Consider the following 42,063-nt stretch of genomic DNA (forward strand, 5'->3'; position numbering starts at 1 on the left):
CTCGCGACCTCAACCTTGGCAAGGTTGCGCTCTACCAACTGAGCTATTCCCGCATCAACTGCACACCAACCCGGGCTTGGTGACCCAGGCGGTCAAACTTCTGGAGGCGCGGGCCGGAGTCGAACCGACCTACACGGATTTGCAATCCGGTGCATAACCGCTTTGCTACCGCGCCGTGTCTGACAAAAAAGGAAGCTGTGGGCTTCCTTTTTCAGAAAATCTGGAGCGGGAAACGAGGCTCGAACTCGCGACCTCAACCTTGGCAAGGTTGCGCTCTACCAACTGAGCTATTCCCGCATTGTCTCCGCCTTACGCAGATGCTCTGGCCTTGCGACCTGCTTTGCTGCGTTGACCACTGTTTGGTGCAGTGCTCAGCGAAGACTTGAACTATACACCACTTTTCGAGCCTCTCGGCGGGCGTCGCGTTTTTTCAACTCCCTCCGTGCCTTCAAGCTCAGTGCTTCATCACATCGCTCGACGAGGCAGGCGCTGCCGCCGGAGTCTCGGGCTTGGCTTCCACCTTCGCCTCTTCTTCCGGCAAGGCCTCCGGCTGACGCTCCAGCGCCACTTCCAGCACCTTGTCGATCCACTTGACCGGCACGATCTCGATCTGGCTCTTCACGTTCTCCGGGATCTCAGCCAGGTCCTTGACGTTCTCTTCCGGGATCAGCACCGTCTTGATGCCGCCACGGTGAGCCGCCAGGAGCTTCTCCTTCAAGCCGCCGATGGCCGTGACCTCGCCGCGCAGCGTGATCTCGCCCGTCATCGCGACATCGGCGCGTACCGGGATGCCCGTGAGTGCCGACACGAACGCGGTCGTCATGGCTGCACCGGCGGACGGACCATCCTTCGGTGTGGCGCCATCCGGCACGTGGATGTGGATGTCGCGCTTCTCGAACAACTCGTCGGCAATGCCCAGACGGCGAGCGCGCGAACGCACCACCGAGCGAGCGGCCTCGACCGATTCCTTCATCACGTCGCCCAGCTGGCCGGTGCGGATGATGTTGCCCTTGCCCGGCATGATCGCGGCTTCGATGGTCAGCAGATCGCCGCCCACTTCCGTCCACGCCAGGCCGACGACCTGACCGACCTGGTTCTCCTTCGTGGCTTCGCCGTAGCTGTACTTGCGCACGCCCAGGAAGTCGTTCAGGTTCTCGTCGGTGACGACGACCTTGTCGGTGTACTGCTTCAGCGCAAAGCCCTTGACGGTCTTGCGGCAGATCTTGGAGACCTCGCGTTCCAGCGAACGCACACCGGCCTCACGGGTGTAGTAGCGGATGATGCCGCGGATGGCACTTTCCGCCACCTCCAGCTCGCCGTCCTTCACGCCGTTGTTCTTGATCTGCTTGGGCAGCAGGTAGGTCTGGACGATGTGCACCTTTTCGTCTTCGGTGTAGCCGGCCAGGCGAATCACTTCCATCCGGTCCAGCAGTGCCGGGGGGATGTTCAGCGAGTTCGACGTGGCGACGAACATCACATCCGACAGGTCGAAGTCGACCTCGATGTAATGGTCACCGAAGGTGTGGTTCTGCTCGGGGTCAAGCACCTCCAGCAGCGCCGAAGACGGGTCGCCGCGGAAGTCCATGCCCAGCTTGTCGATCTCGTCGAGCAGGAACAGCGGGTTGCGCACGCCGACCTTGCTCAGGCTCTGCAGCACCTTGCCCGGCATTGAGCCGATGTAGGTGCGGCGGTGACCGCGGATCTCGGCCTCGTCACGCACGCCACCCAGCGCCATGCGCACGAACTTGCGTCCGGTCGCGCGGGCGATGGACTGCCCCAGCGAGGTCTTGCCGACGCCCGGAGGGCCGACCAGGCAGAGGATCGGGGCCTTGACCTTGTCGACGCGCTGTTGCACCGCGAGGTACTCCAGGATGCGTTCCTTGACCTTGTCGAGGCCATAGTGCTCTTCATTGAGCACGTGCTCGGCGTGGGTCAGGTCGTGCTTGACCTTGGACTTCTTGCTCCACGGCAGGTTGACCAGGGTGTCGATGTAGTTGCGCACCACGGTGGCCTCGGCCGACATGGGCGACATCAGGCGCAGCTTCTTGAGCTCGGCCTCGGCCTTCTTGCGCGCTTCCTTGGGCATGCGCGCGCCTTCGACCTTCTTGGCCAGCTCTTCGAGGTCGGCGCCCTCCTCGCCCTCGCCCAACTCCTTCTGGATGGCCTTGACCTGCTCGTTCAGGTAGTACTCGCGCTGCGACTTCTCCATCTGGCGCTTGACGCGGCCACGGATGCGCTTCTCGACCTGCAGGATGTCGACTTCGTGCTCAAGCTGTTCGAGCAGCTTTTCAAGGCGCGCAGAGATCGAGAACAAATCGAGCACAGCCTGCTTCGACTCGAGTTTGAGCGGCAGGTGCGCAGCGATCGTGTCGGCCAGACGGCCGGCGTCGTCGATGCCGGAGATGGACGTGAGGATCTCGGGCGGGATCTTCTTGTTGAGCTTGACGTACTGGTCGAACTGCTGCGTGACCGCACGGCGCAGCGCTTCCACCTCGGGCGTCACCGTGGTCTCGGGCTGAACCGGCACGACCTCGCCGGTAAAGAACTCGCCTTCGTCAGAGATCGACTTGGTGTTCGCACGCTGCACGCCCTCAACCAGCACCTTCACGGTGCCGTCGGGCAGCTTCAGCATCTGCAGGATGCTGGAGACGCAGCCGATGTCGAACATGTCTTCCGCCTTCGGCTCGTCCTTGCCCGCGGCCTTCTGGGCCACCAGCATGATCTGCCGTCCTGCTTCCATGGCAGCCTCGAGGGCTTTGATGGATTTTGGGCGCCCCACGAACAGCGGGATCACCATGTGCGGAAAGACCACGACATCGCGCAGCGGCAACAGCGGCAGCGTGATCGGATCGGAGGGAAGAATGGGGTGTCCAGACATAGGGGCTCACTTTCTGATGGGGTCCACGTGGGGCCTCATCTACAAATCACAAGGGCACCGAGACAACCGCCTGGCACTGGGGGGTGCTGCCGGCTGCCTGCGGTGCCCGTCAGAGCGATCCTCGGGTGCGTCGCTCAGGCACTGGCCTTGGCCTGTTCCCGGTACACAAGCAGGGGCTTGGCGTTCTCTTCGATCGTCGACTCGTCCAGGACGACTTTCTCCACACCCTCCATGTTGGGCAGCTCGAACATCGTGTCGAGCAGCGACTGTTCAAGAATGGATCGCAAACCACGTGCCCCGGTCTTGCGGGCCAGTGCCTTGCGGGCGATCGCGGCCAGCGCAGCCGGGCGGATTTCCAGCTCGACGCCGTCCATGTTCAGGAGATGCTGGTACTGCTTGATCAGCGCGTTCTTCGGCTCGGTCAGGATCTGAACCAGCGCGTCTTCGGTCAACTCGCCCAGGGTGGCCACCACCGGCAGGCGACCCACCAGTTCGGGGATCAGGCCGAACTTGATGATGTCTTCGGGCTCGACCTCGCGGAACACCTCGCCGACCTTGCGCTCTTCCTTGCTTTGCACGGAAGCGCCGAAACCGATCCCGGACTTGACCGAGCGGTTCTGGATGACCTTTTCGAGGCCGTCGAACGCACCACCGCAGATGAACAGGATGTTCGTCGTGTCGATCTGTAGGAAATCCTGGTTCGGGTGCTTGCGGCCGCCCTGCGGGGGCACCGACGCCATCGTGCCTTCGATCAGCTTCAGCAGCGCCTGCTGCACGCCCTCACCCGATACGTCACGCGTGATGGACGGGTTGTCGGACTTGCGCGAGATCTTGTCGATCTCGTCGATGTAGACAATGCCGCGCTGGGCCTTCTCCACCTCGTAGTTGCAGTTCTGCAGCAGCTTCTGGATGATGTTTTCGACGTCTTCGCCCACGTAACCGGCTTCGGTCAGCGTGGTGGCGTCGGCGATCACGAAGGGCACGTTCAGCAGGCGGGCCAGCGTCTGGGCCAGCAGCGTCTTGCCGGAGCCGGTCGGGCCGATCAGCAGGATGTTGCTCTTGGCCAGTTCGACGTCGGGCTTCTTGCCATCGCCCGAGCCCATGTGCTTGAGCCGCTTGTAGTGGTTGTAGACCGCCACCGACAGCGTGCGCTTGGCCGTGTCCTGCCCGATCACGTACTGGTCGAGGCTCGATTTGATCTCGTGCGGCGTGGGCAGGTCGCTGCGCGCCGGACGCGACTGCTCCGCCTCCGCCGCCACTTCGTCCCGGATGATGTCGTTACAGAGCTCGATGCACTCGTCGCAGATGAAGACCGACGGGCCCGCAATGAGCTTCTTGACCTCGTGCTGGCTCTTTCCGCAGAAAGAGCAGTAGAGGATTTTTTCGCTGGATGAGCCTTTTTTGTCTGCCATGGTGCAGGCCTGTCAGGGAGTCGGCAAGGGGTATGTCAAGGATGATAAGTCAAATGATTCCGGGCCCATGGGGTGGAACTGCCCTGCCATGATGCGGTTTTTCATCCCGCAAAACGAGGCAGCCCGGCGTTGCAGCCGGGCCCGAGGCATCACTGACGCTTTTCCAGGACCTTGTCGATGAGACCGTAGGTGGCGGCCTCGCTGGCGGACATGTAGTAGTCGCGCTCGGTGTCGTTCTGGATCTTCTCCAGAGGTTGACCGGAGCGGTCCGCCAGGATCTTGTTGAGTTGTTCGCGGGTCTTGAGGATCTCGCGGGCGTGGATTTCGATGTCGGTGGCCTGGCCCTGCGCGCCGCCCAGCGGCTGGTGGATCATGATCTTGCTATTGGGCAGCGCGAAGCGCTTGCCCTTGGCGCCAGCGGCCAGCAGGAAGGCGCCCATGGAGGCCGCCATGCCCATGCACAGCGTCGACACATCGGGCTTGATGAACTGCATGGTGTCGAAGATCGACATGCCAGCACTGACGCTGCCGCCCGGCGAGTTGATGTACAGCGAGATGTCCTTGTCCGGGTTCTCGCTCTCCAGGAAGAGCAGCTGCGCCACCACCAGGTTGGCGCTCTGGTCGTTGACCGGGCCCACCAGGAAGATCACGCGCTCACGCAGGAGGCGGCTGTAGATGTCATAGGCGCGCTCGCCACGGCCCGATTGCTCGATCACCATGGGCACCATGCCCAGGTTTTGGATGTCCAGTGCGCTCATGTGCGTCCTCTTGTGACGGCCACCCCTTGACGGGCAACCGGAAATGAGTTGTGAATTCATTATGACGTGCCGGCAGGCTGCATCGGCTCACGGAAAAAACGAGCCGCCCCACAGGGGCCCTTTCCGTTGTTTGCATGCACAGCCTCGCTGCGGACGGGCCACGTTGCATCAACCGACGTGTCACGTTTGCACAAAATAAAAGGCACCTGCCTCCGCTCGGGATTGCAGGTGCCTTCGGGGCACACCGTGCAGGCGGCACCACACGGGTGCCGCCGGTCTGGGCGATCAGGCGCCGGCCTGCTGGCCCATCAGCTCTTCGAAGCCGACAGCCTTGTCAGTCACCTTGGCCTTCGAGAAGATGAACTCGGAGACGTTGGATTCGATCACCACGGCTTCGACTTCGGCCATGCGCTGACGGTCGCTCATGTACCAGGCGATGACCTGGGCGGGCTGCTCGTAGCTCTGTGCCAGCTCTTCGATGTGAGCCTGGATCTGCTCGGGCTTGGCTTGCAGGTTGTTGGCCTTGACCAGCTCGGCCACCGTCAGGCCCAGGCGCACGCGGCGCTCGGCCTGGGGCTTGAACATTTCGGCAGGGATCGGGGCCTTCTCGGCGTCCTTGATGCCGCGGGCCTTCAGGTCGGCGCGGGCGCCTTCCACCAGGCGATCGCTTTCAGCGGCCACCAGCGAATTCGGCAGGTCGAACTCCACGGCCTTCAGCAGGGCTTCCATGGCGGCAGCCTTGTTGCGGGCCAGCACGCGGAACTTGACCTCACGCTCGAGGTTCTTCTTGATGTCGGCGCGCAGCGACTCGACGGTGCCGTCGGCGATGCCCAGGCTCTTGATGAACTCTTCGGTCATCTCGGGCAGGTTCTGGGCTTCGACCTTCTTGACGGTCACCAGGAAGTCGGCTTCCTTGCCGGCCACGTCCTTGCCGTGGTAGTCCTCGGGGAAGGCCAGCGGGAAGGTCTTGGACTCGCCGGTCTTCATGCCGCGCACGGCCTTCTCGAATGCCTCAAGCATCTGGCCTTCGCCGACCAGGAACTGGAAGCCCTCGGCCTTGCCGCCTTCGAACGGCACGCCGTCGATCTTGCCTTCGAAGTCGATGGTCACGCGGTCGCCGTCGGCGGCGCCTTCGGTGGCCGGACGCTGGGCGAAGGTGCGACGCTGCTTGCGCAGGATCTCGACGGTGCGGTCGATGGCGGCTTCGTTCACTTCAGCCGACACGCGCTCGAGTTCGACGGCCGAGAGGTCGCCGATGGCGACTTCAGGATAGACCTCGAAGGTGGCGTCGAATTGCAGCTGGCCGTCGACCGGGCCGCCTTCCTTTTCGGAGATACGGGGCTGGCCGGCCACGCGCAGTTGCGCTTCCTGGGCGGCCTTGGCGAAGGCTTCGCCGAGCTGGTCGTTGACGACTTCGTATTGAACGGAGTAGCCGTAGCGCTGGGCCACGACGTTCATCGGCACCTTGCCGGGGCGGAAGCCGTCGGCCTTGACGGTGCGAGCCAGCTTCTTCAGGCGGGCATCGACTTCGTTCTGAAGGGCATCGGCTGCCAGCGACAGCGTGATGCGGCGCTCCAGCTTGTCGAGGGTCTCCACGGTGATCGCCATGTTTGATCTCTCAGTATGAGTAAGAAGGAATGAGGGCTGGTGCGCGGGGGGGGACTCGAACCCCCACACCATTGCTGGCGTCAGGACCTAAACCTGGTGCGTCTACCAATTTCGCCACCCGCGCATCGACCTGAAACATCCAGCCGTCACGCCGCGCCCCGATCTCGGGAACGCAGGCGCAGACCGCCGGACAGGCTGATTTGGTCCGAACCAGCGATTCTAGCGCGGGAGCGGACCGGTTTTTGCCACGGCGCCGGGGTCTCGTACCCTGAACCAGGCGGCATACATCGCCGGCAGCGCGAGCAGCGTCAGTGCGGTGGCCACGATGAGACCGCCCATGATGGCCACGGCCATCGGCCCCCAGAACGCGCTGCGGCTCAGCGGGATCATGGCGAGCACGGCCGCGGCCGCCGTCAGCACGATGGGACGGAACCGCCGCACGGCGGCACCGACGATGGCGTCCCAGGCGGGCACGCCGCAGGCCCGGTCCTGCTCGATCTGGTCGATCAGGATCACCGAGTTGCGCATGATCATCCCCATCAGGGCGATGACACCGAGCAGGGCCACAAAGCCGAACGGACGGTTCAGAACGAGGAGGGCCCCGGCCACGCCGGCAATGCCCATTGGTCCGGTCAGGAAGACCAGCAGCGCACGGGAGAAGCTCTGCAGCTGCAGCATCAGCAGCGTGAAGATGATGAACAGCATCACCGGCACGTGGGCCAGGATGGAGCCCTGCCCCTTGCTGCTTTCCTCGGCCGTGCCGGCCAGCTGGACGGTGTAGCCCGGCGGCATGCGGGTCTGCAGATCCGTCATCTTCGGCCACAGGGCCTGGCTGACGGTCGGCCCCTGGATGCCTTCGCGCACGTCGCCCTGCACGGTGATGGCAAAGCGTCGCCCCTCACGCCACAGCACGCCCGGCTCCCACACCAGGTGGGGCTTTGCAACCTGCAGCAGCGGCACCATGCGGCCCGTGGCGGTGGCAACGTAGGCGTTGTCGAGCGCCTCAAGCGTCAGGCGCTCAGACTGTGGCGAGCGCACGTCGATGTCGATCAGACGGTCGCCTTCGCGGTACTGCCCGACGGTGACACCCAGGGTCTGCAGTCGGCTGGCCTGCGCAATGGCCTGGGTGGAGACGCCCAGGGCACGGGCCTTGTCCTGATCGACTTCCAGGCGCATGGCCTTGATCGATTCGTTCCAGTTGTCGTTGACGCCCAGCATGTCAGGGTGGGCCCGCATCACGGCCTTCGCTTCCTCTGCCAGGCGGCGGAGTGTCACGACGTCATCCCCGACGATGCGAAACTGCACCGGATACGGCACCGGCGGGCCGTTGGGCAGGAGCTTGACGCGTCCACGCACTTCGGGGAACTCCTCTGCCAACAGGCGGGGCAGATCGCGGCGCAGACGTTCGCGCGCCTCCATGTCGACCGGCAGCACGACGGCCTGGCTGACGTTGCTCTGCGGAAAGATCTGGTCCATCGGCAGGTAGAAGCGCGGCAGGCCAGAGCCGATCCAGGTGCTCACGGACTGCACACCCGGCTCCTTCATCATCCGCGCCTCGAAGCGGCGGGCGATGGCTTCGGTGGACTCGATGCTGCTGCCTTCCGGCTGCCAGATATCGACCAGGATTTCTGGCCGACTGGAGTCCGGGAAGAACTGCTGCTGCACCTTGCCCATGCCGACGAAGCCAAGCGCCAGAGCGAGCAGCGTCAGTGCAATGGTGATCCAGCGGTGCCGCACGCAGGCGTTCACCAGGGCGCGAAAGCGCACGTAGAACGGCCCGGCGTACAGGTCCGCACTGCCCTCCTCTGCCCGCGACACCTTGGGGCGGGTGCGCAGCAGCCACTGCCCGAGGTAGGGCACGAAGTAGACGGACACGATCCAGGAAATGAGCAGCGCTGCCGCCGTGACGGCGAAGATGGCGAAGGTGTACTCGCCCACCGACGAGTTCGCCATGCCGATGGGCAGGAAGCCGGCTGCGGTGATCAGCGTGCCGGTCAACATGGGCATGGCGGTGATGTCGTAGGCCGCCGTGGCCGCTGTCAGCTTGTCATAGCCCTCTTCGAGCTTGTGCACCATCATTTCGACGGCAATGATGGCGTCGTCGACCAGCAAGCCGAGCGCGATGATGAGCGCGCCCAGCGAGATCTTGTGCAGGCCCACTCCCCAGTAGAACATCACGAGGAAGGTGACCGCGAGCACCAGCGGGATGGTGATGGCCACCACGAGGCCCGGCCACACGTCGAGCCGAAGCGGCTTCGTGTGCAGGCCCAGGCTGACAAAGCTCACGCCCAGCACCACGATCACGGCCTCGATCAGCACCTTGACGAACTCGCCCACCGAGGTCGACACGGCCTGAGGCTGGTTCTGGATCTGCGTCATCTCGATGCCGACGGGCAGTTCGGTCTGAATGCGCGCCGTGGCGGCCGTCAGGTTCTTGCCCAGGGCGATGATGTCACCGCCCTTGGCCATGGACACACCGAGCGCGATGACGCTTTTGCCCTGGTGGCGCACGCGGGTCGACGGCGGGTTTTCGTAGCCACGGCGCACGGTGGCGATGTCGCCCAGCTTGAGCGAGCGCGCGCGGCCCGTAGCCGGGTCGACCACGCGGATGGGCATGGCCCGCAGGTCGTCGACCGAGCGGAACGCCCCGTTCACCCGCATCTGGATGTTGGCGGCCTCACCGGCGTAGAAGCCCGCGCCCTCCACGCCGTTCTGCGCGTTCAGCTGGGCCAGCAGCTCCTGCATGTTGATGCGCATTTCGGCCAGACGCCGCTGCGGCACCTCGATGAAGATCTTTTCGGCTTGCACGCCGAACAGCTCGACCTTGGCCACACCGGGCACGCGCAGCAGTTGCGAGCGCGTCTGGTCGGCGAACTGGCGCAGTTCCTCTTCGGTGAAACCGTCAGCCGACAGGGCGTAGATCGAGCCGTAAACGTCCCCGAACTCGTCGTTGAAGAAGGGGCCCAGCACGCCGGGCGGCAACGTGTGCCGCATGTCGCCGATCTTCTTGCGCACCTGGTACCAGAGGTTGGGGATTTCCTTCGGCGGCGAGGAGTCCTTCACCTGCATCAGCGTGAAGGACTCGCCGGGCTTGGTGTAGGACTGGATCTTGTCGGCATAGGGCACCTCCTGCAGGGTGCGCTCGATCTTGTCGGTGACCTGCTCGGCGACTTCCTGCGCGGTGGCGCCCGGCCAGTAGGCGCGCACCACCATCACGCGAAAGGCAAAGGGCGGGTCTTCGTCCTGGCCCAGCTGGAAGTACGACACGAGGCCCAGCACCATCAGCACGACCATGAGGTAGCGCGTGAGCGCGGGGTGCTCGAGCGCCCAGCGGGAGATGTTGAAACGCTGGCGCGACGCGCCGGGATCGCGGGGGGGAGTGCTCACCACAGACCTCCGGCGATCACGAGCGGGAGGCGGCCGGGGCCGCGGACGATGCAGCCGGCTGCGACACGCCGATGCGGCCCTCGTAGCGGCGCACTTTCTGGCCGGGGCTCAGCACATGGGCGCCCGCGGTCACCAGTTCCTGCCCCGGCGCGACGCCACGGGAGATCAACACCATGTTGCCGACGACATCGGCGGTCACCACGGGCACCGGCTTGACCGTCATGCTGTTGCCGTCCAGCACCCAGACGACCGACTTACCTTCGCGCTCCGTCAGGGCCTGCAACGGCACACGCACGCCATCCTGGGCGCGCACCGAGGCCATCAGGCGCACGGTGGCCGTCTGCCCCAGCTCGAAGCCCCGGGCACCCGCCACATCGGCCTTGACCAGGTAGGTGCGGGTCAGGGTGTCCGCCGCGGCGGCCACTTCGCGCACGGTGGCAGGCACCCACTCGCTGGTCCCCCAGCGCCGCACCTGCACGCCGCCCGTGCGCCCATTGAGGCCGCGCAGTGTCGGGCCCATGTCCTCGGGCACATGGAAGAGCACGTCGCGGGGGCCGTCGTGCGCCAGCGTCAGCACGGGCAGGCCGGGGCTCACCACCTGGCCGGGCTCGAGTTCCACACCGGTGATCACGCCCGGGGCATCGGCCACCAGGGTGGCATAAGCCGCCTGATTGCCTTGCACGCCGGCCTGGGCACGCGCCTGGCGCAGGCTGGCTTCCGCGGCGGTGGCCATCGCCTGGTAGCGGTCGAGCTGTGCCTGGCTGATGAAGCCCTGCGCCTTCAGGTCGGTGAAGCGACGCAGATCGGCCGCGGCTTGAGTGGCCTGCGCTTCGGCAGCCGCCACACCCGCCCGGGCGGCATCCTGGCTCAAGCGCAGGTCCTGCGCGTCGAGCTGCGCCAAGGGCTGCCCCTTGCGCACCGTCTGGCCAGAATCCACCATGCGACGCACCACCTTGCCCCCGACCTGGAAGCCCAGGCGCGACTCGGTGCGCGCGCGCACCTCGCCGGCAAACTCGCGCTCGAGCTGTCCACCCGTTTCTGCCACCACCAGCGTACGGACCGATCGCACTGGGGCGGGGCTCTCAGCCGGCTTGCCACAGGCAGCCAGCAACGCCGACACGGCAAGGACAAAGGGCAGGCGCAATGAACGGCGTGGCCCGGGGCGGCGAGAGAGGGTCATGTGCTTGGCGTTGTGGTTATGGCGAGCGCGGTGGCGTGACCGCGACGCTGCATCGGAAAACAGTGGGGCCAGTTCGAGGCGCAACCGCCCTCCCTGTCAATAACTGACCCGCGAGTCAGTAATGTTGGCAAGGAAACAGGGCACTGTCAATCAAGCCTTTGGCGACAATACGCGACCCTCTGCCCCTGATCCATGTCTTCCATCGCGCCCTCCTCCCCCTTTCCCCGCCCAGGCAGCAGCCTGGCGGCCGCCCTCGCGCTCGTTCCGGTCCGCCGCCGCGCCGCCTCGGCCATCTGGCTGAACTGGTGGCACGAGGTCAGCGCCATCCCGTATGCGGTCAGCGATCCGGGTGTCGCCGAAACCAAGCTGCGCTGGTGGCAACAGCAGGTCCACGGGGCCGCGCAACACGCCCGGGCCGAACACCCGCTGCTGAAAGCGTGGCTGGCCCTGCCTCTTGAAGAGCGGGGGCTGCAGGACTGGTCCCTCTGGCTGGGGCAGATCGATGCGCTGCTCGGGTTGCTGCAGCAGACGCGGTGGCTTGATCAGGCGACGATGTTGCGACACATCGACGGCAGCACCGGCCGGGCGTGCGAAGGCGCGGCGCTGGTGCTCGGCGCCTCAGACACCGACGCCACCCGGGCGGCGGGCCGGCAGATCGGGCGCGGCCTGCGGCTGGCCCACCAACTGGCTCGCCTCGGGCAGGACGCCCGTGCCGGCTGGGTGCACGTGCCCATCGACACCTTGCAGGCCCACGCCGTGCGCGCGCACGAGCTGACCAAGCCCGGCGCGCAACTCCCCGCGGGCTGGCCCGGGTTGCTGGCCGCCCTGCATGCCCAGGCGGCCGACTCGCTGCAGCAGGGGCTCGCCCTGGTGCGGGCGCTGCCGGCCGCCGACCGCCGGGCACTGCGTCCGCTGGTGGCGCTGGCCCACATGCACTTGGCGCTGATCGACGAAGTCCGCACACATGGCGATCGGGTGTTGCACGAACGCATCATGCTGACGCCGCTGCGCAAGAGCTGGATCGCCCTTCGCGCCAGCTGGGGCTGGCTGAGCTGAATCAGGCGGTCAACCGCTCACGGCTCATCGCGCGAGAACGGCGCCGCCAGCGGCTCGCCCACAAACAGCCCCTGCTGAGGCCACGCCACACTCTTCCAGTAAGCCTCGATGGCGGTGGCCCCCTGCGCATAGAACAGCACCAGGGCCTGGGGGTTCGGGAACTTCTGCAGGTGCGCACAGGGCTCGCTGGTGGTGCCGTAGCTCGCCGTCGCGCCGGCGTCGATCCACGACAGCACCGTCATCTGCCCGTGCGGACGGTCCAGCACCCCGCCGAATGAGGTGAGGTGATCACCCAGCGCGCCGGGCAGGAAGTCGACGGTGTCGAGCCAGTCGACGTGCGTGCGGCCCGTGAGGTACACGAGCACACGCTCGGCATGGCGCAAGGCCTCCGTCTTGTCCAGGAAGACCTCGATGCCCGCCTGCGGCAGCTTGCCTGGCGGCGGAAACAGCAGTTGCCGCTGGCTGCGGATGGCATCGGCGGTCGTCACGAAGTGGACGTGGGCCGTCGGGCCTCCTTTGAGGCCGAGCGTGTTGTCGGCCTTCACGCCGCGGTCGATCAGGGCCTTTGCGCCTTTGACGTCGCGTGACGCCAGCAGCATGCTGAGGCGCACCCGGTAGTCGGTGTAGGGCCGGGTGGTGTCGGAGCCGAAGTAGAGGCTCGGGCGGGTGGGTGCGCAGGTCTGGCTGCATAGCTTGGCGTCGTACCCCAACGCCAGGGCGCCGGGCAGCGAGTTGCAGCCCACCGCATACGGCAGGCGCCAGGCGAGCGCCAGCGCCTGGATCTGCTCGCCAAAGAAGGCATCGATCTGTTGGCGGAAGGCGTCGAACTCGGCCACTGTCAACTCACCGCGCACGGGAAGCCGCACACGCAGGATCTGATCGTCCGGGATTTTGCGCGCCTTCGCGTAGTACTCCCCAACCTGAACCGAGTAAGGGTCGTCGAGGTTGATCACCAGGCCGACTTCACGGACGGTAAGTCGACCGTAGACGCGCGGCGCCTTGAACCACTGCCTGGCGGGCGGGGCGGCACGAGAAGCCGCGGCGGCTGCGACGGTGGGTGTGACACGCGAGGCGGCGGTGGGCGCCGAATCCTGGGCCCGCGCCGCCAACGGCGAGGTGGTCAGCACGCAGAAGGCGGCCAGGGCGGCACACGGCAAGGTGCGCCAGAACGAGGAAAAGTGCATGACCAAGATGAAATACCGGTTCGTCACGGGGCAGAGGCCGGAAATGCCCTCAAGTGCAGGATTATTTCGCCGATTGAGCAGCCATCCCGTTCACCGAAACGGCCTCCCGCACAGGAAAACCCCATGAGCGAATCGAGTGCTGCGTCCACGTCCATCCAGGTGCTCAGCAGGATGTTCTCCCTGCTCGACACCCTTGCCCACGAGGGCGACTCCGTCTCCTTGAAGTCCATCAGCGAGCAGACGGGCCTGCATCCCTCCACCGCGCACCGCATTCTCAATGACCTGGCCGTGGGGGGGATGGTCGAGCGCTCGGGCCCTGGGGCCTACCGCCTGGGGCTGCGCCTGCTGGCTCTGGGCAACCACGTGCGGGCGCGCCTCGACGTGCGCGAACTCGCCGTGCGCCCGATGCAGGAGTTGCACCGCCTGACCGGGCACACGGTGTCGCTGTTCGTTCGCCAGGAAGACGATGCCCTGTGCGTCGAGCGCACGGTGTCGGAGCGCTCTGGCGTGCAGGTGACCCGCGTGATGGGCCTGCGCGTGCCGTTGGCCAGCCACGCGGCCGGCAAACTATTGATGCTGCAGGATTCGACCACGGTGCTGCAGGTGCTGGCCGCGGCCCAGGGCCTGCGGCTGGAGTCGCTGCAGGCGGAGCTTGCCGCCATCCGTCAGCAAGGTCTGGCGCTTGACAGCGACAGCCCCGACCCCTTGCTGCAACTCGCCGCCGCACCGGTGTACGACGACCAGGGCCGGGTGTGCGCCGCGCTGGTGCTCAACGCGCCGGTTGCCCGCTTCGGGCAAGATTGGCAGGACGCCCTCAAGCACACCGCGGCCCGCATTTCGGCCAGCCTGGGCTGGACCCACCGCTGACGGGACAAGCCGCACCGCCCAGCAAAAAGCCTCCCGTCGGGAGGCTTTCTTGTCTGTGCGCCGCGAGGAAAAAACCTCAGGACGTCAGCTTGCCGGGCGCCCGGGCCGTGACTTCCGGCGAAGGCCCGACGGACGACGAGGTCGTGGCGCGTTCCAGCCAGCGGCGCACGCGCTCGGCATCCGCCAGACGCGAGTAACGGCCGGCCGAGTCCAGGAACACCAGGATCAGCTTGCGGCCCGCCATGCTGGCCTGCATCACCAGACAACGGCCCGCTTCGACGATGTAGCCGGTCTTCTGCAGGCCAATGTCCCAGCTGGGGTTGCGGATCAGCCCGTTGGTGTTGTGGAACTGCACCGTGCGCGCGCCCACGCGGGCAGCGTACTCGCGAGAGGTGGACAGATCACGGATCAACGGGTGCTGGTAAGCGGCCTTGGCCAACGAGGCCAGATCCTTGGCGCTCGACTGGTTCTGGCTGCTGAGCCCGGTCGGCTCGACGTAGCGGGTGTCGCCCATGCCCAGCAGGCGGGCCTTGGTGTTCATGGCACTGACGAAGGCGCGCAGCCCGCCTGGATAGCTGCGACCGAGCGCGTGCGCCGCACGGTTCTCGGAGGCCATCAGCGCCAGGTGCAGCAGCTCGCCGCGCGTCAGCGTGGCGCCCACGGCAAGGCGCGAGCTGCTGTTCTTCTCGGTGTCGATGTCGTCGACCGTGATGGTGACCTGCTCGTCCATCGACAAGCGCGCCTCGACCGTCACGAGGGCCGTCATCAGCTTGGTGAGCGAGGCGATAGGAAGCACGGCTTCGGAATTCTTGGCCAACAGCACCTCGTTGGTGTCCTGGTCCATGACGAGCGCGACGCTGGACTTCAGCTCCAGCGGATCGGGCGTCTGGTGCAGGCCGTACAGTTGCCCGAAGGAAGCGCCCGACGCGCCGGACGCAGCCGCCATGCTGGCCCCGGGAAACGCACGGGGCACGAGGGACGAAGCGCGGACGGACACCGGCACGACGCGCGCCGGAGCCACGGCATCCGAACGGGCGACCGCGGTGCGCTGCGGGGCAGAAGCCTTGGCCAGCTTGCTGCCACGGCGTGTGTCTTCACGGCTGACGCGGGCGCCCTTGCGGCGCGGCTCAGCGGCAGCCACCTGGCGGGACGTCGCCTTGCCGGCGCGGACCGTTTTGGTGGATTTGCCAGCTGCCGGCCGGGCCGCTGCCTTGGCGACCTTGCTGGAACGGGACGGGGCATCGGCCTTGGCGCGCGCGGAGGACTTCGCGCTCACCTTCGTCTTGCTGCTGCGAGACTTTTCAGCCGCCAGCGCAGACGTCGAGAGACCGATGGCGAAGATCGACACCAGCACTGCTGTCAGCCAGTTTTTGTTCCATTTGAAGCAGATCACGGTTACCGCCCTTTCGTCTCCACGAAGTGTAAATAAAAAACGCGCAAGATCAAAGACTTACGCGCCTTTTATCAAGTGGCCTGGCGAAACAGGCCCTCGTGGAGACCTGTCAGCCCTGCGCGGCCACGCGTTCAGCCTTGCTGTGCAGCTTGTTGAGGGCCGCCATATAGGCCTTGGCCGAAGCCACAACGATGTCGGGGTCGGCGCCCACGCCGTTGACAACGCGACCGCCGTGCTGCAAGCGCACCGTCACCTCGCCTTGCGATTCTGTGCTTCCGGAGGTGATCGCATTCACCGAGTACAGGAGCATTTCAGCGCCACTTTTCACGACAGCCTCGATTGCCTTGAGGCTCGCGTCGACCGGGCCGTTGCCCTCGGCCTCGCTGCGGTGCTCGGCCGTACCCGCGGCAAACACGACGCTGGCATGCGGGCGTTCACCCATTTCGGAACGCTGCGCCAGGGCGATCAGGCGATAGTGTTCCTGCTCGCTGGTCACGCTCTCGTCGCCCACCAGCGCGATGATGTCCTCGTCGAAGATTTCGCTCTTGCGGTCGGCCAATTCCTTGAACTTGGCGAACGCCGCGTTGATCTCGGCTTCGGAGTCGAGGTCGATGCCGAGCTCCTGCAGGCGCTGCTTGAAGGCGTTGCGGCCCGAAAGCTTGCCGAGCACGATCTTGTTGGCGGCCCACCCCACGTCTTCGGCGCGCATGATCTCGTAGGTGTCTCGGGCCTTGAGCACGCCGTCCTGGTGGATGCCGGACGCGTGCGCGAACGCATTGGCGCCCACCACAGCCTTGTTCGGCTGCACGACGAAACCGGTCGTCTGCGAGACCAAGCGCGAAGCCGGCATGATCTGCTGCGTCTCGATGCCGACCTCGAGGCCGAAGTAATCACGCCGCGTCTTGACGGCCATGACCACTTCTTCGAGGGCGCAGTTGCCGGCACGTTCACCCAGGCCGTTGATCGTGCACTCGACCTGGCGCGCGCCACCGATCTTCACGCCGGCCAGCGAGTTCGCGACCGCCATGCCCAGGTCGTTGTGGCAATGCACCGACCAGATGGCCTTGTCGGAGTTCGGGACCTTCTGGCGCAGATCGCGGATGAAGTTGCCGTACAGCTCCGGGATGGCATAGCCCACCGTGTCCGGGATGTTGATCGTGGTGGCTCCCTCGTTGATCACGGCCTCGCACACGCGCGCGAGGAAATCAAGGTCGGAGCGGTAGCCGTCTTCAGCCGAGAACTCGACGTCCGACGTCAGGTTGCGGGCGAAGCGCACCGACTGCTTCGCCTGCTCGAGCACCTGCTCGGGCGACATGCGCAGCTTCTTTTCCATGTGCAGCGCGCTGGTGGCGATGAAGGTGTGGATACGCCACGAATTGGCGCCCTTCAACGCTTCGGCTGCACGGCTGATGTCGCGGTCGTTGGCCCGGGCCAGCGAGCAGACGGTGGAGTCCTTGATGATGTCGGCGATCGACTTGATGGCCTCGAAATCGCCATTGGAAGAGGCCGCGAAACCGGCTTCGATCACGTCGACCTTCAGCCGCTCGAGCTGGCGTGCGATGCGCAGCTTTTCATCCCGCGTCATCGAGGCGCCGGGCGACTGCTCGCCATCGCGCAGGGTGGTGTCGAAAATGATCAGCTTGTCGGTCATGGTCTTCTCCGTGGGTCGGGCACCTGGGGATCGCGGGCCGCGTGGCCGGGGCGCCAAACGAAACGGCCCGCAAGAAGCGCTTGGCGGGCCGTGGTCTGTGGGGTGTCAGGTGCGTCTCAAAATATAGCACGCAGGCCTAGGGCAACGGCGTCGCTCAGCGATGCAGTCCTTCTTCATCCGGCTCGTCGGTGGACGTCGAGATGACGCTGACCGGGCGACCCTTCATGCGCTTCCAGACGTACACACCGTAGCCCGACAGGCCGTACAGCATGAAGACGCCGAACAGCACGATGGGCGGGTGGATGGTGATGACCGAGATGCCCAGTGCAATCGCGACGATGGCGATGAAAGGCACCGAGCGCCGGAAGTTCACATCCTTGAAGCTGTAGAACGGGATGTTGGTGACCATGGTCAGGCCCGCGTACAGGGTCATGGCAAAGGTCAGCCACACCATGCCGGGCAGGCTGAACGCGGTCTCGCCCAGGTCAGTCACGACCCAGATCAGGCCCATGACCAGGGCGGCGGCGGCCGGGCTGGGCAGACCCTGGAAGAAGCGCTTGTCGACCACGGCGATGTTGGTGTTGAAGCGCGCCAGTCGGAGTGCGGCGCCCGAGCAGTACACGAAGGCGGCGATCCAGCCGTACTTGCCCAGGTCCTTCAGCGCCCATTCATAGGCGATCAGCGCCGGGGCGGCACCGAAGGAGACCATGTCGGACAGACTGTCCATCTGCTCGCCGAAGCTGCTTTGCGTGTTCGTCATGCGAGCCACGCGGCCATCCAGGCTGTCGAGGACCATGGCGCAGAAGATGCCCACGGCCGCCTGTTCGAACTGGCCGTTCATGGCCATGACGATGCCGTAGAACCCGCCGAACAGGGCGGCCAGCGTGAACAGGTTGGGCAGGATGTAGATGCCCTTGCGCGGACGGCGCGGCGGCTCGTCATCGTCGAGGTGGCGATCTTGGGCGTGGGCGGTGGAATCGCCCTGCTGCGCTTTGCTGGAAACAGGCTGCACGCTGGTGTCTTCGGGTCGGGAAACTGGGGTGACGGGCCAGGCCCGCGGTTGCCGTTGAGGATAACTCAAGCCGCTGGCGCGGCGTGAACCACCCGTTGCGGGAACGGGATCTCGACGCCGAGGCGGTTGAACAGGCTCAGCAGGGCCAGATTCACCTCGGAACGCAGGTTCATCTGCCCGTTCTCCGGGTCGCCCACCCAGAAGTTGATCGTGAGCTCGAGCCCGTCCGCGGCAAAGGCTGTCAGGAACACCTGAGGCCGCGGGGTGTCGAGCACGCGAGAGATGGCCGCCACAGCGGCGACGATGTCGGGCATCAGCGTGGTGAGGTCGGTGCCATAGCCGACCTGCACCACCGTGCTGAGCATCAGATCCGGGTCGGCCAGCGAGGCGTTCTCGACGCGCTGGGTGATCAGCAGTTCATTGGGCACGATCGATTCGCGCCCGTTTGCCGCTCGCAGCACGGTGTAGCGGGTGTTGATGTCGGTGATGCGGCCCTCGAAGTTGTCCACGCGCACCAGGTCACCGATGCGCAGGCTGCGCTCGGCCAGGATGACGAAGCCGCTGACGTAGTTCGCCGCGAGCTTCTGCAGGCCGAAGCCGAGGCCGACGCCGATGGCACCGCCCAGCACCGACAAGGCGGTGAGGTCGATGCCCGCAGCCGACAGCGCGACCAGCAGACCGCACGCCAGCAGCACGGCCCGGATGGCATTGGACGCGATCTTGCGCAGCGACAGGTTGTCGGTGGCGCCCTTGAGCAACCGTGACTCGATCGCCGCCGACAGCGACAGCGAAAGGATGAGCACCACGATGGCGCTGAGCACCCCCTGCACCAGGCTCAGCAGGCTGACGCGGCTGCCGCCGAGTTTCCAGGTGAGGCGGTCCATCTCTTCGATGAGCAGCGGCAGCACGCCGGTGACCCACAGCACCATGCCGAGCCAGGCCACCCACGACACGGTGCGCTCCACCACCCGCACGGTCTGCGACGTGGGAAAGGCAGCGCCCAGCACCTTCACCGTGAGGCGAATCACGGCAAGCGACACGAGCACCGGCACCGCAATGCGGAACACGGCCAGCGGCATCTCGTCCTGCAGGATGCGGCGCACGCCCACAGCGAGGATCAAGGCGAGCAGGGGGAACAGCACGCCGTCGAACACCTTGCGGCCGAACCATACCGAGGACGGGTCGACCTGCCGGCCGCGCCACAGTCGCACAAGCAGCCAGGACACGCCCAGGCAGCCGAACAGCACGGCCAGCTCGGCCAACGCCGTGGGCTGGTTCAGTTGCGACCAGAGCTGGTTGAACTCGCCGGGGCGCCAGAGGTGGGCGGCATGGTCGGCGGCGCTGGTGGAAGAGGCGGCGAGGGTCTGGACAGTCAGGGTGTTGAACACGATGGACACAGGAGGGATGACAGGCGGCGCGTCAGCGTTCTTCGATCAGGGTGCGAACGTGCGCGGCCACGCTGCGGCCCAGCGCACTGAGGTTGTAGCCGCCCTCCAGACAGGACACCACACGTCCTTCACAGAAGCGGCGGGCCACGTCGAGGATGCGGGCTGTGATCCAGGCGTAGTCGGCCTCGACCAGGCCCATGCCACCCATTTCGTCCTCCCGGTGACCGTCGAAGCCCGCCGAGATGAAGATCATCTCGGGGCGGAAGTCTTCCAGGCGGTACATCCAGTAGGAATCGACCACGTCGCGCACGGTGGCGCCATCGGTGCGCGCGGGCAGTGGCACGTTGACCATGTTGCCCGCCCGGCTGTCGGCGCCGCTGTAGGGGTAGAACGGGTGCTGGAAGAAGCTGACCATCAGCACACGGTCGTCGCCGGTCAGGATGTCCTCGGTGCCGTTGCCGTGGTGCACGTCGAAATCGACCACGGCCACACGCTGCAGTCCGCGCACATCGAGCGCGTGCCGTACGGCCACCGCCACGTTGTTGAAGAAGCAGAACCCCATGGTCTGGTTGTGCATCGCGTGGTGGCCCGGCGGGCGCACGGCGCAGAAGGCATTGCTCAGTCGACCGTCGAGCACAGCGTCGGTGGCGGCGACGGCCGCGCCGGCTGCCCGCCACGCCGCCGACCGGGTGCCCGGGCAGGCCCAGGTGTCAGGGTCGAGTGCGCGGGTGTCGCCGGTGGCTTCGAGCTGCTGCAGGAAGTCGTCCAGCGTCAGCACGTAATTGAGGTCGTGCGCCAGGGCGAGGTCGTTGTTCGAGGCCAGGGGCACCTCTTCCCGCTGCAGCAGGGCGTCCAGGCCCTGTGCACGCAACTGGTCCTCGATGGCGCTGATGCGCTGCGGACACTCCGGGTGGCCTGTGCCCATCTCGTGGGCCAGGCAGTCGGGGTGAGAAAAATAGCCGGTTGCCATGGGTCTCTCTCGGTCTGCAAGCCTGCGTGCTTTGGGGTATGGTCCGGGCATGCTCCGCAACGACACACTGTCCGCTGCTCGGCCGGGCGCGGGCGCCGCCATGCCGCCGTCCTCTTCTTCACTCTCAGGCCTCATCGATCAGGTTAGCACGATCGTTGTCGGCAAACGGGAACAGGTGACGCTGGCCGTCATCTGTCTGCTGGCCTCGGGACACCTGTTGATCGAGGACGTGCCGGGGGTGGGCAAGACGACCCTGTCTCATGCGCTGGCGCGCTCGCTGGGGCTGCAGTTCGCCCGCGTCCAGTTCACGTCCGACCTGCTGCCCTCCGACCTGATCGGCGTGAGCGTGTACGAGCGGCAACAGGATCGCTTCGTATTCCACCCGGGCCCGGTGTTCTCGCAGGTGCTGCTGGCCGACGAGATCAACCGAGCCGGGCCGCGTACGCAAAGTGCGCTGCTGGAAGCAATGGAGGAACGCCAGGTGTCCGTGGACGGCGTGACCCGCGCCCTGCCCTCGCCCTTCTTCGTGATCGCCACGCAGAACCCCGGCGAGCAACTCGGCACGCACCCACTGCCCGAGTCGCAGCTGGATCGGTTTGCCATGCGGCTGTCGCTAGGCTACCCGGCGCCGGCCGCCGAGCGCGCGCTGCTGGCCGGAGAGGACCGCCGCGAGGTGCTGCAGCACCTGCCCCCCGTCATGAGCCTGTCGGAATGGCAGCAATGGCAGACACGTGTGCATGACGTGCACGTGTCCGGCAGCCTGCTGGACTACCTGCAGGCTCTGTTGGCCGCCACCCGCGATGGCCAGTGGTGTGCGCAGGGCCTCAGCCCGCGCGCCGGCTTGTCGCTGCTGCGCCTGGCGCGCGCCCGGGCCCTTGTGTCGGGCCGCGGACACGTCTCGCCGGAAGACATTCAACAGCTGTGGGTGCCCGCCGTGGCGCACCGGCTGACGCCCTTGCCCCGCTCGGGGCGCAGTGCCGCGGCCCAGGCGCGCGCCCTGCTGGAGGCCGTGCCGCTGCCATGAGGCCCGCCGCGCCCGGGGCCCTGCCGCGCATGCGCACGCGCTGGACGCACTGGTGGGTGTCGCGCCTGCCGCGCACCGACCGGCTGACGCTCACGCACCGCAACCTCTACATCCTGCCGAGCCGGGCGGGCTGGTCGCTCGCCGTCGTCACGCTGGTGCTGCTGCTGGCCTCGGTCAACGAGCAGATCAACCTGGGGTACGCGTTGGCCTTTGCGCTGACCGGCGCGGCGCTGGCCGGGCTCCACCAGACCCACGGCAATTTGCAGGGCATGACGTTGACGCTTCACCCACCGCCCAGCACGCATGCCGGCGAAGCACTGACGCTGACGGTGACGCTCGACGGCGGTGCACAACGCCGGGGACGCCACGGGCTGCGGCTGCAAGCCCAGGACGCCGAAGGCGACGCGCCGGCGCTGGAGGTCGAAGTGGCGCCGGGAGCGGCCCAGTGGGTTGAACTGGATGTGCCAGCGCCTGCGCGCGGAAGACACCCTCTGCCCCGCATCGGCATCGAAAGCCGTTACCCGCTGGGGCTCTTCCGTGTGTGGGCATGGTGGCGGCCCGCGAGCACCGTGCTGATCTGGCCGGCACTCGACACCCAGGCACCGCCGGTACAGAGCCAGATGATGGCGGGCGCCGCAGACAGTGGCGGCCCGGCGCGTGAGGTAGACCAGCAAGCCACGCCCGAGGGCTTGCGCGCCTACCAGCGCGGCGACCCCATGCACTGGATTGCCTGGAAAAAATCGAGCGGTGGCGACACGTTGGTGAGCCGCGAGCGTCTGCCCGAGCGGAGCCACACCCTGTGGCTGGACTACGCCCGCAGCCCGGGTCTGGCCGGACTGGCACACGAGGCGCGCCTGAGCCGCCTGGCGGCATGGTTGCATGAGGCGGAAGCACTGGAAGGCCTGGCCCTGCAGTACGGCCTTCAACTGCCCGATCAGCGGGTGGAAGCGGGGCGCAGCGCCGCTCACCTGCGGCACTGCCTGGATGTGCTGGCCGAATGCGAGGGCCCGGCATGAGCGCCCTTCCCTCGCGCAGCGGCCTCACCCGGGAGGGCCGTGACACCCTGTGGCTGCTGGCGGTTCTGGCACTCACCATCGCGCCCCATGTGGGGCGGCTGCCCGTGTGGTGCCTGGCGGGCACTGCGGGGGCCATCGGGTGGCGCGCATGGATCGCATGGCGTGACGCTGCCCTGCCGCCACGCTGGGTGTTGTTGCTCGCCCTCGCAATCAGTGTGGGAGCCACCTTGCTGACCTTCCAGTCGCTGCTGGGCCGCGCCGCGGGCGTCACGCTCGTCACGCTGCTGGCGGGTCTGAAGACACTGGAGCTGCGGGCGCGGCGCGATGCCTTTGTCGTCACCTCACTGGGCTTCTTCCTGATTCTGACGCAGTTCCTGCATGACCAGGGTCCACTGAATGCGCTGCTGATGACCGTGGCCCTGCTCGGGCTGCTGACCAGCCTCGTGCTGGCCCAGCGGCCACTGGGCCGCCCCCCGCTCCGCGAGGTGATGGGCGAAGCCGGTCGGGCGTTGCTGTGGGGGCTGCCACTGGCGGTGGTCCTCTACCTCTTTTTCCCACGGTTCGGGCCTTTGTGGTCGTTGCCAAACGACGCGGGCGCGCGAACCGGCCTGTCGGAGCAGATGGAGTTGGGCCATGTGGCGGAGTTGGCGCAGGACGACACCATTGCGATGCGCGTGCGCTTCGAAGGCGAGCCGCCCCCGCCTCGCGCACTGTACTTTCGCGGGCCGGTGCTGGATCTGTTCGACGGCCAGACATGGCGCAGCCTGCCCTCCGAAGCGCCGCAGCGCTGGCGGCCCTCGATGGGACCGGCCGCCGATGCGCGCGCGGCGTGGACCTACAGCATCACGCTGGAGGCGCTGAGCCTGCCGACGCTGCCCCTACTCGAGGGCACGGCGAACGCCCGCATCACCTCACCGGCCACGCTGCCGCAGCCTCGCCGCCTGGGCATGGAGTGGAGCCTGGGCCGCGCGCCAAAAGACCGCATCACCGTGGCCGCACAGGCACGCCCCGCCTGGCGACCCCTGCTGGATGACGACGATCCGATGCTGCGCACCTGGCTCGCGCTGCCGGCTGGCCACGCAAGCCAGACCGTGGCCTGGGCACAGGCCCTTCGAGGTCGACCGGAGTTGCAGCAGGCGGGTGTGCCCGCACGGGTGCAGGCCGTGCTGCGCCACATTCGCACGGGTGGCTACAGCTATACGCTCGCACCGGGCGTGGACGAACCGGACGCGGCGGGGCGCCTGCCCGACCCGGTGGACACCTTCTGGCTGAACCGGCGTGCCGGCTTCTGCGAGCATTTCGCCGCCGCTTTCGTCGTCGTCATGCGCGCCATGGACGTGCCGGCACGGGTGGTGACAGGCTTTCAGGGGGCCGAGCGCAACCCGGTGGACGGCCTGTACGAGGTGCGCAACCGGGACGCACACGCGTGGGCCGAGATCTGGTGGCCCGGCCGGGGATGGACCCGCGTGGACCCGACCGCCGCCGTGGCACCCGACCGCGTGGAACGCCCTCGCCGACTGTTGAACACGCCGGTGGGCCAGGCCGGCCCGCTGGCCACCATGGCACCGGACTGGGTGCGCCAGGCCCGCGCCGCCATGGACGCGGCACGCCACCGCTGGAACATGTGGGTGCAAGGCTACGACCGCCAGAAGCAGTTCGACCTGCTGAAGAACGCTGGCTGGGACGCGCCGGACAGCACCGACCTGCTGCGTTTGGCCGGGCTGGCACTGGCAGTCGGCAGCCTGGCGGGCGTGGCCTGGATACTGTGGCAGCACCCGACCCGGCGCGCCTCGGCATGGCAGCACACCTTGCAGCAGCTGGCGAGCAACCTGGCGCGCGCAGGTCTGCATCCGCCCGCTGGCAGCCCCGCGGCCCCCTCGCCACTCACGTGGGCCAGCCTGGTGGAGGCCACCCTGCAGGCCCCCCGGCAGGCGAGCGAGTCAGAGCGGGCCGCGGCGGGCGCGCTCGCCGAGCGCCTTCGCGCCCTGGACGCCTCGCACTATGGCGCGACCCCACAGCGCCCCGCCCGGCTGCGCCTCGAACAGCGCGCCCTGCGCCGACTGATCCGGCAATGGCGCGACAGTCGCCGCAATGCGCCGCGCCACGGCGGCACGGGAGCGCCACGCTGATCAGGCACACTGCGCGCTGTCACTCGTCCTCTGCCCTGCCCGTGCCCCGCTTTCCCGCTGACCTGCTGTCTTCCGCCGTGCGCGCCCGATCTGCTTCCGCCTTGCTGATGAGCCTGGCGCTCACCGCCTGCGGCACACGTGCCCCCGCGCCCCAAGCCATCCCGAATGCCAGCATCGCCTCACAGCCTGCTCGGGCTGGCGCCGACCCCTCCGTCGAGCAGACCGACACCGCGTTGGCGGCCGCGCCTCCGCCCCCTGCCCCACCGGCGTCCTTGCCCGACGTGCCACCCAGCGATGCAACCAGCTACGCAGACCGGGCAGACGCTCGCGCCCTTGCGGAGCGCATTGCACTGGAACACGGTCTGAACCCGGCATGGACGGCGCAGGCGCTGGCCGGCGCCCGATACCGGGCCGCCGTGGCACGCCTGATGATGCCGCCCCAGGCCGGCACGCCAAAGAACTGGGCCGCCTATCGCAGCCGCTTCGTGGAGCCGATTCGCATTCGCGCCGGTGTTGCGTTCTGGCGCCAGCACGAAGCGACGCTGCAGCGCGCCGAGACCCTGTACGGGGTACCGGCTGAAATCATTGCGGGTGTGCTCGGCGTCGAAACCATTTATGGCCGACAGACCGGGCAGTTCCGCGTGCTCGACGTGCTGGCCACACTCAGCCTCGATTTTCCCAAGGGACGCAGCGATCGCAGCGCTTATTTCCGCAGCGAACTGGGCCAGTTCCTGAAACTGTGCGAGGAGCAGGGCACCGCGCCGGAAACGGTGCTCGGCTCTTATGCCGGGGCAATCGGGCTGCCCCAATTCATGCCGGGCTCGATTCGAAGGTACGCTGTGGATTTCGATGGGGATGGCCGCATCGACCTGTCGCGCAGTCCTGCTGACGCCATCGGCAGCGTGGGCCATTACCTCGCCCGACACGGATGGAAGCCCGGCTGGGCCAGCCATTTTGACGTGAAGCCCCCCGAAAACCAGGACGCCCTCGGCAAACTGCTGGCACCGGATATCAAGCCGACTTTCTCGGCACGTGAAATGGGGGAACTCGGGGCCGCGCTGCCGCCGGAAGGCCAGGCCCACCCCGGCGCACTGGCCATGGTGCTGCTGCAGAATGGCCGCGACGCACCCACCCTGGTGGCGGGAACGGACAATTTCTATGCCGTCACACGGTACAACCAATCCAGCTACTACGCGCTTGCAGTCATTCAGCTCGGTCAGGCCGTTCGACTGGAGAGTCAGCGCGGTTCGCGCTGAACATTACCTTCATTTACTGAAGGTGGGTCAGAGGATAATGAGGGTCGCGTTATCCTTATATCGCCCGGGTGGTGTTGAGTGGGTAGAATGAACGCCACAAGCGCTCTCCCCGCACTCATCAAAGCGCCCGTCCAAACCAAAGGAATCCTCATGAGCACCTACCAAGATCTCGTCGCCAAACGTGATGAACTGACCCGCCAGGCCGCCGAACTGGAAAAGCAGTTGCAGGAAGCGCGTCGTGCCGAACGCGCTGGTGTGATCGCGCAGATCAAGTCGCTGATGGCCGAGCACGAGTTGACGGTGGCCGATCTGGGTGGCAAGACGGGCAAGGCCAATGGCACGTCGTCGACGGCGGGCCGCAAGGTCGCCCCGAAGTACCGCAATGCCAGCACCGGCGAAACCTGGACAGGTCGGGGCCTGCAGCCGAAGTGGATTCAGGCCGCCATTGCCTCGGGCAAGAAGCTCGAAGATTTCGCGATCTGACGCCCTGGGCCTCCATCGCCCCTATGAAAAAGCCGGCTCAACAGCCGGCTTTTTCGTTCAGAGATACGCCAGGGGTCAGGGCTTCGGGCGAGCGTCCTTGAAATCCCCGGCCCAACCCATCACGAAGTCGGACGGCTTCAAGTAACGCCGCAATGCCGCATTCACCTGGTCGAGCGTCAAGGCTTCGAGTTGCGCATCCACCCGCGCGGCCACATCAAATCCGCGAGAGAGATACAGGTTGGACGCCAATGCGGCCGACAGGCGCGCATCCTGGGCACGTGCGAGGCGACGGAAATTCAGCAAGCCGCGCTTGCCGGCCTCGAATTCGGCCTGCGTGAAGCCTTGCGCCAGGGCCCGCTTCAGTTCTTCGCGGAAAGCCGCCTCCACCTTGTCGCGATTCTGCGGCGCGAAGATGGCGGCAGCGGTCCATTCCGAATGGCGCTCCAGCGGGTTCCATTGCACCGCGCTGTAGACGTTGTACGACAGGCCATCCTTTTCGCGGATGCGGTTCCACAGCCGAGAATCGCCACCCGAGCCGAGCAGGTGATTGGCCAGCATGAAGGCCGGGTAATCCGCATCGGTATCCTGAAGCGGCACGGGCAGCAGCACGGACATGGCGGCATTCTGCTTGTCGGGCGTGGCAATTTTCAGGTTGGCGGCCGGCAGGGGCACCAGTGGATCGGGCACGCGCTCGAACGGTTCTGTGCCACGCCAGTCCCCGAATCCTTCTGCGAGCGCCTGCGACACCGCCTGCGCGTCAAAATCCCCCACCGCAGCAAATTGCGCGTGGCTGGCCGACACAAAGCGCGCATGGAAATCCCGGACACGCTGGAGCGCCAGTTCACGCCACCAGCTTTCGGTTTCGGCAAACGTCGGCGCATACCGGACGTCGCCCTTGGGATAAGGGTTGCCGTGGCGCGCCAGGGCCTCCTGCAACAGCGCTTCGGGCTCCTTGCGCTGTTCGGCGACCGAAGCCAGCGCCTGGCGACGCACCTCTTCCAGCGAAGATGCAGGCAGGGACGGGCGACGCAAAGCCTGCGACACCAGCCTCACCAGTTCGGGGAGGTGCTCGCGACGGGTCGACATGCTGACCTGGATCTGCCCGGGCCCGGCCGCGAAACCGACCTCAGCCTGCAGGGCATCGAGCCGGTCCTGGAACTGCTGGCGGCTCAGTTCGGCAGTGCCCTTGTCGAGCAAGGCCGCCAGCGCCTCGGGTGTGACATCCCAGTCGCGCAGCGTGTCGGCCGTGCCGAAGCGCAGCGTCAGGTTCGCCTTGACCGCCTGCCCCCGGGTCGACTTGGGCAGCAGGGCCACTTTCATGCCAGAAGGCAGCGTGGACCGCTGCGTGCGGGCATTGATGTTGGCCGGGCTGGCATCAAAGGCTTCTGCCTGGGCCTCGGCGACCTGCGGTTTGAAGCTTCGCAACTCGCGGGCCACGTCGACCGCAACCGGTTGCGGCGCCCGCTCGGGCGAGGCGGTCGGGTGGTACTCGCCCAGCGTCCGGTTGGACGTGAGGAACACGCTGCGCGCCACACGCTGCACGTCGTCCAGCGAGATGGCCTTCACCCGGTCGCGCGTCAGGAAGAACAAGCGCCAGTCGCCCTGGGCCACCGCCTCGGACAGGGCCACGCCGACGTGCTGCGGGTCGGAGAAGCCGGCATCCCAGGCCTTGAGCCACTTGGCGCGGGCACGGGCCAGCTCTTCGGCGGTGACGGGTTGCGACTGGAAGGACTCGACCGCCTGCGTCAGTGCGGTACGTGCCGCGGCGACGTCCTGCTCGGGGCCCAGTTGCGCGCCCAGCAGCATGAAGCCAGGGTCCTTCAGCCCTTCGGAGAACGCGAACACGCCGGCGGCCAGCTGTTGTTCGGTCAGTGCGCGGTGCAGCCGGCCGGAGGGGGTGTCACCCAGGATGATGGACAGCAGCTCGATGGCAGCGTAGTCGGCATGCGCGCCCGGCATGACGTGGTAGCCGGCGTACACCAGCGGCACGCCGCCAACGCGCCGCAGGGTGACCGCCCGCTCGCCATCCTGTACCGGATCCAGCGTGTAGTCGCTGAGCAGCGTGCGTGTGGGCTTCGGGATGCGACCGAAGGACGCCTGCACCCACCCCAGCACCTTGGCCGGATCAAATTTGCCCGAGACGATGAGCGTGGCGTTGTCCGGCTGGTAATGGCGGCGGTAGAACGCCTGCAGCTGCCCGATGTCGACGCCCTCGACGTCGGTGCGGGCGCCGATGGTGGACTTGCCGTAGTTGTGCCACTGGTACATGGTGGCCAGCGTCTTCTCGAACAGGATGCGGCTGGGGTTGTTCTCCCCCATCTCCATCTCGTTGCGCACCACGGTCATCTCGCTATCGAGGTCCTTGCGCGCAATGAAGCTGTTGACCATCGCATCAGCCTGCCAGTCCAGGTACCAGCGCAGGTTGTCGTCGTTGGCCGAGAAGCTGGCGAAGTAGTTCGTGCGGTCGAACCAGGTGCTGCCATTGGCCCGGAAGCCGCGCTTGTTGAACTCGCTCCAGACCTGCGGATGCCGCGGCGTGCCCTTGAACAGCATGTGCTCGAGCAGGTGCGCCATGCCCGTTTCGCCGTAGTTCTCGTGGCGCGATCCGACCCGGTAGGTCATGTTGACCGTGGTGGTGGGCTTGGATGCGTCGGGGATCAGCAGGACCTGCAGGCCGTTGGCGAGCCGGTAGGCCGAGATGCCCTCGACCTGGGCCTCCAGCACCGGTGCCCCGGACCGGGACGCTGCCGCGCCACGGGCCGGGGCCGCCTGAACGTTGACCGGCTGCAGCGCACTCAGCACCAGGCAAGCGGCCATCGCCACGGCAGTCAGGCTGCGGCGACGGCGCGGCACCGACGGGGAGGCAGGCTGCCGGGCAGCGGAACAGATCAGGGAGGCAGGCAGAAGGCGATCAGAAAGCAACATCGTGTCAACGCAACGCGTCTGGCCGACCAGAGGCCATCGTCAGTGAGTATCGCGGATGGGCCAAAGGTTCCGCCCAGCGGGGTCAAGCCGACCTTGCGTGGTGTCATGGGCAAGGACGCACGACCGTGCTAAAAAACGCACAAACCCTCATCCCACCACAACACCATGAGCAGTTCGCAGCCCCCTCGCTCCCGCCTTCGCTTTCTTGCCATGGCCGCGGCCGCCGTGGCAGCGATCGGCGGGTATCTGGGCTGGCAGCATCTGCAGCCAGAACCGCTGCCCGCGGGCATAGCCGGTGGCAATGGCCGGCTGGAGGGCACGGAAATCGACGTGGCGGCCCGCACGGGGGGCCGCGTGAAGACGGTGCTGGTGCAGGAAGGCGACGACGTCGAAGCAGGCCAGGCCGTGGCCGAGATGGACACCGACACACTGCAGGCCGATCTGCGCCGCGCTCAGGCGCAGCTGGCGCAAAGCCGACAGGCCGCGGAAACCGCCGAGGCCTTGCAGGAACAGCGCCAGCAGGCGATCGCCACAGCAGAAGCCGTGGTGGGGCAACGTCAGGCAGAAGTGTCGCTTGCGGCCCGGCAGCTGGAGCGCGCGCGCGAGCTGGTGGCCAAGGGCTTTCTGCCCCCCCAGCAACTGGACCAGGCCCAGGCCGCGCACGAGGGCGCCAGGGCCGCGTTGGGCGCGGCGCGCTCGCAGGTGGCCGAAGCGCGTGCGGCGCTGACCACGCTGCGCTCGCAGCGGGCTGAGGCGGGCTCGGCCATCGAGGCCGCCAAGGCTGCCGAGGCCCGCGTGCAGGCCGATCTGGCCGACACGGTGCTGCGGGCACCGCGCGGGGGGCGCGTACAGGTCAAGGCTGCCCAGCCGGGCGAGGTGCTCGGCGGCGGCGCGCGGGTGCTGTCGCTGGTCGATCTCAGCGACGTCTACATGACCTTCTTCCTTCCGGAGGCGGCGGCAGGCCGCCTGGCCCTGGGCGCTGAAGCGCGGCTCGTTCTGGACGCGGCGCCACAGTACGTCATTCCCGCGTCGGTGTCGTATGTGGCCAGCGTTGCGCAGTTCACGCCCAAGACGGTCGAGACCCATGACGAGCGGCAGAAGCTGGTCTTCAAGGTACGCGCCCGCATTGACCCGGCGCTGCTGGTGCGCTACCGCAACCAGGTGAAGACCGGCATGCCCGGCATGGCCTATGTGCGGGTGGACAGCCAGACGCCGTGGCCCGCCCGGCTCGCGGTGGCCCTGCCGCCCGAGCGCACCCCGGCCCTGCCTGCATCATCGGCCAGTCAGCCCTGAGGCCGCGCCGTGCAGAAAAGGCCGCCGGACCAGGTCGTCGCGCGCTTCGAGCAGGTCAGCTACCACCATGGCAAGACGGCCGCGCTGCAGGACATCGACCTTTCGCTGCCAGCCGGTTGCACAGTCGCCCTGATCGGGCCGGACGGCGTGGGCAAGTCCACCCTCCTGGCCTTGCTGGCCGGCGCGCGCCGCATTCAGCAGGGGCGCGTGACGGTGCTGGGCGGCGACATGGCGAGCGCGCGCGTGCGCCACAGCCGCTGTCCGCAGATCGCCTACATGCCCCAGGGTCTGGGCCGCAACCTCTACCCCACCCTGTCGGTACAGGAGAACGTCGACTTCTTCGGTCGGCTCTTCGGGCATGGCGCGCACGAACGCCAACGTCGCATCGCCGAGCTGCTGGCCGCCACCGGGCTGGCGCCCTTTGCCGACCGGCCGGCCGGCAAGCTCTCGGGCGGGATGAAGCAGAAGCTGGGGCTGTGCTGCGCCCTCATCCACGACCCGGACCTGCTGGTGCTCGACGAGCCCACCACGGGCGTGGACCCGCTGTCACGCCGGCAGTTCTGGGAGCTGATCGACCACATCCGCGGCCGGCGGCCGGGCATGAGCGTGATCGTGGCCACGGCCTACATGGAAGAAGCCGAGCGCTTCGACCACCTCGTGGCCATGGACGCCGGGCGCGTGCTCGCCGAGGGCACCCCGGCGGAAATCCTGGCCCGCACAGGCACCACCGGGCTTGAGCAGGCCTTCCTGGCCCTGCTGCCTGACGCGCGGCGCGGTGACCATCGCGCCCTCACGGTGCCGCCGCTGCGCGGCGACCACCGCGACATCGCGATCGAAGCGGAAGACCTGACCTGCCGCTTCGGCGACTTCACCGCGGTCGACCGCGTGAGCTTCCGCATCCGGCAGGGCGAGATCTTCGGCTTCCTGGGCTCGAACGGTTGCGGCAAGAGCACCACGATGAAGATGCTCACCGGCCTGCTGCCCGCCACCGAGGGGCGCGCGGCGCTGTTCGGCCGCCCGGTGAACGCCAACGACCTGAACGTGCGTCGCCGCGTGGGCTACATGTCGCAGGGCTTCTCGCTGTACGGCGAGCTGACCGTGCGCCAGAACCTCGATCTGCACGCACGGCTCTTCCATGTGCCGGCCGACGCCCGCGAAGCGCGGATCGACGAGATGCTGACGCGCTTCGGCCTGCACGACGTGGCCGATGCCCTGCCCGCCGCGCTGCCCCTGGGCGTGCGGCAACGGCTGTCGCTGGCCGTGGCGGTGGTGCACAAGCCCGACATGCTCATCCTGGACGAGCCGACCTCGGGCGTGGACCCTGTGGCGCGCGATGCGTTCTGGGCGCTGATGGTCGAGCTCTCGCGTCGGGATGGCGTGACGCTGTTCATCTCCACGCATTTCATGAACGAGGCGCAGCGGTGCGACCGCATCTCGCTGATGCACGCCGGGCGGGTGCTGGCCAGCGGCACGCCGGATGAGCTGACCGCCAGCAAAGGGCGAGACAGGCTGGAAGACGCCTTCATCGACTACCTGCTGGAGGCGCAGGGCGGTGCGGACACGGCGGACGCGCCACCTCCTGCAACCGCTGCGTCCGCGACGCCCGCCGCACCCGCGTCAGAAGCGCCCGCGGCAGAACTGCCAGCCCGGCCACCGGCGCCCGCCCCCCGCACCCGCGGCTGGAGCCTGGCTCGCATGATGAGCTTCGCCCACCGCGAATCACTCGAACTGCGCCGCGACCCCATCCGCCTCACGCTGGCCCTGCTGGGTACCGTGCTGCTGATGATCATCATGGGCTACGGCATCAGCATGGACGTGCAGGACCTGCGCTACGCCGTGCTCGACCGCGACCAGACGCCGGCCAGCCGTGACTACACGCTGAACTTCTCGGGCTCGCCGTGGTTCATCGAGCAGCCCCCGCTTCAGAACGACGCCGACCTCGACCGCCGCCTGCGCAACGGCGAGATCAGCGTGGCCCTCGAGATCCCGCCCGGTTTTGCACGCGATGTCTCACGCGGCCGCCCCGTGGCCATCGGCGTGTGGATCGACGGCGCCATGCCGCAGCGCGCCGAGACCATCTCCGGCTATGTGCAGGGGCTGCACACGGGCTACCTCGCTGAACAGGCCCGGCTGCGCGGCATGGACACCACGCCGGCCGCGCAAGTCGAGGTGCGCTACCGCTACAACCCCGAGGTGCGCAGCATCGTGGCCATGGTGCCCGCCGTGATCCCGATCCTGCTGATCTTCATCCCCGCCATGCTGGCGGCGCTGGCCGTGGTGCGCGAAAAGGAGATGGGCTCCATCGTCAACCTCTACGTCACCCCGGCCACGCGGCTGGAGTTCCTGCTCGGCAAGCAACTGCCCTACATCGCCACGGGCATGGTCAACTTCCTGCTGATGACGGCCCTGGCCGTGACGGTGTTCGGCGTGCCGTTCAAGGGCAGCTTCTTCACACTCACGCTCGCCGCCCTGCTCTACGTCACCGCGGCCACCGGACTGGGGCTGTTCATGTCCTCGTTCACGGGCAGCCAGATCGCCGCCATCTTCGGCACCTCGCTGGCCACCATGCTGCCCGCCGTGCAGTTCTCCGGCCTGATCAACCCGGTGTCCTCGCTGGAAGGGCTGGCCTGGTGGATCGGCCACAGCTACCCCACCGGCCCCTTCCTCACCATCAGCCGCGGCACCTACAGCAAGGCGCTCGGTCTGGTCGACCTGTGGCCGTCCTTCCTGCCCTTGCTGGCCATCATCCCGGTGCTCACGGTCGCCACCGTGATGCTGCTCAAGAAGCAGGACACATGAGCAGCCTCGTCCACATCTGGCAACTGGGGCTGAAGGAACTGCGCAGCCTGTGGCGCGAGCGCCTGCTGCTGGCCTTCGTGCTGTGGGCCTTCACCGGCGCCATCTACACCGCCGCCAAAGGCGCCCCGGACCGCCTGCATCGCGCGCCGCTGGCCGTGGTCGATGAAGACCGCACCCCGCTGTCCGGCCGCATCACGGAGGCCTTCTACCCGCCCACCTTCATGCCGCCGGCGCACATCGACCTGCGCGAGATGGATGCCGGCATGGACGCCGGCCGCTACACCTTCGTGCTCAACATCCCGCCCGGCTTTCAGCGCGACGTGCTGGCCGGCCGCAGCCCCGCAATCCAGCTCAATGTGGACGCCACACAGATGAGCCAGGCCTTTGTCGGCGCGGGCTACATCCAGAGCATCGCGCTGGGCGAGGTCAACGAATACCTGCAGCGCGAACGCACCCAGTCCGTGCCCCCGGTAGACCTGGCAATGCGCGTGCGCTTCAACCCGTCGATGAACGACAGCTGGTTCATGGGCGTGATGGAGCTGATGAGCAACGTCACCATGCTGTCCATCATCCTGACCGGCGCCGCGCTCATCCGCGAGCGCGAGCACGGCACCATCGAACACCTGCTGGTGCTGCCGCTGCGCCCGATCGAGATCATGCTGGCCAAGGTCTGGTCCATGGCACTCGTGGTGCTGGTGGCCACGGCCGCGTCCTTGTACGTGATCGTGCAGGGCGCCCTCGGCATGCCGATCTCGGGCTCGGTGCCCCTGTTCCTGGTGGGCTGCGCGCTGCACCTGTTCGCCACCACCTCCATGGGCATCTACATGGGCACGGTGGCCCGCTCGATGCCGCAGCTGGGCCTGTTGATGATCCTGGTGCTGCTGCCGCTGCAGATGCTCTCCGGCGGCCAGACCCCGCGTGAGAACATGCCCGACATCGTGGCCAACATCATGCTCGCTGCCCCCACCACCCACTTCGTGAGCCTGGCCCAGGCCATCCTGTACCGCGGCGCTGGGGTCACCATCGTCTGGCCCCAGCTGGCCGCCATCGCCGCCATCGGCACCGTGTTCTTTGCTGGCGCCCTGTGGCGCTTCCGCTCGGCCGTCAGCCGCATGCAGACCTGAACCTCGCGCAGCCCCTCATGCCCACCTCACCGCGCCCTCGCCCCACGCCGCCCTCTGGCGACACACCCCGCCCGCCCTTCTCCGGCCCCAACCTCTGGTACATCGTCATGGCCCTGCTCGTGGCCCTGTGGGTGCGCGAGGTCTGGGTCGGCAGCACCCAGGTGCAGGCCATGCCCTACAGCGAGCTCATGGACCGCGTGAAGGCCGGCGAAGTGGCCAGCCTGCGCGTGTCGAGCAACCTCATCGAAGGCGAGCTGAAGAAGCCCCTGCCCGACGGCCGCCAGCGCTTTGTGGCGACCCGGGTGGACCCGGCCCTGGCCGAAGCCCTGTCGCAGCACGGCGTGCGCGTCGAAGGCGTCATTGAAAGCACCTGGCTGCGCGACATCCTTTCGTGGGTGCTGCCGGTGCTGTTGCTGTTCGGGCTGTGGAACCTGCTGGCCAAACGCATGATGGGCGGCGGCGGCCTCGGCGGCATGATGGGCGTGGGCCGCAGCAAGGCCCGCGTGCACGCCGAGCGCGACATCACGGTCACCTTCGACGACGTCGCCGGCGTGGACGAGGCCAAGGCCGAGCTGCGCGAATCCGTCGATTTCCTTAAGCACCCGCAGGCCTACGGCCGCCTGGGCGCCCGCATGCCCAAGGGCATCCTGCTGCTCGGCCCACCCGGCACGGGCAAGACGCTGCTGGCCCGCGCCATGGCCGGCGAGGCGGGCGTGCCCTTCTTCTCCATCAACGGCTCCGAGTTCGTCGAGATGTTCGTCGGCGTGGGCGCCGCCCGCGTGCGCGACCTGTTCGAGCAGGCCCGCGAAGCCGCGCCCGCCATCGTCTTCATCGACGAGCTCGATGCCCTGGGTAAGGCCCGTGGCGCCGGCATGCTGGGCGGTCACGACGAAAAGGAACAGACGCTCGACCAGCTGCTGGCCGAAATGGACGGCTTCGACCCGAGTGCCGGCGTCGTCATCCTGGGCGCCACCAACCGCCCCGAAGTGCTTGACCCCGCCCTGCTGCGCGCCGGCCGTTTCGATCGCCAGGTTCTGGTCGACCGCCCCGACCGCCAGGGCCGCATCGACATCCTGCGCGTGCACCTGCGCAAGGTGAAGCTCGGGGCGGACGTCGACCCGGACGCCATCGCCGCCCTCACCCCCGGCTTCGCGGGCGCCGACCTCGCCAACCTGGTCAACGAAGCGGCGCTGCTGGCCACCCGCCGCCAGGCCGAGGCGGTCGAAGCGCAGGATTTCACCGCCGCTGTCGAACGCATCGTGGCTGGCCTGGAAAAGCGCCAGCGCGTGCTCAACGAGCCCGAGCGCCGCACCGTGGCGTACCACGAGATGGGGCATGCCCTGCTCGCGCTGTCCCTGCCCGGCGCCGACCCGGTCCACAAGATCTCGATCATTCCGCGCGGCATCGGCGCGCTGGGCTACACCCTGCAGCGCCCCAGCGAAGACCGCTTCCTGCAGACGCGGCAGGAACTGCTCAACCGCATGGTGGTGCTGCTCGGTGGGCGCGCCGCCGAAGCCCTGGTGATGGGCGACATCTCCAGCGGCGCGGCCGACGACCTGCAGAAGGTGACGGAGATCGCGCGGGACATGGTGATGCGCCTGGGCATGTCATCTCAGCTGGGCCAGGTGGCCTACGAGCGGCCCCACCACGCCTTCCTGGGCCCGGCGGCCGATGGCATCGGCTCACCGCGTCAGCACAGCGAGGCCACCGCCGAACAGATCGACACGGCGGTGCGCCAGCTGGTGGACGAGGCCTACCAGCGCGCCCGCGCCTTGCTGGATGCCCGCCGCGCGCTGCTCGATGAAGGGGCCGCGATGCTGCTGGCCCGCGAAACACTCACTGAGGCGGATCTGACGACACTGGCGCAGGCTGCGCGCGCGCTTCCCGCCTGAATTCCAGCCGCATCTTGCGCAGGTGGGCCTGGTAGCCCTCGGCATCACCATACTCCTTGAAGCGGTGATAGCGCCCATGCGCGCCCACGATGCGGCGCGCGTGCTTGATCGGGCACCAGTACTGCTCGGTGCGCGCGGTCACCTCGGTCACCCAGGCCAGCAGCCCGTTGGCATAGGCGCAGTACTCGCAGTTGAGCTTTTCCAGGCTGTTAAGGTAGGCCAGCTTGTGCCGGTCGAAGCGGATGTAGTCGGCCCGTCGCACCTTCGGGATGCCGTACAGCGGGAAGCACACCGCATGGTAGATCGACACCAGCACGTCGAGGATCACGAACGCCGGGAACACGCCGTAAATGAACGGCGCCGACAACCAGTTCTGCGGCCGGCTACCGGCCAGCCAGCGCAACAGCCCCATGCGCAGCTGGCGATGCCGCGCCTTCACGGCCGATTCGAACTCGATGCGGCGCCCTTTGAGCTCGAAGAACACCTGCTGCTCGCGCTCTTTCATCGCGTCGCGCAGCTCGTCTTCCAGCTTGGTGATCTGAGTGAGGATCTGTCGGATACGGTCGTCCATGTGCTGACTGCTGGCTGGCCATCAACACCGCGGCGCGCACGGCCACCGCGCGCCGCGCCGATCCACCCGACTCAGCGGCCCGACGGGCTGCTGCGCGGGTTCAGCATCACGCGGGTCTTGCCGCCGGTGGTCACGAGGATCACCGCGTCGCCCGGCTTGAACGTTTCATTGCCCTGCGCCTGAACCAGCGCGCGGCGTTCGCCGTTCATCAGCTGCACGATGATTTCATAGGCGTCTTCACGGGTGCCGAACCGCTCGACCGCGTTGCCCACCACCGCGCCGACCACCGCGCCCGCCACACCGGCCATGGCCGAGCCGCGCGGGTTGCTGGTGCCGCCGGCACCAGCGATGCCACCGATCACGGCGCCCGTGCCGCCCCCGAGGCCGCTCTGGCTGCCTTCGACCACGACGGGCCGAATGCTGATCACAATGGCATCGGCAACCTGCGACAGGCGCTGCGCGTCGCCCGGCTTGATGACGTCCGGGCTGGTGGTGGAACAGGCTGACAGACCGATCAGGGCCAGGGCGCTCAAGGCGCCAGCCAGAGTCGACTTCAGGGATTGCATCTCAAGATCCTTCCGAAACAGGCTGTCACTCTATCAGCCCCTGCCGGTTGGAACTCAATCGTCGATCCCGAGTTCCTGGATCTTGCGGGTGATCGTGTTGCGGCCGATGCCGAGCTTCTGGGCGGCCTCGATGCGGCGCCCCCGTGTCAACTCGAGCGCAGTGTGGATCAGGCTGGCCTCGAACTGACGGGTCAGGCTGTCCCACACCTCTGGCTGGCCGGCTTCCAGACGCGTGCGGGCCTCGCGTTCAAGATCCTTGAGCCAGCCGGCTGGCTGGACAGGTACCGCGCTGGCCACCGCAGCCGCGGCATCACCAAAAGGCATCGAGATGCGCACGCCTGCCTCCGCCCCATTCGCCGAGCCGCCCGGCACCGACGGTGCAAAGTGACCAGCAGACAGGTCGGCCGGCCCCATGCTGCCGCCCGTGGCTTCTGGCAGACGGGCCTCCAACGCCGAAGCCCCTTCCACAGGCGCCCCGAGCACCCCGCCCGGCGACGGGTTGGCTGCGCCCTGGCTCCAGCCGTCCGCGAGGGACGCTGCCGGCGCAGCCGCAACCGCCATGGCGCTGGCGCCATTCATGGCCGGGATCTGACCATCCAGCAGCTCGGGTGGAAGGTCTTTCGTCTCGATGACCTGCGCGGGCGCCATCACCGTCAGCCAGTGGCAGATGTTCTCCAACTGCCGGACGTTGCCCGGGAAGTCGAAGGTGGCCAGCCGTGCGATGGCCTGCTCGGAAATCCGCTTGGCCTCGACCCCCAGGTCCTTCGCACTCTTCTGCAGGAAAAACCGCGCCAGCGTGGGAATGTCTTCGCGGCGCTCACGCAGCGCCGGCAAGCGCAGCCGAATCACATTCAGGCGGTGGAACAAATCCTCCCGGAACACGCCGTGCCGCACCCGGTCTTCCAGGTTCTGGTGAGTGGCCGCGATCACGCGCACATTGCTCTTGAGCGGATGGTGGCCGCCCACGCGATAGAACTGGCCGTCGCTCAGCACCCGCAGCAGCCGGGTCTGCAGATCGAACGGCATGTCACCGATTTCATCGAGGAACAGGGTGCCGCCATCGGCCTGCTCGAAGCGCCCGCGCCGCATGGTCTGTGCGCCGGTGAAGGCCCCGCGCTCGTGACCGAACAGCTCGGATTCGAGCAAGTCCTTCGGGATGGCCGCCGTGTTGATGGCGACGAACGGCCCGTTGGCCCGCGGGCTGTGCTTGTGCAGCGCGCGCGCCACCAGCTCCTTGCCTGCGCCCGATTCGCCGGTGATCAGCACCGTGACGTTGCTCTGACTCAGCCGCCCGATCGCCCGGAAGACGTCCTGCATGGCCGGCGCCTGCCCCAGCATCTCGGGCATCTGCGTCACGCGCTCGTCCACCACCTCTTCACGCACGCTCTCGTCAACCGCACGGCGGATCAGTTCGACCGCCTTGGGCAGATCAAAGGGCTTGGGCAGGTATTCGAACGCACCGCCCTGGAAGGCCGACACGGCGCTGTCCAGATCGGAAAAAGCCGTCATGATGATGACGGGTAGCCCTGGCAGCCGCGCCTTGACCTTGCTCAGCAGGTCGATGCCCGAACCGCCCGGCATTCGGATGTCCGACACCAGCACCTGCGGCTCGTCGTCATCCAGCGCCAGCAGGACATCGCGCGGGTTGGTGAAGCTGCGAACCGGCATGTCCTCGCGGGCCAGTGCCTTCTCGAGCACGAAGCGGATGGATTGGTCGTCGTCAACGATCCAGATGGGTTTCATGCTGACCTGAGGTGATGGCATCCCGTCTCGACTGTGACGCGGTCACCGGTCATGGCAGCGGAATCAGAATCCTGAAAACCGTGCGTCCCGGCTCGCTCTCGCATTCGATGGTGCCCTGATGCTGTTGAACGAAGGTTTGAGCCAATGTCAGGCCCAGTCCGGAACCGCCCTCACGCCCAGAAACCAGCGGGTAGAAGATGCGGTCACGGATGGCATCGGGGATGCCGGGGCCGTTGTCCTCGATATGCAAGACCAGTGCCAGCCGATGCAGCTGGCGGTTGATCGTGACGCGGCGAGCCACCCGCGTGCGCAGTGTCAGCTTGGCATCGCCGGCCTGGATGCGCTCAGCCAGAGCCTGTGCGGCGTTGTGCGCGATGTTCAGCACAGCCTGGATCAGCTGCTCGCGGTCGCCGCGGAAATCGGGGATGGATGTGTCGTAGTCGCGCCAGACCTTGAGCCCCTTCGGGAACTCGGCCAGGATCAGCGACCGCACACGCTCGCACACCTCGTGGATGTTGACATCACCGACCAGATGCGGTCGGCGGTGCGGTGCCAGCAGCCGGTCCACCAGTGCCTGAAGGCGATCGGCCTCGTGGATGATGACCTGGGTGTACTCGGTGAGCGACTTGCTCTCGAGCTCCATCTGCAGGAGTTGCGCGGCGCCGCGGATGCCTCCCAGCGGGTTCTTGATCTCGTGCGCCAGATTGCGGATCAGTTCCTTGTTCGCCTGGGCCTGATCGAGCGCACGCTCTTCACGCTCCTGGCGCGTCTGCTGCTCGATCTCGACCAGTTCGATCAGCACCAGGTCGCCGTGCTCGAGCCGGGTGACGATGCACTGCACGGGCAGGGGTTCGCCGAACACGTTCGGGTGCCGCTTGAGCTCGGCCTGCAGGCGGCTCGTCGCGTACTCGTTGCTCGCCACCGCGCCCACGATGTCCTGCAGCACGGCGGGGTCGATGAACCAGTCGAAGATCGACTCGCGCATCACGCTGCGCCGCGACAGCCCGAGGATCTCCTCGAACGCGGCGTTGGCAAACAGACACTGCCCGTCGGGCTCGACCACGGCGACCATGGTGGCCAGATAGTCCAGCGCCTCCAGATGGTCAGGCAACAGCGCCCTCACCTGCCTGGCGTCGGCGCGTTCCGCGCCCCTCATCGCGCCCCCTGGCCCACCAGCCATCGCGCCTCGCAGCGAACCGGTCATCGCCCCGCTCCGAGCGCGGCGAGCTCCCGCCTCAGGGCAGCCACATCGGCCTCCTTGCGCGTCACGGCATCGCGCATCGCGCTGACGCGGTCCATGTACTTCTGGTAGTTGCGCTCGTCGCCACGCCGCTCGGGCTCGCCGTTGTTGAACTCCTTCTGCAAGGCAGCCAGCGCTTCTTCTTCCTTGCGGAGTTCGGCTTCGAGGATGCGTCGGCGGTCCGCGTCCCGGGCGCGCTGCTCGTCGGAAGTCACCTTGGGTGCCGTGGCGCCTGCGCCAGAGCCAGCGGCTCGCTCCCCCTGGCCGCCCTGCGTGCGCTGCGACGACGGCCCCTGGATCACCGTGATCGGCGCCCCATCCAGCGTCTTGCACCCGCGCGACTGGGCTTCCTTGGCACTCAAGGCGTCGGTGTAGAGGTTGCCCGGACACCGGTAGACCGGCTTGTCCTGGGCCTGCACCTCGCCCGCAACCAGCAGCAAGGGGGCGGCCAGCAGCCACAACGTCGCAGCGTGGCGCAGCGCTGGCGGCATCAGCGGAACCTGGACTGAAAACGGCAGAACAGTCATGGAAGGCATCGTGTCTCGCGATCGATCTGGCCCGCCTGGATGCAGGCAGCCTCGGCAGGCAGTATGCCCTCAGGCACACAAAACGCCACGACAGAAACACCACAGTGCAGCACAGCAGACCGCGCAGACAACGAAAAAAGGGCGACTTGCGTCGCCCTCTTCATGCGGCCCCGAAGGGCCTGCCCAGAATCCCTCGCGGGAATCAGAGGGCGTAGTACATGTCGTACTCGACCGGGTGCGTGGCCATGCGGAAACGCGTGACTTCCTGCATCTTCAGGTCGATGTAGGCATCGATGTACGCGTCGGTGAAGACGCCACCCTTGGTCAGGAATGCGCGGTCCTTGTCGAGGTACTCGAGGGCCTGGTCCAGGCTGTGGCACACGGTCGGCACCAGTGCGTCCTCTTCGGGCGGCAGGTGGTACAGATCCTTCGTGGCGGCTTCGCCCGGATGGATCTTGTTCTCGACGCCGTCCAGACCGGCCATCATCAGCGCGGCGAAAGCCAGGTACGGGTTGGCCGAGGGATCCGGGAAGCGCGCTTCGATGCGGCGGCCCTTCGGGTTCGACACGTACGGGATGCGGATCGAGGCCGAGCGGTTCTTGGCCGAGTAGGCCAGCTTCACCGGGGCTTCGAAGCCAGGCACCAGACGCTTGTACGAGTTCGTGCCCGGGTTGGTGATGGCGTTCAGCGCACGGGCGTGCTTGATGATGCCGCCGATGTAGTACAGGGCG

Annotated in this window: 29 protein-coding genes, 3 tRNA genes and 1 pseudogene; 11 read left to right on the forward strand and 22 right to left on the reverse strand. The window is 67.2% G+C overall.

The genetic code is table 11. The annotated features are described in order from the left end of the window. Window positions 1–101: 101 nt before the first annotated feature. The 9 genes from Q0Z44_RS10385 to Q0Z44_RS10425 form a co-directional block, all read right to left on the reverse strand. A tRNA-Cys gene (locus tag Q0Z44_RS10385) sits at window positions 102–175 on the reverse strand. Window positions 176–221: 46 nt separating this feature from the next. Beyond that, a tRNA-Gly gene (locus Q0Z44_RS10390) sits at window positions 222–297 on the reverse strand. Window positions 298–454: 157 nt separating this feature from the next. Next, window positions 455–2,878: an endopeptidase La gene (gene lon, locus Q0Z44_RS10395; RefSeq protein WP_298012343.1), complete on the reverse strand. Its 2,424-nt coding sequence runs from the start codon at window positions 2,876–2,878 to the stop codon at window positions 455–457. A 134-nt stretch (window positions 2,879–3,012) separates the two neighbouring features. Then, complete coding sequence (clpX, locus tag Q0Z44_RS10400) at window positions 3,013–4,290, reverse strand: ATP-dependent Clp protease ATP-binding subunit ClpX (protein ID WP_298012345.1); 1,278 nt, start codon at window positions 4,288–4,290, stop codon at window positions 3,013–3,015. Window positions 4,291–4,439: 149 nt separating this feature from the next. Then, window positions 4,440–5,048 carry an ATP-dependent Clp endopeptidase proteolytic subunit ClpP gene (clpP, locus tag Q0Z44_RS10405; RefSeq protein WP_109036762.1) on the reverse strand — a complete coding sequence of 203 codons (609 nt, stop codon included), beginning with the start codon at window positions 5,046–5,048 and terminating at the stop codon, window positions 4,440–4,442. Between the two features lie 285 nt (window positions 5,049–5,333). After that, on the reverse strand, window positions 5,334–6,656 hold the full coding sequence (gene tig / locus Q0Z44_RS10410; RefSeq protein ID WP_298012347.1) for a trigger factor: 1,323 nt from the start codon (window positions 6,654–6,656) through the stop codon (window positions 5,334–5,336). A 37-nt stretch (window positions 6,657–6,693) separates the two neighbouring features. Continuing rightward, window positions 6,694–6,780, reverse strand: a tRNA-Leu gene (locus Q0Z44_RS10415). 95 nt (window positions 6,781–6,875) lie between these two features. Then, window positions 6,876–10,043, reverse strand: coding sequence for an efflux RND transporter permease subunit (locus Q0Z44_RS10420; RefSeq protein ID WP_298012350.1), 3,168 nt, complete (start codon window positions 10,041–10,043; stop codon window positions 6,876–6,878). Window positions 10,044–10,059: 16 nt separating this feature from the next. Beyond that, a complete protein-coding gene (locus Q0Z44_RS10425; RefSeq protein WP_298012352.1) occupies window positions 10,060–11,223 on the reverse strand; it encodes an efflux RND transporter periplasmic adaptor subunit in 1,164 nt (387 codons plus the stop codon). 192 nt (window positions 11,224–11,415) lie between these two features. Here Q0Z44_RS10425 and Q0Z44_RS10430 point away from each other — a divergent pair, with 192 nt between their 5' ends. Beyond that, a complete protein-coding gene (locus Q0Z44_RS10430; RefSeq protein ID WP_298012354.1) occupies window positions 11,416–12,279 on the forward strand; it encodes a squalene/phytoene synthase family protein in 864 nt (287 codons plus the stop codon). Window positions 12,280–12,296: 17 nt separating this feature from the next. Here the strand turns inward: Q0Z44_RS10430 and Q0Z44_RS10435 are convergent, their stop codons facing one another. Beyond that, window positions 12,297–13,463 carry a TIGR03790 family protein gene (locus tag Q0Z44_RS10435; protein ID WP_298012356.1) on the reverse strand — a complete coding sequence of 389 codons (1,167 nt, stop codon included), beginning with the start codon at window positions 13,461–13,463 and terminating at the stop codon, window positions 12,297–12,299. 123 nt (window positions 13,464–13,586) lie between these two features. On the opposite strand from Q0Z44_RS10435, the gene Q0Z44_RS10440 reads away from it, so the two are divergent. After that, window positions 13,587–14,330, forward strand: a complete 744-nt coding sequence (locus Q0Z44_RS10440) for an IclR family transcriptional regulator (RefSeq protein ID WP_298012358.1) — start codon at window positions 13,587–13,589, stop codon at window positions 14,328–14,330. Between the two features lie 76 nt (window positions 14,331–14,406). On the opposite strand, the gene pbpG is transcribed toward Q0Z44_RS10440, so the two are convergent. The 5 genes from pbpG to Q0Z44_RS10465 form a co-directional block, all read right to left on the reverse strand. Further along, a complete protein-coding gene (gene pbpG, locus Q0Z44_RS10445; protein ID WP_298012394.1) occupies window positions 14,407–15,471 on the reverse strand; it encodes a D-alanyl-D-alanine endopeptidase in 1,065 nt (354 codons plus the stop codon). Between the two features lie 361 nt (window positions 15,472–15,832). Beyond that, entirely contained in the window at window positions 15,833–17,374 is a 1,542-nt protein-coding gene (locus tag Q0Z44_RS10450) for a 2-isopropylmalate synthase (protein WP_298012360.1), read from the reverse strand. Between the two features lie 154 nt (window positions 17,375–17,528). Beyond that, the gene (gene pssA, locus Q0Z44_RS10455) at window positions 17,529–18,284 is read right to left on the reverse strand and encodes a CDP-diacylglycerol--serine O-phosphatidyltransferase (RefSeq protein ID WP_298012396.1); all 756 of its coding nucleotides are present in this window, start codon (window positions 18,282–18,284) and stop codon (window positions 17,529–17,531) included. 167 nt (window positions 18,285–18,451) lie between these two features. Next, the gene (locus Q0Z44_RS10460) at window positions 18,452–19,783 is read right to left on the reverse strand and encodes a mechanosensitive ion channel domain-containing protein (protein ID WP_366517603.1); all 1,332 of its coding nucleotides are present in this window, start codon (window positions 19,781–19,783) and stop codon (window positions 18,452–18,454) included. Window positions 19,784–19,805: 22 nt separating this feature from the next. Next, complete coding sequence (locus tag Q0Z44_RS10465) at window positions 19,806–20,744, reverse strand: histone deacetylase family protein (RefSeq protein ID WP_109036769.1); 939 nt, start codon at window positions 20,742–20,744, stop codon at window positions 19,806–19,808. A 100-nt stretch (window positions 20,745–20,844) separates the two neighbouring features. Here Q0Z44_RS10465 and Q0Z44_RS10470 point away from each other — a divergent pair, with 100 nt between their 5' ends. The 5 genes from Q0Z44_RS10470 to Q0Z44_RS10490 all read left to right on the forward strand — a co-directional run bounded on the left by Q0Z44_RS10470 (window position 20,845) and on the right by Q0Z44_RS10490 (window position 26,652). After that, window positions 20,845–21,768, forward strand: a complete 924-nt coding sequence (locus Q0Z44_RS10470; protein ID WP_298012402.1) for an AAA family ATPase — start codon at window positions 20,845–20,847, stop codon at window positions 21,766–21,768. Then, window positions 21,765–22,784, forward strand: coding sequence for a DUF58 domain-containing protein (locus Q0Z44_RS10475; RefSeq protein ID WP_298012364.1), 1,020 nt, complete (start codon window positions 21,765–21,767; stop codon window positions 22,782–22,784). The genes Q0Z44_RS10470 and Q0Z44_RS10475 overlap by 4 nt, the downstream gene beginning before the upstream one ends. Continuing rightward, window positions 22,781–24,913 carry a DUF3488 and transglutaminase-like domain-containing protein gene (locus Q0Z44_RS10480; RefSeq protein ID WP_298012367.1) on the forward strand — a complete coding sequence of 711 codons (2,133 nt, stop codon included), beginning with the start codon at window positions 22,781–22,783 and terminating at the stop codon, window positions 24,911–24,913. The genes Q0Z44_RS10475 and Q0Z44_RS10480 overlap by 4 nt, the downstream gene beginning before the upstream one ends. A gap of 281 nt (window positions 24,914–25,194) precedes the next feature. Then, on the forward strand, window positions 25,195–26,169 hold the full coding sequence (gene mltB / locus Q0Z44_RS10485) for a lytic murein transglycosylase B (protein WP_298012405.1): 975 nt from the start codon (window positions 25,195–25,197) through the stop codon (window positions 26,167–26,169). Between the two features lie 150 nt (window positions 26,170–26,319). Continuing rightward, window positions 26,320–26,652 carry an H-NS histone family protein gene (locus Q0Z44_RS10490; protein WP_298012370.1) on the forward strand — a complete coding sequence of 111 codons (333 nt, stop codon included), beginning with the start codon at window positions 26,320–26,322 and terminating at the stop codon, window positions 26,650–26,652. Between the two features lie 75 nt (window positions 26,653–26,727). Here Q0Z44_RS10490 and Q0Z44_RS10495 read toward each other — a convergent pair whose 3' ends face one another. Further along, complete coding sequence (locus tag Q0Z44_RS10495) at window positions 26,728–29,577, reverse strand: pitrilysin family protein (RefSeq protein ID WP_298012372.1); 2,850 nt, start codon at window positions 29,575–29,577, stop codon at window positions 26,728–26,730. A 165-nt stretch (window positions 29,578–29,742) separates the two neighbouring features. Between Q0Z44_RS10495 and Q0Z44_RS10500 the strand changes: the two genes are divergently transcribed. Genes Q0Z44_RS10500 through ftsH form a run of 4 tightly spaced genes read left to right on the forward strand, consistent with a single transcriptional unit; the run spans window position 29,743 to window position 36,685 of the window. Beyond that, complete coding sequence (locus Q0Z44_RS10500) at window positions 29,743–30,870, forward strand: HlyD family efflux transporter periplasmic adaptor subunit (RefSeq protein ID WP_298012373.1); 1,128 nt, start codon at window positions 29,743–29,745, stop codon at window positions 30,868–30,870. Window positions 30,871–30,879: 9 nt separating this feature from the next. Then, window positions 30,880–33,669: a ribosome-associated ATPase/putative transporter RbbA gene (gene rbbA / locus Q0Z44_RS10505; protein WP_298012376.1), complete on the forward strand. Its 2,790-nt coding sequence runs from the start codon at window positions 30,880–30,882 to the stop codon at window positions 33,667–33,669. Continuing rightward, a complete protein-coding gene (locus Q0Z44_RS10510; protein WP_298012379.1) occupies window positions 33,666–34,793 on the forward strand; it encodes an ABC transporter permease in 1,128 nt (375 codons plus the stop codon). The genes rbbA and Q0Z44_RS10510 overlap by 4 nt, the downstream gene beginning before the upstream one ends. Window positions 34,794–34,810: 17 nt before the next feature. After that, entirely contained in the window at window positions 34,811–36,685 is a 1,875-nt protein-coding gene (gene ftsH / locus Q0Z44_RS10515; protein ID WP_366517604.1) for an ATP-dependent zinc metalloprotease FtsH, read from the forward strand. Here ftsH and Q0Z44_RS10520 read toward each other — a convergent pair. The 6 genes and pseudogenes from Q0Z44_RS10520 to glnA form a co-directional block, all read right to left on the reverse strand. Continuing rightward, window positions 36,630–37,256, reverse strand: a complete 627-nt coding sequence (locus tag Q0Z44_RS10520) for a hypothetical protein (protein WP_298012381.1) — start codon at window positions 37,254–37,256, stop codon at window positions 36,630–36,632. The two genes, ftsH and Q0Z44_RS10520, sit on opposite strands and share 56 nt — an antisense overlap. 71 nt (window positions 37,257–37,327) lie before the next feature. After that, the gene (locus tag Q0Z44_RS10525) at window positions 37,328–37,822 is read right to left on the reverse strand and encodes a hypothetical protein (RefSeq protein ID WP_298012383.1); all 495 of its coding nucleotides are present in this window, start codon (window positions 37,820–37,822) and stop codon (window positions 37,328–37,330) included. Window positions 37,823–37,876: 54 nt separating this feature from the next. Continuing rightward, window positions 37,877–39,565 (reverse strand): nitrogen regulation protein NR(I), encoded by a 1,689-nt coding sequence (gene ntrC, locus Q0Z44_RS10530; RefSeq protein ID WP_298012386.1) that lies wholly within the window; start codon window positions 39,563–39,565, stop codon window positions 37,877–37,879. 49 nt (window positions 39,566–39,614) lie between these two features. Then, window positions 39,615–40,676 (reverse strand): nitrogen regulation protein NR(II), encoded by a 1,062-nt coding sequence (gene glnL / locus Q0Z44_RS10535; RefSeq protein WP_298012388.1) that lies wholly within the window; start codon window positions 40,674–40,676, stop codon window positions 39,615–39,617. 89 nt (window positions 40,677–40,765) lie between these two features. Further along, window positions 40,766–41,332 (reverse strand): hypothetical protein, encoded by a 567-nt coding sequence (locus Q0Z44_RS10540; RefSeq protein WP_298012391.1) that lies wholly within the window; start codon window positions 41,330–41,332, stop codon window positions 40,766–40,768. 202 nt (window positions 41,333–41,534) lie between these two features. Beyond that, window positions 41,535–42,063: pseudogene (gene glnA, locus Q0Z44_RS10545) on the reverse strand (glutamine synthetase); the annotation flags it as partial.

Source organism: uncultured Aquabacterium sp., from assembly GCF_947366995.1.
Classification (GTDB): Bacteria; Pseudomonadota; Gammaproteobacteria; order Burkholderiales; family Burkholderiaceae_C; genus Aquabacterium.

What these genes read in the sequence shown, in the direction of transcription:
- lon (WP_298012343.1), bottom strand. Translation starts at nt 2,878, where the DNA reads ATGTCTGGACACCCCATTCTTCCCTCCGATCCGATCACGCTGCCGCTG.
- clpX (WP_298012345.1), bottom strand. Translation starts at nt 4,290, where the DNA reads ATGGCAGACAAAAAAGGCTCATCCAGCGAAAAAATCCTCTACTGCTCT.
- clpP (WP_109036762.1), bottom strand. Translation starts at nt 5,048, where the DNA reads ATGAGCGCACTGGACATCCAAAACCTGGGCATGGTGCCCATGGTGATC.
- tig (WP_298012347.1), bottom strand. Translation starts at nt 6,656, where the DNA reads ATGGCGATCACCGTGGAGACCCTCGACAAGCTGGAGCGCCGCATCACG.
- Q0Z44_RS10425 (WP_298012352.1), bottom strand. Translation starts at nt 11,223, where the DNA reads ATGACCCTCTCTCGCCGCCCCGGGCCACGCCGTTCATTGCGCCTGCCC.
- Q0Z44_RS10430 (WP_298012354.1), top strand. Translation starts at nt 11,416, where the DNA reads ATGTCTTCCATCGCGCCCTCCTCCCCCTTTCCCCGCCCAGGCAGCAGC.
- Q0Z44_RS10435 (WP_298012356.1), bottom strand. Translation starts at nt 13,463, where the DNA reads ATGCACTTTTCCTCGTTCTGGCGCACCTTGCCGTGTGCCGCCCTGGCC.
- Q0Z44_RS10440 (WP_298012358.1), top strand. Translation starts at nt 13,587, where the DNA reads ATGAGCGAATCGAGTGCTGCGTCCACGTCCATCCAGGTGCTCAGCAGG.
- Q0Z44_RS10450 (WP_298012360.1), bottom strand. Translation starts at nt 17,374, where the DNA reads ATGACCGACAAGCTGATCATTTTCGACACCACCCTGCGCGATGGCGAG.
- Q0Z44_RS10465 (WP_109036769.1), bottom strand. Translation starts at nt 20,744, where the DNA reads ATGGCAACCGGCTATTTTTCTCACCCCGACTGCCTGGCCCACGAGATG.
- Q0Z44_RS10470 (WP_298012402.1), top strand. Translation starts at nt 20,845, where the DNA reads ATGCCGCCGTCCTCTTCTTCACTCTCAGGCCTCATCGATCAGGTTAGC.
- Q0Z44_RS10475 (WP_298012364.1), top strand. Translation starts at nt 21,765, where the DNA reads ATGAGGCCCGCCGCGCCCGGGGCCCTGCCGCGCATGCGCACGCGCTGG.
- Q0Z44_RS10480 (WP_298012367.1), top strand. Translation starts at nt 22,781, where the DNA reads ATGAGCGCCCTTCCCTCGCGCAGCGGCCTCACCCGGGAGGGCCGTGAC.
- Q0Z44_RS10490 (WP_298012370.1), top strand. Translation starts at nt 26,320, where the DNA reads ATGAGCACCTACCAAGATCTCGTCGCCAAACGTGATGAACTGACCCGC.
- Q0Z44_RS10495 (WP_298012372.1), bottom strand. Translation starts at nt 29,577, where the DNA reads ATGTTGCTTTCTGATCGCCTTCTGCCTGCCTCCCTGATCTGTTCCGCT.
- Q0Z44_RS10500 (WP_298012373.1), top strand. Translation starts at nt 29,743, where the DNA reads ATGAGCAGTTCGCAGCCCCCTCGCTCCCGCCTTCGCTTTCTTGCCATG.
- Q0Z44_RS10510 (WP_298012379.1), top strand. Translation starts at nt 33,666, where the DNA reads ATGAGCAGCCTCGTCCACATCTGGCAACTGGGGCTGAAGGAACTGCGC.
- ftsH (WP_366517604.1), top strand. Translation starts at nt 34,811, where the DNA reads ATGCCCACCTCACCGCGCCCTCGCCCCACGCCGCCCTCTGGCGACACA.
- Q0Z44_RS10520 (WP_298012381.1), bottom strand. Translation starts at nt 37,256, where the DNA reads ATGGACGACCGTATCCGACAGATCCTCACTCAGATCACCAAGCTGGAA.
- Q0Z44_RS10525 (WP_298012383.1), bottom strand. Translation starts at nt 37,822, where the DNA reads ATGCAATCCCTGAAGTCGACTCTGGCTGGCGCCTTGAGCGCCCTGGCC.
- ntrC (WP_298012386.1), bottom strand. Translation starts at nt 39,565, where the DNA reads ATGAAACCCATCTGGATCGTTGACGACGACCAATCCATCCGCTTCGTG.
- Q0Z44_RS10540 (WP_298012391.1), bottom strand. Translation starts at nt 41,332, where the DNA reads ATGACTGTTCTGCCGTTTTCAGTCCAGGTTCCGCTGATGCCGCCAGCG.